Below are 55,466 nucleotides of genomic sequence, written 5' to 3' on the forward strand. Positions count from 1 at the left end.
GCCTTGGCGAGCAGGCTGCGCAGGTCGGGGAAGGTGAAGCGTGTGCCTTCGATCGTCGTCGCGTAGGCCATGCGGGCGCTCCCGGCGCGCTGTCGGATCTCAGGGAACCCGATCCTGCAGGATGTCGGGGCCGCCGGGAAGCGGGGACGGTGCGGGCGCTGGCCGCCCTCAGGCCGGCAGCACGACCACCTTCGTCTTGACCGGCGTGCGCGCGTAGAGGTGGATCATGTCCTGGCTCAGCAGCCCGACGCAGCCGCTGGTGATGCCCGTGCCGATCGATTCCGCGTCGCTGCTCGCGTAGATCGTGTAGAGCGTGTAGGCGCCGTTCTGGTAGAGGTGGAGCGTGCGGGCACCGAGCGGGTTGTCGAGGCCGCCGGGCATGCCGCGGGCGTATTTCGCGGCCTCGGGCTGGCGCCGGATCATCTCCTTGGGCGGGGTCCAGGTCGCCCATTCCGACTTGCGGCCGACATAGGCGTTCCCGTTCCACAGGAAACCCTGGCGGCCGACATTGGCGCCGTAGCGGGTGGCGGTGCCGTCACCCTCGATGCGGTAGACGTAGTAGTTCGCGGGATCGACCACGATCGTGCCGGGGGCCTCCGACGAGGCGTACTGGACCGTCCGCCGGTAGTATTTCGGGTTGACCTTGCTGATGTCGACCGCCGGGATCGGGAACTTCTCGTTCGGCATCGGCCCGTAGGTCTTCGCCGCCTCGGCCATGAGCAGGGTGTCGGTCGTCCCGCACCCGCCGAGCGAGAGCGCGCCGATCCCGAGGGCCGAGCCGGCCAGGAACGACCGGCGGCTGAGTATCCCCGCCTCGCACCCGAGGCGCCCACGCCCGTCCAGCCCGCCGGCCCTGCGATCGTCCGTCATCATCGCCCTGGACTTCCCCGTCCTGCAGCCCGGCGCGACCGCGCGGCGTGCCTCCGTCGCGCGAACGGCCAAGCTCGAGAGTGCCGCGCGCCAGCGCGCGTGGCAAGCTTGTCTTTACAGGGTCGAGAGCGGCCGAAATGCGTCGCAAGTGTGGTGAGTCCTCGCGATCTCCGGAGTTCGTCGCCGAACGACCGCGCTGAACGCGCCGGGTGTGCTTCGGACGTCGCAGGTAGGCCGGCGCGGGGCGAGGCCGTGCGGCGTCAGAACTGCACGCCGCGGGTCAGGCTGCCGTCGACCACGAGGTTGGTACCGGTGATGAAGCTCGCGGCGGGGCTCGCCAGGAAGACGGCGGCGCGGGCCACCTCCTCCGGCCGCGCCATCCGGCCGGTCGGGTTCAGCCGGAGCGCCTCGGCGAACAGCGCCGGGTTGCCGGTCTCGATCTGGTGCCAGACGCCGCCCGCGAAGTAGGTGTTGCCGGGCGAGACCGAGTTCGCGCGGATGTTCCGGGGCGCGAGTTGGAAGGCCAGCCCCTGCGCGTAGTGGATCAGCGCCGCCTTGAAGGCGCCGTAGGGACCGGCCGCGAAGTCGATCTCGCGCCCGGACACGCTGGAGATGACGACGATCGCGCCGGCCTCGGACCGCTCGAGGAACGGCATCGCCGCCTCGACCGCCGAGACGGTGCCCATCATGTCGACCGCGAAGCCGCTGCGCCACGCCGCCGCGTCGCTGCCGACCGCGAGAGCGCTGACGTTCGGCACCACGATGTCGAGGCCGCCGAGCTCCTCCGCGGCCTCGGCGACCCAGCCGCGCAGGGCGGCGGAATCGGCAACGTCGACGGCGCGCCCGGTCGCCGCCACGCCCCTGGCGCGCAGGGCCGCCACCTTGGCGGCGACCTCCGCGGCGTTGCGGGCGCAGAAGGCGACCGCGGCCCCCTCGTCGGCCAGCAGGTCGACGATCGCCGCGCCGATCCCCTTGGTGCCGCCCGTCACCAGCGCCCGAAGGCCTCTGAGCCCGAGATCCATCCCATCCTCCTCCGTCGCCGATCAGGCGTGGGCGATCGCCTTCGTGATCGAGGCGCCGAGCGTGTATTTCGGATCGACCATGTTGCCGAGCCGCACGCGCCCGCACTGCGTGAGCAGCATGTAGGCGTCGATCTCGTCGAAGCCGAAATCGGCCGCGAGCCAGCGGACCAGCTCGCGGTAGGCGATGCGCGCGGCGTCCTCCATCGGCCGGGCCGAGCCGATCGTCATGTAGAAGTCTTCGGTCTCGAGCCGCGGCCAGCGGAAGGTCCAGCCCTTGATCAGGTCGATCTGCACCGTCGTGTGGGTCGGGTGCTCCACCGCGACGCCGCAGAGCTCGCCGTCGCCCTGCGCGGCGTGGCAGTCGCCGAGATAGAGGAGCGCGCCCTTCGCGTTCACCGGCAGGTAGATCACCGCGCCGACGCCCACGTCCGGCAGGTCCATGTTGCCGCCGTAATAGTCCGGCTGCAGCGAGGAGATCGCCTCGATCTCCGGCGAAGTGCCGATCGTGCCGATGAAGGGCTGGTAGGGCAGCGTGATCCGGTCGTTCCAGCGCACGCCGTTCTCGGCCGTGACCTCGAGCTTGCGCACCCGCTCGGGCAGGGACGGGTTGAGGAGCGCGGTGTCGCCGGTGGCGACGAGGCCGCCGAATTCCGGCATGATCAGCGTCGTGCCGCAGGGCTGCGGGCCGCGCGGCCGGATCGAGCGGATCGCCACCGCGAGGCAGTCGCCCTTCTCGGCGCCGTTGACGTAGATCGGCCCGTTCTGCGGGTTGAGGTAGGGGAAGTTCAGGATCTGCGTCGGGCTGTCGGTCTCGTGGCGGATCTTGCCCTCGAAGGCGTCGTGGGTCTCGACGGTGACGACGGCGCCGGGATCGACGGTCAGCACCGGCTCGGCGAAGGGCCCGTAGACGTAGTGGTAGCGGCCCTGCTCGGCCTCGGTGATCGTGTGCTCCCGGCCGGGCTTGCCGCCGGCGACGCCCTTGCGGGCCATGATGGACTGATCGAGCCACTGCATGGTCGTCTCTCCCTGGGTTGTCGGACGCTGGTGTCAGACGGCGAGGTGGCGCCGCACGAGGTCGCGGTCGTCGAGGTCCCGGGCCGTCAGCTCCGCGACGATCCGGCCCTTGTCCATGACGTAGCTGCGCTGGGCCATGGCGCGGATCAGGTCGAGGTTCTGCTCCACGAACACGATCGTCACCCCGGTGCGCTTGTTGAGATCGACGAGGGTGCGGCCGATCTGCTGCACCACCGAGGGTTGGATGCCCTCGGAGGGCTCGTCGAGCAGGATCAGCGCGGGCCCGCCGACGAGGACGCGGCCGATGGCGAGCTGCTGCTGCTGCCCGCCCGAGAGCGTCCCGGCCCGCTGCCCGCGCCGCTCCCGCAGGATCGGGAACGGCCCGAAGGCGCGCTCGTAATCCGGCCGCTCGCCCTTCGGCAGCAGCGACGCGCCGACCGTCAGGTTGTCGGCGACGCTCATGCGCGGGAAGACGTCGCGGCCCTGCGGCACGTAGCCGATGCCGAGGCGGGCGCGCCGGTGGGCGGCGAGCCCCTCCACGGCCGCGCCCCGGAACGCGATGCCGCCCGCGGAGGCGGGCAACAGCCCGACGAGGCTGCGCATCAGCGTCGACTTGCCGACGCCGTTGCGGCCGATCACCGCCACGATCTCGCCGGGCCGGACCGCGAGGTCGACGCCCTGGAGCACGGGCTTGCCGCCGTAGCCGGCGCGCAGGCCGGTGGTCGCGAGGAGCGGCTCAGGCATCCGCGACGCTCCGCAGCGGCGGCGCGTCCGCCTCCCCGAGGTAGATCGCGGCGACACGCTCGTCCGCGATGATGGCGTCGGTGGTGCCCTGGGCGAAGATGCGCCCGACATGGAGCACGGTCACCCGCTGGGCGATCTGCCGGACGAAGGCCATGTCGTGCTCGATCGCCAGCACCGCGACGCCGTCGCGGTTGAGCGCCTGCACCATCGCGCCGGTGGCGAAGGTCTCGTCCGGCGACATCCCGGCGGTGGGCTCGTCGAGGAGGAGCAGGCGCGGCTTGAGGCTGATCGCCATGCCGATCTCCAGCCACTGCTTCTGTCCGTGGCTGAGGGCGCCGGCGCGGTCGGAGGCCGCCGCGGTGAGGTTGAGGAAGGCGAGCAGCCGGCGAATCTCGGCGCCGAGCGAGGCGCCCTCCAGATGGTGCTGCAGGGCGATCTCGAGATTGTGCGCCACCGACAGGCTCGGGAAGATCCCCGGGACCTGGAACTTGACGCTCATGCCCCGCCGGATCCGCGCGAAGGGCTTGAGCGCGGTGATGTCCTCGCCGCCGTAGAGGATCTGCCCACGCTCCGGCGCGTACTCGCCGAGCAGAAGGCGGAAGAAGGTGCTCTTGCCGGCGCCGTTCGGCCCGATCAGGCAGTGGATCTCCCCCGCCGCGAGGGCGAAATTCACGTCGTTGGTGACGTGCAGCCCGCCGAAATGCTTGCTGAGATCGCGGGTCTCGAGGAGCGGGGTCATCGGCCGGCCTCCCGGCGGCGCAGGCGGCCGAGCCCGCGCATGGCCGCCACCACGAGGCCGTCGGGCGCCGCCAGCACCACGACGACGAGGAGCAGGCCCATCACCACCAGGGCGTACTGGCTGCCATAGATCGTCAGCGCCTGGAAGCCGCCGAGGACCACGAGCGTGCCGATCAGCGTGGCCGTCAGGTCGCCGCGGCCGCCGACCGCGACCCAGATCACCGGCAGCGCGGCAGCGGTGAGCCCCATGCTGGAGGGCGTGATGTACTGGCCCCAGGCGGTGTAGAGGGTGCCGCTCAGCCCCGCGAGGGCCGAGCCGATCACGAAGGCGGCGAGCTGGTAGCGCCGCACGTCGTAGCCGAGCATCTCGGCCCGTTCCGGGTTCTCGCGGATCGCCACCAGCACGTTGCCGAACCGGGCGTTCACCAGGATGCGCAGCGCGAGGTAGACGACGATCAGGAGGCCCAGGAGGCCGTAGTAGAGGGCGACGTCGGGAAACAGCACGACGTCGCCGTCGGGCCACGGCACGGTCAGGGGTGGCATGCCGCTCATCCCGTTGTAGCCGTTGAGCCGCGCCGCCCCGATCTTCCATTCCGGACCGGCGGTCTGCGCCATGAAGCGCTCCAGGGCGAGCGTCACCGACAGGGTGATGATGCCGAGGAACACCCCGCCGATCCGGCCGAAGAACAGGAAGTAGCCGAGGAGCGCCGCCATGACGGCCGAGAGCGCCACCGCCAGCACCAGGGCCGCGAAGGTGAAGCCGTAGGCGGCGCCGACGTTGAGCGTGAGCACGCCGTAGGCGTAGCCGGAGAGGCCGAAGAAGGCGGTCTGGCCGAAGCTGAGCGCGCCGCCGTAACCCCAGATCAGGCACAGGCCGAGCGCCATGAACACCCAGCAGAAGAAGTAGGCGGTATTGCCGACCGTGTAGCCGTCCGCGAACCACGGGTAGGCCACGGCGGCGGCCACCGCGAGGGCGAAGACGGTCCAGAAGGCCGGGCCGCGCCCCAAGGTCTGCGGGCCCTCGAGGCGCCGGAGCAGGGTCATCGCCGGGGTCATCGCCATGGCCTCAGGCCCGCTCGCGCAGGATCAGGCCCGAGATGCCCCGCGGCAGCACCCGGATGACCAGGATCACCGCGACGAGGAGGCCGATCTGGCCGAAGAGCTGGCCCTGCCACGTCGTGAGCAGCGCCCGCACCGTGCCCAGCACGAGCGCCGCCGGCGCCGTGCCGAGGAAGATGTCGGCGCCGCCGACCACCACGGTGACGAAGGCCTCCATGATGAAGGTCGTCCCCATGGTCGGCACGATGGTCATGGTCGGCGCGTAGAGCCCGCCCGCGAGGCCCGCCAGCGCCGCGCCGAGGCCGAAGGTCAGGGCGTAGACGGTGCGTGTGTCGACGCCGAGGGCCTCGGCCATGTGCGGCACCTGGATGGTGGCGCGGGCGAGCGTCCCGAAGCGGGTGGCGTTGAAGGCGAGGTAGAGCCCGGCCAGCACCGCGACGGCGGCGACCATCAACACGACGCGGTAGGTCGAGTAGGAGTAGCCGCCGACCGTGAAGCTGCCGAGCGGCGTGCCGATCCCCGGCATGCTGGAGCCCAGCAGGATCAGCGTGCCCTGCGTCGCCGCGAGGCTGATGCCCCAGGTCGCCACGATCGTGTCGAGGGGCCGCCCGTAGAGGTGGCGGATGACCAGGCGCTCCATCACCATGCCGACGGCCCCGGCCGCGAGCGCGCCGGCCAGGATCCCCAGCGGAAGCGGAAGCCCCGCCCGCGTGGTCGCCGCCGTGACGTAGGCGCCGCACATGATCAGCTCGCCGTGCGCGAGGTTGATCACGCCCATCATGCCGAACACCACCGCGAGGCCGCAGGCGGAGAGGACCAGGAACGAGAACGCGTCGCCGATCTGGTAGAGGAACGCGAAGGCGTGAGTCAGCAGATCCATCCGGAGGCCCGATCGTGATGGCTGTGGGCCGGGGCCTCGGCCCCGGCGATGTCGCGTCGTCTCCGGCCCGGGGCCGCGGCGCGCGGATTTCCGTCCCGGCGGCTCAGGGCTTCGGCGGGTTGCTCGGCGTGTACTGCGCCATCGGATCCTTCTGCGTCAGGTCGCAGCCGGCCTTCCCGAGCCAGTAGGGCTGGATGTTGTCCCAGGTCTTCGGGAAGGAGATCGCGTGCTTCTCGTCGACCTTCGCGAGGTAGATCGTGTGGGAGGCGTGCTGGCTCTTCGGGTCGATGCAGACCTTGCCCTCCGGCGCGTCCACGCAGACGTCGCCCGCCGCGATGACCTTGCGCAGGTCGGCGCGCTTGGTCGAGCCGTTCGCCCGCTCCACCATCTGCTTGTAGAGGTAAACCGCGAGGTAGGAGTTCTCGGCCTCCTGGTTCACGTACGGCTCGTTCGGGAACTTCGCCTTCCACTTGGCCAGGAAGGCCTTGCTCGACGGGCTGTCGACCTCCTCGATGTAGTTCGTGGTCACGTACATGTTGGCGAGGCTCGGGGGCTGGAAGCGCTTGTGCTCGTAGCCCTGGCCGATATTGACCGAGGAGCCCATCGGCACCTTCAGGTTCGCGGCCGCCGCCTGCTCGTAGTAGGAGGCCTGCGCCGTCCCGACGAGCAGCGTCATCAGGATGTCGGGCTTGGCCTTCTGGATGTTCTGGATCGTCTGCGAGAATTGCGACACGCCGAGGGGGATGAACTCTTCCCCGACCATCTCGCCGCCGTTCTCCTTGACGATGTTGCGCACCCACTCGGCCGAGATCTGACCGAAATTGTAGTCGGCCGCGATCGTGTAGACCCGCTTGCCGAACTTCTCCATCATCCACGGGATCAGCGTCGAGAATTGCTGCTCCGGCACCGCGCCCGTGACGACCATGTGGCCGTCGCAGACGCCGCCCTCGTACTGGTTGTTGTAGAACGCGAAGCCGTCGAGCTGGTCGACGATCGGCCGGTAGGCCTCGCGGGACGCGCTGGAGAAGCCCGCGAAGACGGCGTTGACCTTGTCGCGCTGGAGCACGCGGCGCATGAATTCCTGGTAGCGCGTGTTGTCGGACTGCGTGTCGTAAATCACGAGCTCCAGCTTGCGCCCGGCGATGCCGCCCGCGGCGTTGATCTCGTCCGCGGCGAGCTGGATGCCGTGGACCTTGCCGATCGTGGCGACCGCGAAGTCGCCGGACTGGTCCTCGAGGACGCCGAGCTTGATCGGGTCGGCGGCGCGGGCCGCGGGGGCGGCCAGGGCTGCGCCGGCGAGCAGGGCGGCCGCGAGGGCGGGCAGTCGGGATCCGCGGGGCGTTCTCGGCATCAGGGCGTCCTCGTTTTCGGGGTGGCGACGGAAACTCAGGATCGGGCGAGCCGCGGCGGTGCGGCCGGCGCCGCGACCGCGGGACGGGCGCGCACCAGCGCCTCGCAGTAGGCCTCGAGGGGCTGCCGGGCGCGCATGGAGTCGCGGCGCAGGGTCTCGTAGGCCGCGTCGTCGTCGAGGCCGTGCTCCTGCATCAGCCGCAGGATCGCCTTGACGACGTGGCGCCGGCCGCGCCGCCGCTCCTCGTGGCGGGCCAGGCGCTCCTCCAGCAGGCGGCGCCGGTTGTGCTCGTTCACCGCCAGGAACAGGGCGGCGTAGACCGAGGCGCCGTGGATCGGCTTGCGCAGCAGGCCGGTGGCGCCGAGCTGGAGCAGGCCCTTGAGCCGGCTCGGCGCCTCGACGCCCACGAGGCCGACCACCGGGACCGGCGGCAGGTCCGGCACGGCGCTCGCCGCGAGGCCCGGCAGTGGCAGGTCGCCGTCCACGATGACGATGTGGTGCTCGGGATCGAGGATCTCGAAGTCGAGCCACGGCGCCTCGCCGGCCGGGACGACCGAGGCCACGGTGAGCCCGAGCTTCATCAGGGTGCCCGCCAGGACGTCCGTGGCGGTGCTCGGCGGCGCGATCAGCAGGGCCTGCGCGCCGCTGAAATTCTGGATCAGCCGGGGCGTCGTCATGGGACCACCCGCAGGCGCGGGCGCCGGCTCACCGGCACGACGCGCGGATCGCTGCGCACGAGGTAGGGGTCCGGCGCGACCGGCTCTTCGGCCTGCGCCACGATGGTGAAGCGGGCCGCCGCCGTCGAGAGCCCGATCCGGGGGGTCAGGCAGGCGTGGAGGGTCGTCTCGTCGAGGCGCACTGGTCCCTGGGGCGCCTCGAACTCGTCGGCGCAGGCCGCCCGGCGCACCGTCGCGGCGTCCTCGGTCCCGGCCCGCACCAGCGCCCGCGCCAGGAGATGCACCGCGATGTACGAGGATTCGGCATCCGCCGAGGGGGTCGGTCCGCCGGGGAAGCGCGCCGCGTAGGCCGCCATGAAGGCGCGGTTGCGGGGCGTGTCGATCGACGTGAAGTAGACGCTGGAGGACAGGTGGCCGTCGACCGCCTCCGGCCCGATCGCCTCCAGTTCCGGCTCGGCGAGGCTGCAGCTCGCCACCGGCATCGTGCGGGCTTGGTCGATGCCGCGCGCCGCGCAGGCGTTCCGGAAGTCGCGGAAGAACTGGTACGCCGAGATCCCGATCAGCGTGTTGAAGACGAAGTCCGGCCTCGCGGCCAGGATCGCCTCGATCACCTGATCGAAGGCGGTCTCACCCACCGGGAGGTAGCGCTCGCCCGCGACCCCGCCACCGGCGATCGCCAGCGTCTCGCGCAGGATCCGGTTGTTCTCCCAGGCCCAGATGTAGTTGGAACCGATGCAGTAGGCCGTGCGCCCGCCCCCGGCGAGCAGGTGTCGCACCAGCGGGACGATGTGCTGATTCGGCGCCGCTCCGGTATAGACCACATTCGCTGAGGTCTCGAAGCCCTCGTAATGCGACGGATACCAGAGCAGCGCGTCCCGCTTCTCGAAGATTGGGATGATCTCCTTGCGGCTCGACGAGGTGTAGCAGCCGACGACGTGGCGGATCCCCGCGCCGAGGAGCCGCTCGGCCCCGGCGACATAGCCCGCGAGGGCGCCCTGCGGATCGCTGATCACCGGCTCGAGGACGCAGTCGCCGCGCGCGTTCACCTCCTCGACCGCCAGGAGCGCGCCGTTCAGCATCGCCCGGCCGACGAGACCGTAGGGTCCGTCCGCGGAGAAGAGGATGCCGACGCGGTGATGGCTCAGGCCCATGCAATCCTTCAGAACGCAAAAAGCCCGCCAGTGCGTGAGCACTGCGGGCGGCATCGCCGAGAAAGATGGTGACGTATTGGCGCGAAACTGGGCAGCTTTGCCCCGCGCCTGAAAACTAGGCTCCTCGGTTATGGCCTCTGTGTCAAGTGCCGCTCAGTCTTTTCGGAGCCGGCGTCTTGGCGATTGCTTCCCGGGGTCGCCGGCCGGCATACGCGCGAGCGCGCCTCAGAGGCGCCTGAAGCCGCGGAGGCGGGGCGCTGGCCGACCGGCATCGGCTGACTCGGAGTCGCGCGGGGCACCACCGGCCGGCGCGATTATTCCAATCTCCGGAATGATGAACTGTGCAGAACGCGTATTCTGCTCGCCCGGACGCGGCGGCATTCTCCCCTCACGGCCCGGGGCGATCCCGGCCCCCGACGGAGACCGACGGTCATGAAGCTCTACCACCATCCCCTCTCGGGCCACGCCCACCGCGCGCGCCTGTTCCTGTCCCTGGTCGAGGCCCCGCACGAGCTGATTGAGGTCGACCTGAAGGCGGGCGAGCACAAGACGCCGGCCTTCCTCGCCATGAACCCGTTCGGTCAGGTGCCGGTGCTCGACGACGACGGCGTGATCGTCTCCGATTCCAACGCCATCCTGGTCTACGTGGCGAAGCGGCTCGGCCGCTCCGACTGGCTGCCCGAGGATCCGCGCGGCGCGGCGGCGGTCCAGCGCTGGCTCTCAGTCGCGGCGGGCGAGCTCGCCTACGGGCCGGCGGCGGCCCGGCTGATCACGGTCTTCGGCGCCACGTTCAACCCGGCGGAGGTGATCGCCCGGGCGCACACGCTGCTCGGGCGGCTCGAGGCGCATCTCGACGGCCGGGAGTGGCTCGCGGCCGAGCGGCCGACCGTCGCGGACGTGGCGGTCTACAGCTACCTCGCCCGCGCCCCGGAGGGGAACGTGGACCTGTCGGGCTATCCGCGGGTCGGGGCCTTCCTGCGCCGGGTCGAGGGCCTGCCGGGCTTCGTGCCCTTCGCCGAGACGCCCGCGGGCCTCACGGCCGCGGCGTGACCGGACGGCCCCGGGCGCGCCCGCGCCCGGGGGGCGGATGCGAGTTGAGGGCGCGAAGATGACCGACGATCAGACCCTTGCGACGCTGCCGACTTGGCATGCCGGCGAGACGACCATCCAGGAGACGGTCGGCGCCGCCGACCGGATGGCCGTGATCGGCCAGCGGGTGGTGCGGGACTTCATGCCCGATCAGCACCGCGCGTTCTTCGCGCAGATCCCCTTCGTCGTGCTGGGCAGCGTCGACCGGCAGGGCGACGCCTGGGCCACGCTCCTGGCGGGCGGCCCCGGCTTCATCACCTCGCCCTCGGCCACCACCCTCGACATCGCCGCCCGGCCGGACCCGGCCGACCCCGCGTCGGACGGAACGCGCGAGGGCGACGCTATAGGCCTCCTCGGGATCGCGCTGGACAGCCGCCGCCGCAACCGCGTCAACGGCCTCGTCAGGTCAGCGGCGGGCGGGGTCCTCCACTTCGCCGTCGATCAGAGCTTCGGCAATTGCCCGCAATACATCCAGCTCCGCGACATGACCTTGGCGGGCGAGCCGGGCGCCTCCACTCCGGTCCCCGCCGAGGAGAGCGCGGAACTCGACCCGGAAGCGCGCGGCCTGATCGGCGCGGCGGACACGTTCTTCGTGGCCTCCTACGCCGACCGCGAGGGCCGGCGCCAGGTCGACGTCTCGCATCGCGGCGGCAAGGCGGGGTTCGTCCGAGTCGCCGCGGACGGCACGCTCACCATCCCCGACTTCGCCGGCAACCTGTTCTTCGCCACCCTCGGGAACATCCTCCTGAACGGAAGGGCCGGTCTGGTCTTCACCGACTTCGCGACCGGCGATCTCCTGCAGCTGACCGGTGACGCCGCGGTCATCCTGGACTCGCCCGAGATCGCCGCCTTCCAGGGCGCCGAGCGGCTCTGGAGCTTCTGGCCGCGCCGGGTGATCCGCCGGCGCTGCGCCCTGCCGCTGCGCGGGTCGTTCCGGCCGGACGGCTGGTCTCCGAACGCGCTGATGACCGGCGACTGGGCGGAGGCCGCCGACCGCGCCCGGGCGGCCGGGCGCGCGGCGCAGTGGCGGCCGTTCCGGGTGGCCGAGATCGTCGACGAGAGCCGCACGATCCGGTCCTTCCACCTGGTCCCGGACGACGGGGCCGGTCGGCTCCCGCACCGCGCGGGCCAGCACCTCCCGATCCGCGTGACGCTGCCCGGAGCGACGGCGCCGGTGATCCGGACCTACACGCTCTCGGTCGCGCCCTCGGACCCGACCTACCGGATCAGCGTGAAGCGCGACGGCGCGGTCTCGCAGCACCTTCACGACCGGGTCCACGTCGGCGACATCCTCGAGGCGCGCGCCCCCGACGGCGGCTTCACTCTCGACGCGGGCGCGACGCGCCCGGCGGTGCTGCTCGCCGGCGGCGTCGGGATCACGCCGCTCGTCGCGATGCTCCGGCACGTGGTCTACGAGGGCCTGCGCACGCGCAAGATCCGGCCGACCACGCTCGTCTACGCCGCTCGCACGCGCGCCGAGCGCGCCTTCGACCGGGAGCTGTCCGAACTCGCCGCGGCGGCGCAAGGGGCGGTCCGGGTGGTGCGCGTGCTCAGCGACGTGTCCGATGCCCGGCTTGGCGCCGACTACGACGCCGCGGGCCGGATCGACATGGCCCTGCTCACGCGGTTCCTGGCCTTCGGCGACTACGATTTCTACCTGTGCGGGCCAGCTTCCTTCACGCAGGCGCTCTATGACGGGCTCCGCGGCCTCAACGTGGCGGACGACCGCATTCACGCGGAAGCCTTCGGCCCCTCGGGGCTCGTCCGCGACGCCGGACCGGCGGCGGCCGTGCCCAAACGCCCGCCGGCCTCCACCGCGACGGTTCCGGTCGCCTTCCTCGACACCGGCAAGGAGGCGCGCTGGACGCCCGAAGCGGGCAGCCTCCTCGACCTCGCCGAGGCCCGCGGCCTCGCACCGCCCTTCAGCTGCCGCGAAGGGAGTTGCGGAACCTGCCGCACCAAGCTGCTCGCCGGCGCGGTGACCTATCCCAAGGAACCGAGCGCCGCCGTGGCGGCGGACGAGGTGCTGATCTGCTCGGCAGTGCCCGCGGAGGGCACGGAACGGGTGCAGCTCGCGCTCTGACGCGCGATACGCCGTGTTCCACGCCGTTTTCCGTCTTCCGGGACCGGCGCGGCGCGATCATGCTGCGGCGCGCCTGTGCCGGGCCTCGAGCCCCTTTCATCCCGAGAACCTGAGGAGTCCCCCATGTCCCGTCCGCCGCTGCCGCCCTTCGACGAGCAGAGCGCGATCACGAAGGTCCGCCTCGCCGAGGATGGCTGGAACGGCCGCGACCCGGCCAAGGTCGCGCTGGCCTACACGACCGATACCCGCTGGCGGAACCGGGCCGAGTTCCTGAACGGGCGGCAGGAGGTGGAGGCGTTCCTGACCCGAAAGTGGAACCGGGAACTCGATTACCGCCTCATCAAGGACCTCTGGGCCTTCACCGGCAACCGCATCGCCGTGCGCTACGCCTACGAGTACCACGACGACAGCGGCCACTGGTTCCGGGCCTACGGCAACGAGAACTGGGAGTTCGCCGAGGACGGGCTGATGCGCTATCGGCACAGCAGCATCAACGAACTGCCCATCGCGGAAGCGGACCGCAAGTTTCACTGGCCCCTCGGGCGCCGGCCCGACGACCATCCCGGCCTGAGCCACTTCGGCTTCTGAGCGGTCGGGCCGCCGCGCGGTCGGGCCGGGCGTGGGCGTCGCGACCCGGCCGCACAACACGGGAGCGAGGCCATGGATCGGTGGCAGGCCATGCGCATCTTCGCGAAGGTCGCCGAGACGGCGAGCTTCGCGCGGACCGCCCGCCTCCTGCACATGAGCCCGCCGGCCGTGACGCGGGCGGTGGCCGCGCTCGAGGAGACCATCGGGACCCGCCTCCTGATCCGGACGACGCGTTCCGTGAAGCTGACGGAGGCGGGCAGCCGGTACTACGAGGATTGCCGGCGCATCCTGGCCGACATCGCCGAGGCGGAATCGGCGGCGGCCGGCTCCAACGCCGCGCCCTCGGGCACGCTCGCGGTGACGGCCTCGGTCCTGTTCGGGCGGATGCACGTGCTCCCGATCGTCACCGACTACCTCGACACCTACCCGACCATGGCGGCGCGCACCCTCTTCGTCGACCGGCCGGTGAGCATGGTCGAGGAGGGGATCGACGTCGCGATCCGCATCGGCCACCTGACCGATTCCGGCGTCACGGCCGCCCGGGTCGGTTCGGTGCGCCACGTCATCTGCGGCGCCCCGGACTACTTCGCGCGGCACGGCGTGCCGGCGACGCCGGCGGATCTGAAGCGGCACCGGATCGCCGTCTCCACCGGCGCCTTCGCGTCGCCGGAATGGCGGTTCGGCCGGAACGAGCGGGTGGTCGTCCACCCGACCCTGGAGGGGAACACGAACGAGGTCTCGATCGGCGCCGCCCGGTCGGGCTGGGGGCTGGCGCGGGTCCTGAACTACCAGATCGGCCCGGACCTGCGGGACGGCCGCCTGCAGATCGTGCTCGCCGACTACGAGGAGGCGCCGCTGCCCGTCCACGTCCTGTACCCGGAAGGCCGGCACGCGCCCGCGAAGGTGCGAACCTTCGTCGACCTGGCGGTGTCGCGGCTGCGCGCCAACCGGACGCTGAACTGAGAGCGGCCCGGATCGACACCGGTCGCATTGGCCGCAGCCGCGGCGGCGGAAAGGATGGCTCAGTCTTAGGTTAGTTTCTTAGGATCTCCCGCATCTTCTGCGGGTAATGAGGGCCCATCCGTGACGAGACCCGAGCGCGCGACCCTGCGCGGCCAAGCTCCGCCGACCGTTCGCCCGGATGTCGCTGCCGCGACGCCCGCGGACCGGCGGCACGCGGGCGTCGCGCCGTGCCCGGCGCCGATCTGAGAGAAGGCAGGCGCATGGATCAGTGGACTCGCCTCGACCCCATCTACGATTCCGAGGCGGCCGCGCGCGCGATCGCCGCGTCGGCGCCCGCGCGCGCCGACGTCCAGGATCGCGACGACGGCTTCCCGCGGGACGACATCGCCGATCTCGGCCGCCTCGGGCTGCTCGCCGCGCCCGTCCCGGTGGATCACGGCGGCGCGGGTCTCGGGACGGAGCCGGGCGCCGGTGCCCTGGCGGAGGTACTGCGGCTGGTCGGCTACGGGAGCCTCGCGCTCGGCCGGCTCTACGAGGGACACGTCAACGCCCTCCAGCTCATCGCCCGGTACGGCTCTCCCGCCCAGCGGGTCCGCCTGTTCGCCGACGCGCGCGCCGGCCATCTGTTCGGTGTCTGGAACACCGAGCCGGGGGAAGGCGGTCTGCGGATCGAGGCCCCGGAGGCCGACGGCCGTCTCCGCGGCGTGAAGACCTTCGCGTCGGGCGCTGGCTTCGTCACCCGCGCCCTCGTCACCGCGCGGCATCCGGGAGAGACCGGCACGGCGATGATGGTGGTGCCGCTCGACGCCGGCGCGCGGTCCGACCTCTCGGCGTGGCGGGCGCAGGGCATGCGCGCCTCTGCGACGGGCACGATCGACTTCACCGGCCTCGCCTTCGACGCCGATCACGTGGTGGGCGCGCCCGACGACTACTTCCGGCAGCCGGCCTTCTCGGGCGGCGCGTGGCGCTTCGCGGCGGTGCAGCTCGGCGGCATCGAGGCCGTGTTCGATGCCTGGCGCGGCCATCTCGGCCGCCTCGGCCGGGGGAGCGATCCGCACCAGCTGGCGCGCCTCGGCGAGGGTGCCATCGCGGTCGAGGGCGCGCGGCTCTGGGTCGAGCGCGGGGCGCAAGTCGCGTCGGACGCGGAGATGCCGCCCGAGCGCGTCGTCGCCTACATCAACTTGGTCCGCCTCGCGGTCGAGCGCGCGGGCCTCGACGTCCTGCAGCTGGCCCAGCGCTCGGTGGGCCTGCAGGGCTTCCTGCGCGGCCATCCGCTCGAGCGGCTGTCGCGCGATCTCGCCACCTACCTGCGCCAGCCCGGGCCGGACCAGGCGCTCACCAGCGCGGCCTCCGAGATCCTGCGCAGCGGCGGCCTCGCCGGTGACTTGTGGACCGAGAACGCCGCGTGACGGGATCCGGGAGCCACGGCCCGGCGCCGCGGACCGCCTGGCTGGACGGGCCGGAGCGGTACGGCCGCGTCAGCCGCGGATTTCACTGGCTGATGGCCGCCCTGTTCGCGTGGCAGTTCGCGGGCGCGCTGCTCTACGTCACGATCGGCGACGCGGCGCTCACCCGCCTCGTCGGCGGCAGCCACTTCACCCTGGGCTTCACCCTGTTCGTGCTCGTGCTCCTGCGCGGCGTCTGGGGTCTCGCGAACCTTCACCGGCGCCCCGCCCACCCGGGCGCGCCGGGGCGCGCCGTCGCGGCCGGTCACGCCCTGATCTATCTCCTGATGGTCCTGGTCCCGAGCCTCGCGCTGCTGCGCCAGTATGGGTCGGGCAAGCCCTTCGCGCCCTACGGCATCCCGGTGATGCCGGCGCGCGAGACGAAGATCGAGTGGATGATGCTGCCCGCCGATCTGTTCCACTACTGGCTGGGCTTCACGCTCCTCGTTGTCGTGCTCGGCCACGCCGCGATGGCGTTCCTGCACCGCAGGCTCTGGAACGAGAGCGTCCTGACGCGCATGACCTGACCGGCGGCGGGCGCGCCACGCGCGATGCTCAGGCCTCGGCCTCCGCGGCGGCGGGCGCGCGCTCGGGAAGCGGCGCGTCCAGCGTGAACACCACGCCGCGGGCGCGATACTCGATCTCCGCCGTGCCACCCATCTCGGCGGCCAGCGCCCGCTCGATGAGGCGCGTGCCGAACCCGCCGCGGGCCGGTACCGTCACCGCGGGTCCGCCGACCTCCTCCCACCGAAACCAGAGACGGGCCGGCGGCGCCCCGTTCACCACGTCCCAGTTCAGGATCACCCGCCCCCGGTCGTTCGACAGGGCACCGTACTTGACCGCGTTGGTCGCCAGCTCGTGCAGCGCCATCGTGAATGCGAGCGTCAGGCGCGGCGTCAGCCACACCTCCGGTCCGTTGATCAGGAAGCGCTGCCCAGCCCCGCCGCGGAAGGCCTGGAGGGTGCCCTCCACGATGACGCTGAGCGTGGCCCCGATCCAGCTCTCGCGGGTCAGGACGTCGTGGGCGGCCGAGAGCGAGTGCAGCCGCGCGTCGAGGGTCCTGTGCGCCTCCTCCAGGGAGGCGGCGTTGCGCAGGGTCTGGTGCGCGATCGACTGCATGGTCGCCATCGAGTTCTTCACCCGGTGGTTCAATTCGTCGGCCAGGAGGGCGCGGTGCTCCTCCGCGCGCTTGCGCTCGGTCACGTCGATCGAGACGCCGGCCATGCTGAGCGGCTGACCGACCGCGTCGTAGAAGGTCTGACCCCGGATCTGCAGCCAGCGCAGCTCCCCGCCGGGGGTGCGCGCGCGGTACTCGATGTCGTAGTCGCTGTGCTCGCGGATCGAGGCCTGCACCGCGGCCCGCATGCGGGACTGGTCCTCGGGCTCGATCGCGGCGATCAGGTCCTCGTAGCTGAACGGCTCGCCCGGGGCCCAGCCGAAATTCTCCTTGCAGGTGTCGGAGGCCACGAGCCGCATGTCGGCGAGATCGAGGGTCCACGAGCCGAAACGTCCGGCCTTCAGGATGAAGCGCAACCGCTCCTCGCTGCGGGTGAGGTCGCTGGTGCGGCGCTCCACCTCCTGCTCGAGCGCCTCCCGGTCGCGCTGCATCCGCGCGAGCTTCTCCCGCTCCAGCGTCACGTCGAACTGCGACGCGAAGAAGTAGGTGAGCTCACCGTCGCGATCGAAGACCGGCGAGATCAGGAGCCGATTCCAGAAGAGCTCGCCGCTTTTCTTATGGTTCAGGAGCTCGATCTCGATCGGCACGCGACGGCCGATCGCCGCCCGGATCTTCGCGATGTCGGCCTTGCTGGTCTCGGGCCCCTGCAGGAACCGGCAGTTCCGGCCGATGATCTCGTCGTGGCCGTACCCGGTCAGCTTGGAGAAGGCGGCGTTGACGAAGACAATGGGGTTGTCCGGCTGATGGGGGTCGGTGATCAGCATCGGCATCCGCGTCGCCCGCACGGCGGAGACGAAGGGGTCGGTACTCGCGTCGGTCCGGGCGAACTCCGCCTCGAAGCGCGTGCGTTCCAGCTGATCCGTCACTGTCCCGTCGCCTCTGCCACGACTCGCCGATTGCGGCCTTCGGCCCTTGTCGCTTGGCTGTACCACAGCAGGGATCGCTTGTGCGCAATCGGGACGCGGGCCGAGACGCCGCAGGGGGCCGCGACGCCTCGCCCGATCGGAACCGGGGGATGCCGGCCGCTACACCGCGGCCCGAGCGGGGCCGAACCCGGCCGGCGGGCGCGAGCCGAGATGCTCCCGCAGGGTCCGGCCCTCGTACTCGGTGCGGAACAGGCCGCGCCGCCGCAGCTCCGGGAGGACCAGCGCGATGAAGTCGTCGAGGCCGCCGGGCAGCGTCGGCGGCATGATGTTGAAGCCGTCGGCGCCGCCGGCCCGGAAGCGCGCCTCCATCTCGTCGACGATCTGCGCCGCCGTCCCGACGATCTGCGAGTGACCGCGGGCGCCCGCGATGCGCAGGTAGAGCTGGCGCAGGGTGAGGCCTTCCCGGCGCGCGAGGTCGAACATGAGCTGCTGGCGGGACTTGATGCCCTCGGTCTCGGGCAGTTCGGGGACCGGCCCCTCGGGATCGTAGCCCGACAGATCGTGGCCGCCGATCATGCGACCGAGCAGCGCCAGCCCGACCACCGGGTCGATCAGCTCCTGCAGCGCCTCGAACTTCGCCCGCGCCTCGGCCTCGCTGCGCCCCACGACCGGGAACAGGCCGGGCATGATCTTCAGGTCATCCGGCGCACGACCGAAGCCGGGCATGCGCCCCTTGAGATCGCCGTAGAACTCGACCGCCTCGTCCAGCGTCTGGTTCGCGGTGAAGACGATCTCGGCGGTCCGTGCCGCGAGGTCCTTGCCGGGACCGGAGGCGCCGGCCTGCACCAGCACGGGCTGGCCCTGCGGCGTCCGCGAGATGTTGAGCGGCCCGCGGACCTCGAAGTGCTTGCCCCGGTGATCCAGCGGGCGGAAGCCGTCCGGCTTCGAGAACTGGCCGCTGGCGCGGTCGATGATCACGGCGCCGTCGTCCCAGGTGTTCCAGAGGCCGAGGACGACGTCCGCGAATTCCTCGGCGCGCTCGTAGCGGTCGGCGTGGCGGCCGATCCTGTCGCCGCCGAAATTCGCCGCCTCCGCGTCGGTCGCGGAGGTCACGAGATTCCAGCCGGCCCGCCCGCCGCTGAGGTGGTCGAGGGAGGCGAACCGGCGCGCGACGTTGTACGGCTCGTTGAAGCTGGTGGAGGTGGTGGCGACGAGACCGATCCGGCTCGTCACCGCCGCGAGGGCCGACAGCAGGGTCAGGGGCTCGAAATGGGTCGAGCGCGCGGTCCGCTCGCTCGATCGCAGATCGAGGTCGCGGATCCCGCTCCCGTCCTCGAGGAAGATGAGGTCGAACTTCGCCGCCTCGGCCCGCTGCGCCCAGCCGACGTAGCGCTCCAGGACGAGGCCGCCGTCGGCCTCGCTGGAAGGATGGCGCCAGCCGGCGACGTGATGGCCGGTCGCGTAGAAGAACGCGCCGAGGCGCAGGGTACCCTGTCTCATCGAACCGACCGTCATCGTGCCTGATCCGCTCCGTGCATCGCGCGGCAGCCGGTGTCTAGCCGACCCGCCCGCGGGGGCGAACCCCGCGTCTCGCCGCGCGCCGTCACGGCGCGGCGAGAGCCCGGCCGGTGCGGCGGGCGGGGCGTCAGCGCGGGACCGCGGCGTCCGGCGCGTTCTCGGCCGGCAGGTCGCGCAGGTCGGACGAGGCGCAGCGCCCGTGCCGCGTCGCCAGGGAGCCCCGGGCCTCCTGCATCGGCATGAAGGCCGCGAACCCGACCGGCTCGGCGACGTCGTGATAGATCGCCTCCATGCCGCCGCGCATGTGGTAGGTCTCGTGCCAGATGCCGACGCCGCGCGTGTCGCGCAGGAAATCCCGCCACCAGATCCGGTGCGGCTCCGACTTGGACCACGCGACCATGCTGTCCATGTCCCGCCAGTACCAGCGCATGCCGACATGCAGCGGGCGCAGGCTGAAGATAATGTTGTTCTCGTAGTGCAGCAGGCCCTCCGGGCGCGCCGCGCCGACCCTGTCGATCCGCGGCCCGAAGCCGAGCAGGGTCTTCACGCCGGCCAAGGTCCGGACCTTCATGCCCAGATAGATCACGACGAGGTCCGGGTATCCCGAGAAGTCCGGGACCCCGTCGCGCCGGTTCGCGCCCATGACCTTGCCTCCTGAAGCGGGCCGACCCGCGCGGCCCTGCACGCCGAGAATACACGGTGATGCTATCGGATTTCAATATTCGTTCGATTATGCCTCGGATCGTGCAAATTTTATCAGTATCGGCACTCATCCCCCGCCGACGCTGCCGATGACGCGCGCCCGCGCGGACAGGACGCCTCCGCGCACGCGGCGACGGCGATCCCCGAGGCGCGCGTCGGCCGCCTCGGGGATCTTCGCTGCGCCGCCGGGTCGGTGGGGATGGCACGCGGCCCGGCGCGGCGATGTTCGAGGTCGGGAAAGCCGTGCGCCGAGCCGCCGCCTGAGCGCCGTCAGAGGCGGGTGAGCCGCAGGCGCCACGCGGACGGATCCACGTCCAGGGCCCGACCGGGCGGCGATGCTGCCGCCTGTGCGAGTGGCCAAGGCTCAGCCGCGGCGATGGCGGAAGTCGGTGCGCGGGTCGAGGCGCAGCCGCAGAGGAGCAGCGCGAGCGCGGCCGCGGCGACAGCTTTTATCGACGCGATCCACGTGCCGAGCGGGCGCGCGCCTGCGATCGAGCGAACGGTCTCGACGATCCGCCCGCGTCCGGTCGCGCCGCCGGCCTCGGGTCCTGGCCGGCGCCCTGGCGCGGCGCTCCGGCGGGGCCGGACGGCCGAAGCCAGCATGGGCCTGCCCCCGGACGCCGGCTTCAGGCACCCGACGGCCCGCGGCCCGTGGGTCTGCCCAGAAGGAGCGCCTTGGCGGCCGCGTCGATCCGCCCGAGCCACTTCTCGGCCGTCTCGGCGCGCAGGTCGGCGACGCGGACCTGCTCCTCGGCGGCGCGAACCCAGGCTTCCGCCTCCGCGCGGATCGTCCGGACCCGGGCCTCGGCCTCAGCGCGGATGTCCTGGACCTGGGCCTCCGCCTCGGCCTGGACGCGCTGCAGCCGGATGTCGGCGCGGGCCTCGACCTCGCGGACGCGCATCTCGGACAGCTGCAAGCGATGCTGGGTCTCGGTCAGCGCGCGCTGCGCGGCGGCCAGGGCGGCCTCGTGCGACAGGCTCTGCTCCTGAAGGCGCTGCTTCTGCGCCTCGGCGCGGCCGGCCATGCCGTTGATGATGTCGAGCGTGCTCATCCAGTCCGACACCCCCTCGGGCTCGGAGGCGGTCGGCGCCGGGCCGGCATCGTTGACCGCGGGTTCCGGCAGGATCGGCGGGTGCGCGGCCGCCTCCATGCGCGGCGCGGACAGCGCGGCCGGCCCCGCGACCGTGTCGAAGGATGGCTTGAGCTTCAGGATCTCGGCGGACGGGCCGTCGACGAAGCGGTCCAGGCTGTCGGCGACCTGCGTGAGGATATGGGACCACGTGGCTGTAGGGGCCGCGACCATGCTGTCTCTACCCTGACGGGATTCTTGCGATAGCTAATACAATCTCCGGTATAGTTAATGGGTGGTTAACTGCCGGTCTGGCGGTCCAGCCTCGGCCCATTCGCGCGGGCTCCTATCAGTCTCGGGAGGCCGTAGCGGGGGCGGCGCGACATTTGTCCGTGCGCCGACGCCACTCTCCAGCGCGCCTCGCCTGCTGCCATCAGTCCATCGAGCGTCGAGGACCCGGACTCCGCGCCGTCCTCGAGCGGTCCGGCATCATCGCGCGGTCTGCGTCGCGGGCGCAGCCTGGATGATCGGTGACGCGGCGGCCAGGATGGAAGCGGCGTCGCCGTCGAGGGGCGGATAGATCCGCGTGCCGTTGATGATCCGCTTCGTCGCCTTCGCGGCGGCGCCCGACGAGACCAGCGTGCCGCGGTCCCAACCGGAGGTGTAGACCGCACCCCAGGCGCCCAGGTCCAGCACGGTGACGTAATCGGGCGCGGCGAAGCGCAGCCGCCGCTCCGGCCGGCCGGCGAGATCGCAGACCACGTTGTACCCCGCGAACCGCCCCATCGGCCGGGCGTGCTGGCACGACATAACCGTGCGGTGACCGGCATCGTCGGCCGCCGCCGAGGCGATGTCGCCGGCCGCGTAGACGTCGGCGAGCCCCTGGACGGCCAGGAAGGCATCGACCGGCACGCGCCCGAGCGGGTCGCGGGGGAGGCCGAGCGTCTCGCCCAGCGGGCTCGCCCGCATGCCGGTGGCGCAGACACTCGTCCACGCCGGCAGGCGCGTTCCGTCCGCCAGCGTCACCCCGGCCCGATCGACGGCACCGACCCGCGCACCGCCGATGCAGGTCACGCCGGCCTCGCTCAGGGCTTGGCGGATCGCCGGCAGGGCCGCCGCACCCATGGCGCTTCCGACCTCGCGCGCGCTGTCGATCAGGATGGTCCGCACCGGACCCGTGCCCCCGGCCCGGTCCCTGGCGGCCGCGAGCCGGGCGGGCAGCTCGCAGGCGAGTTCCAGTCCCACCAGGCCGCTGCCGATGACGACGGCGGTCCAGCGGCCGGCCTCGTCCGGCCCGCCCGCGTCACCGAGGCGATCGAGATGCGCCGCGAGGGCCTGGGCCCCCGCGAAGGTGTCGACATCGAGGGCACCCTCGATTCCCGGGATCTCGGGGCGCCACAACAGGCTTCCGGCCGCGAGGATCAGGCGGTCGTACGCCAGCGTCCCGACGCCGCCGGCCGACGCGGCGGACTCGACCGTGACCGTGCGCGCCGCGGGATCGATGTCGATCGCGCGCGCCTCGCGGCGTTCCACGCCGATCGGCCCGAGAACGTCGTCGAGGGGCACGCGCAGGGCGCTGAGATCGGTCTCGTAGCAGCGGACCCGGATGACGTGGAACGGGTCCGGCGCGATCACCGTGACCGCGACGCATTCGCCCAGGCCGAGCTCGGTCCGGGCGCGCGCCGCGGCGGCGGCGGCCCACAGACCGGCGAAGCCGCCGCCGATCACGACGATTCTCGAGACCATGGCAGAGCTCCCCTCGTGCCGGAGTCGTCGAACTCTGCACGTCGCTCGGCGATGCGGCAACGGTTACAGTCCTGGCGCGGGCGAAGATCGCTTCCGACAGTCGAGCGCCGGCGGTTCGGCCGTCGTGGCAACCGCCACCCTGGCGCGCCATCGGGCGCCGGAAAGACCCGTCAACCCGCAGCCGCGGTCTCGCGAGAGTGCGGGCCGCGCGCTGCCGTCGCGCGGCTCCAGCGTGGCTGCGGCGCGGCCGGGGAGGACAGACGCCGTTCCTCGCGCGCGTCCTCGCGCGCGAGGACGCGTAATTTCTTCTCGTCTTGGGTCGACCGACCGAAAATTCTTGCTTCGACACCGCGAAGTAGAGAAAGCCCTTTTGTTGACTCCGCGATCGGCCGACAGGATCTTGCATTCACAGTCACGCCGAGGGCCGCGCAGGTACGATGAAGACGCAGGGGCGGACCGGGCGTGATCCCGGAGCCGGGGGATGTGTCGGCGCGGATCGCGCGATCGGGGCGGTCCTGGGTGTCGGACGCGCCGGATACGCCCGGCCGATCGTCTCGCCGACGGCGCCGCGCCCCTGAACCCAGCCGGCCGGACGAGACCGCTCGGATCCGCGCCGCGGAGCGGATCCCCTGCCCCGCGCCGGCCCCGCACCCCGCCCTCCGTTTCGCCACGACATCAGGCCCGACCATGCGCTCCACCCGCCGATCCCTCCTGGCCGCCGGACTCGCCCTGGCCTGCCTCTCCGCGGTCGCGACGCGCGAGGCCCGCGCCGACGATCCGAAGGAGATCCGCCTGGACTGGGCGACCTACAACCCGGTCGGCCTGCTCCTGAAAGAGAAGGGTTTCCTGGAGGAGGCGCTGGCGCCGCGGGGCATCAAGGTCCGGTGGGTCCAGTCGCTCGGCTCCAACAAGGCGCTCGAGTTCCTGAATGCCGGCGCCATCGATTTCGGGTCGGCGGCCGGCGCCGCGGCCCTGGTGGCGCGCATCAACGGCAACCCGATCAAGGCGATCTACGCCTACTCGCGCCCCGAATGGACGGCCCTCGTCACCCGCAAGGACAGCGGCATCGCCAAGCCCGCCGACCTGAAGGGCAAGCGCGTCGCGGTCACCCGCGGCACCGATCCGCACATCTTCCTGATCCGCGCGCTCCAGGGCGCCGGCCTCACCGAGCGCGACGCCAAGCTCGTGCTGCTGCAGCACGCGGACGGCCGGACCGCCCTCGACCGGGGCGACGTCGATGCCTGGGCCGGCCTCGACCCGATGATGGCGGCGGCCGAGATCGAGAACGGCGACGTGCTGGTCTACCGCGACGCCGCGGCGAATACCTGGGGCCTGCTCGACGTCCGGGAGGACTTCGCCACCGCCCACCCCGACCTCGTCCGGACGGTGATCGCCGCCTACGAGCGGGCGCGGGCCTACGCGCTGGCCAACCCCCAGGCGCTCTCGGCCGCCCTCGTCGCGGCCACCAAGCTGCCCGAGCCGGTGATCGCCCGGCAGCTGGAGCGCACCGACCTGTCGCAGCCGGCGATCGGCGCCGCCCAGGCGCAGTCGATCAAGGCGGCCGGCACCGCGCTCCAGCAGGCAGGCATCATCCCGGCGGGCACCGACGTGTCCGCGTCCGTCGACGGCCTGCTCGACACGCGCTTCAATCCCGTCGCCGGGCAGTGAGCGGCCGCGTGCCGCTGCTGCGGCGGGGCGGTCGCGCCGGCCTGGGCCTGCTGCTGCCGGTCATCCTGGCGATCGGCTGGGAGATCGCGGTCGCGAGCGGTGCGGCGTCGGGGCGGCTGCTCCCGCCGCCGAGCCGGATCGGCGCGACCCTCTGGGCGCTGGCCGCCTCGGGCGATCTCTGGATGCATGTCGAGGCGACGCTCGTGCGGGTCGGGCTCGGCTTCCTGTGCGGCGCGGCCGCCGGGATCCTGGCCGGGGCCCTCGTCGCCACGGTCCCGCCGCTGCGCTGGCTCCTCGACCCGAGCCTGCAGGCGCTGCGGGCCGTCCCGTCGCTCGCCTGGGTGCCGCTCTTCATCCTGTGGTTCGGCATCCTGGAGACGCCGAAGGTTCTGCTGATCGCCGTGGGCGTGTTCTTCCCGGTCTATGTCGGCGTCTCGGGCGCGATCGCCTCGGTCGACCGCAAGCTGGTCGAGGTCGGGCGGATCTTCCGGCTGTCGCGCCTCGCCCTCGCCCGCCGGATCCTGCTGCCGGCCGTGCTGCCGGCCACCCTCGTGGGCCTGCGCACGGGGCTCGGCCTCGGCTTCCTGTTCGTCGTGGCGGCGGAGCTGATGGGCGCATCGGAGGGTCTCGGCTACCTGCTGGTGGACGGCCAGCAATTCAGCAAGCCCGATCAGATCGTGGCCGCGATCATCGCCTTCGCCCTCGTCGGCAAGGCGGCCGACATGGCCCTGGTCGCGCTGACAGCGCCCCTGACCCGATGGCAGGATACCGTGCGGGACAGCCTGTGACCGCCGCACCGGGGCGGCCCCGCACCGCGGTACCGGGGCTTGGCCAGCACCGCGATCCTCCTGTCACGTCCGCCGCGAGACGCCCGTGCTGACCGTCGACGACCTCTCCAAGACCTACGCGGACGGCACGCAGGCCCTCGCGGGCATCAACCTGTCGGTGCAGCAGGGCGAGATCCTCGCGCTGATCGGCGGTTCGGGCTGCGGGAAGACGACTCTGCTCCGGCTGATCGCGGGGCTCGACCACGCGAGCGCGGGGGCCGTCGCGGTCGACGGCGAGACGATCCGCGCGCCCCATCCGAGCGTGGGCGTCGTCTTCCAGGAACCGCGCCTGCTGCCCTGGCTCGACGTGGCCGGCAACGTCGGCTTCGGCCTCGCCGACCTGCCGCGGTCCGAGCGCCGCGCCCGCGTCTCCCACGCCCTGGAGCGCGTCGGGCTCGCGGAGCACGGCGGCCGCTGGCCGCGCGAGCTCTCCGGCGGCCAGCAGCAGCGCGTCGCGATCGCCCGGGCCTTCGTGGCGCGGCCGCGGGTGCTGCTCCTCGACGAGCCGTTCTCCGCCCTCGACGCCTTCACCCGGAAGGATCTGCACGACCAGCTCCTCGGTCTCTGGGCCGAGTCGAGGCCGACGATCCTGATCGTCACGCACGATGTCGGGGAGGCCGTGACCCTGGCCGACCGGGTGGTGGTGATGCGCCCCCGGCCCGGGCGCCTCGACGAGACCGTCCCGGTCGGGCTTGCCCGGCCGCGCGAGCCGGTGGCGGCGACCTACGAGGAGGCCGTGCGCCGCGTGCTGGCCGCCCTCGACCACTCCCTGCGCCCGGCGACGAGCAGCCGGCCGGCCGCCCCCGAGACCCGCGCGAGCTGGTGGTAGGGCCGCCGGCGATCCGCGCCCTCAGGACCCGATCGCGGTCAGCTCCAGATCCGCGGAATCCGCGCGCCGGAACCGGGCATAGCGCAGCGCCATCACCGGCAGGACCAGCAGGTTCAGCACCGTCGAGGTGACGAGGCCGCCGAGGATCACGAGGGCCATCGGGCCCTCGATCTCGCGGCCGGGCTCACCGGCGCCGAGGGCCAGCGGCAGCAGGCCGAGGCCGGTGACCAGGGAGGTCATCAGGATCGGCACCATCCGGTCCGCCGCACCCTCTGCCGCCGTGGCGGCGTCCCAGGGGCGCCCGTCCCGTGTGACCATCTGCTCGTAATGGGCGATCATCATCACGCTGTTGCGCAGCGAGATGCCCGACAGGGTCACGAAGCCGACTATCGAGCCGAGCGACAGCACCCCGCCGGTGAGCGCCGCCGCCGCCACGCCGCCCACGAAGGCGAAGGGCAGGTTGACGAGGACCAGGAGCAGGTTCGCCGCGGAACCGGTGACGATCGCCAGGAGCACCACGATGCCGAAGCCGGCCATCCCGGCATGGACCAGAAGGTCGCGTCGGGCGGCCGCCTGCGCCTCGGCGGCGCCCGCGAAGGTCACGTAGACCCCTTCCGGCAGCCGCACCTCGCGGGCGATCTTGCGCTTGGCCGCCGCGACGAAGCCCGCCACGTCGCGGTCGGCGACGTTGGCGGTCACCGCCTGCACCCGCTGCGCGCCGAGATGCTGGACCTGGTAGCGCCCCGCGCTCTCGTAGACGTCGGCGACCTGCGACAGCCGGACGTAGCGCCCGCCGGGAGTCCGCAGGGGCAGGTCGCCCACCGCGCTCAGGCGGTCCCGCACGCGGGCGTCGAGGATCACCAGCACGTTGAACACGGCGTTGCCGCGATAGGTCTGACCGACCGTGTCGCCCTGGTAGGCGGTGCGCACGGCCTCCAGCACCTCCACGGGGTCGAGCCCCCAGTGCCGCAGGTCCACCGGGCGCAGCGCCACCGTGACCTGCGGCAGCCCGGCCGGCGAGGCCTGCTGCACGTCCCGGGCGCCCTTCACCTCCGAGAGTTCCTGCGACACCGAGCGGGCGGCCGCCTCGATCCGGTCGAGGTCGCTGCCGACCACGTTGACCACGACCGGGGCGGTGAAGCCCGAGACCGTCTCCTCGATGCGCTCGGTGAGGAAGGTCTTGAGCGAGAAGGCGGCCCCCGGGAAGCCGGCGGTCAGCTGCCGGATGGCGACCTCGACCCGGCGCTGGGCGGCGCCGTCGAGCCCGGGCTCGAGGTCAATGTGGATCTCGCTGTAATGCGGCCCGGCAGTGTCCTCGGCGGCCTCGGCCCGCCCGATCTGCGCCGCCACGGCGCGCACGCCCGGGATCTCCTTCAGGTCGCCGGTGATCAGCGTCCCGAGCCGCTCCGATTCCTGCAGCGAGGTGCCGGGGATGGCGACCATGTGCAGGATCATGTGCCCCTCCTTGAGGTCGGGGAGGAACACCGCGCCGAGGGTCGGCAGGATGGCGGCCCCCGCGAGGCAGACCAGGAGGGCGCCCGCCATGGCGATCCGCGGGAACCGCCCGATCCCGGCGAGCAGCCGCAGGTAGGCGGCGCGACTCCAGCGCACGACGGGCGGGTCGGGCGGCGCCGCGCCCGGGTCGCGCGCCGTCCGGCCGCCGAGGAGCAGGAGCGCCAGGGCCGGCGTGACCGTGAGCGCCACCAGGAGAGAGGCGACGACGGCCGCGATGTAGGCGAGCGCCAGCGGACCGAACAGGCGGCCGGCGACGCCGGTCAGCGCCAGGACCGGCAGGAACATCAGGATCACCGCGAGGGTCGCGTAGGCGACCGAGGTCCGCACCTCAAGCATCGCGGCCAGCACCGCGCGGGGCACGCCGCGCCGTCCGCCCCGCCACTCCCGCAGGCGGCGCGCGACGTTCTCGACACCGATCACCGCGTCGTCGACCACCTCGCCGATGGCCAGGGCCAGCCCGCCGAGGGTCATCGTGTTGAGGCTCTCGCCCCAGGCCTGGAGGGCGAGGGCGGCGGCGATCAGCGACAGCGGGATCGCCGTCGCGCTGATCAGCGCCGCCCGCCAGTCCGCCAGGAAGATCAGGAGCACGATCACCACCAGCACGCCGCCGAGCGCCAGCGCCTGGATCACGTTGCCGGTTGCGACGTCGACGAAGTTCGCCGGCCGGAACAGGTCGGTCCGCAGGCTCACGCCGTCGCGCTTCAGGACCGGGCGCAACTCGTCGAGGGCCGCCTCCAGGCGGGCGGTCACGGCGCGGGTGTCGACGCCCACCTGCGCGCCGACCATCAGCAGCACGCCGGGCCTGCCGTCCACGAGGGCCGCGCTGATCGCCGGCTCGGGCGCGGCCGTGACGGTCGCCACGTCCGAGAGGACCACGCTCGCCCCGCCGTCGTTGTGGAGCACGATCTGCCCGAGCGCCTCCGGGGTGAGCGACTGGCCCTCGGTCCGGAGCAGGACGCGCTGGTTCGGCGTGTCGACGAAGCCCGCGCCGCGCACGCCGGTCCCCTTCCGAGCGGCCGCCAGGACGTCGTTGAGGCCGATCTGGAACCGGATCAGGTCGTCGGGGCGGACCTGGACCTGCAGGGCGCGCACGCCGCCGCCGTAGATCGAGACCTGGGCGATGCCGGGCACGCCCTGGAGCCGCCGGCGCACGGTCCATTCCGCGAGCTGGCGCAGGTCCATGGGGTCGCGGGTCTCGGAGGTGAGCCCGACGAGGAGCACGGTCAGGGTCGACGAGGTCAGCGGGGTCATTGCGGGCGCGGCCACGCCGTCCGGCATGCGACCGGCCAGCGCGGCCAGCCGCTCGTTGACCCGCTGGCGGATCCTGTCGACGTCGCTGCCGGCCCGGAACGCGGCGGTGATCACCGACAGGCCCTGGATCGAGGTGGAGCGCAAAGTCTCCAGGCCCGGCAGGCCGCCGACCGCCACCTCCACGGGCTGCGTGACCAGTACCTCGACCTGCTCCGAATCGAGGCCGGGCGCCTCGGTCTGGATCGTGACGGTCGGGGGCGCGAATTCCGGGAAGACATCGTAGCGGGCGCCCGCGAGGGCGTAGAGGCCGAAGACGAGGACCGCGCAGGCCAGCGCGAGGACCACCCGGGGCAACCGGACGGCGAAGCCGACGAGGGCAGCCTGCGGACCGCCGCGGCCGGCGGCAGCGAGGGGCTCAGTCATCGTCGTCGCCGACGACGCGGATGCGGCTCTTCATCTCCTCCGAGAGCAGGGCCTGCGCGCCCCGGAGCACGATCTCGCTGCGGTCCGGCAGATCCTCGACCACGAAGGCGTCGGCCGACATCGGCGCGTCCGGCCGGACCGGGTGGCGCACGTAGGCGCCGTCGCCGGCCCCGCGATACACCCAGGTGCCGCCCTCGCCGTGGACGACGGCGTCCTCCGGCACGAGGACGCCCATCACCGCCCGCGGCGCCGGTAGGAAGGCCATCGTGCTGGTTCCGGGCAGGAGATTGCTGTCCCCGGAGACGAGATAGAAGAAGCTCTGCCCCTGGATCCGCGGATCGGTCCGCGTCGCCGGCGAGACCAGCCGCAGGGCGACGCGCTCGCTCTGCGGCGGCACCTCGGCGAAGGCGGCCTGCGGCGCCTCCGGCAGCGTCTCCCCCGGCGGCAAGGTCACCTGCATGAGGAAGTCGGTCCGCTCGATCAGACGCGTCACCAGCGGCGACCGCTCGATGATCGCTCGGCCGAGCACCGGTCCCCATTCCTGCCGCGCCGTCGCCGCGAGGGTGCGCACCTGCGACTCCGCCACCGTGACCGACGCCTGATCGGTCAGGAGCGTGCCCTCGGCGGTCTCGATCTGCGCCACCGCCACCACGCCGGCGCCGAGCGCCCGCGCGCGGCGGGCGGCGCTGGCCGAGACCTCGACCCGGGCGCGGGCCGTCTGGAGCGCCGCCACGGCGCCCGCGTAGCTGTTGGTCAGCTCGGTGATGCGGGCGAGATCGAGGACACTACCGTAGGCGGTCAGTTCCTCACGGTGAAGGGTGGCCGGCCTCGCCTCGACGACGAGGCCGATCCGCGCGCGCTCGGCTGGCGTCAGTCGGACGAGAGTCCGGCCGTCCTCGATGGCGGTGCGCGGTGCGGGAAGCGGTGCGGCGGCCGACGACGCGTCCCGCCGTTCGGGTATCAGCGCCGCCACGCGCGCCCGCATCTCCGCGACGACCGGCCCGGCATCGGCCCGCAGTCGCTCGCCCGTCTGGGTGACGGCGAGACCGGCCGCGGCCAGCAGGATCCCTCCGATGAGCAGCAGCGCCCGGCGACCACCCACGTCGCGATCCTCCCCCTCACCGTGATTGCCGAATCTACCCGTTTTCGATGCCAGATACACCCGAAAACGGCCACCTCAAACCGTCACGCTCGGCAACGGTTGGGGTTCGATCCTGCGTGGGGCGAGAATGCGAAAGCCCGCCTCGACAGTGCGAGGCGGGCTTCCCACGTGCTGGGCCGAGGGGATTCAGATCAGCAATCGTTGCCGGAGACCGGGGCGGTCTGCCGATCGGCGGCCGCCTTGTTCATGGCGCCGACCGTGCCGGGCGAAGCCGGCTGATTGCCGCCGGCCAAGTTCGCGGCGGCCGGATCAGTCGCGTTCGACTTGGCGCCGGCATTGGTCTGCGCCTGACGATCCGCCGTCTGCGTCGCGCCGGCGTTGTTCATGGCACCGACCGTGCCGGGCGAGGCGGGCTGATTGCCGCCCGCGAGGTTCTTGCTCGACTTGTCGACGTCGGAGCTCTGGGGATTCGAAGCCTGCTGATCGGGGGTCTTCGGCTTCGTGGTTCCGGTGTTGCACGGCGCCGCGAGGGCGGGACCGGCAACGAGGGCCAGAAGCGCAACCGCGCCGGACAGACGAGAGACCTTCATCAAACGCTCCTCCAGGATTTATCGAACTCCCAAGTGCCTAATCGTCCCATGAGTTCCGACGGATTTCCCTGGTTCTTCGACATGACACGCATCGATCCCGCAGTTTCGGAGCTTTGAACGGGGTCGGATCGTATGAAAACAGACAATATTCGCAGGGCGCTGCGGGACCGACGCCGCGATGGGGAGGTCCGGGTGCGGCATCTTATCCCGCCACGCCGGTCATGCCCGAGCAGGCCGCGACGCCGCCCGAGAGGCCCGTCCTTCGCGAGCCGCCGCTACCTCGTTTGGTCGAGTTCTGAGTCCGGAATGCCCGGGCTAGCGTCGAGTCGCGAGGGGGCGTGTCCGCTGCAGCCTCAAGCGGTGTCCGTCCGGGGAGCGGACGGGACACGGCCTCACCCCGGGCGTCCGAGATCGAGCGATGGCGTTTCCACGAGACTTGGCGAGCCTTGGACCGGGCCCAGCGAGCGGCCTCGCCTGGTCGCCGCTCGGGCCGTACGGGTCGGAGCAGCGCTGGGCCGGCGCCGGCGGATCGGGCGAGAGCGCCGACGCCATGCCGCGGCTCGGCTTGGCCGCCGCCGCGTGGATCGTCCTGTTCCTCTTCGCCCCGGTGGTCGGCGAGCAGATCAAGCTGCCGGGCATCGACAAGGCGATCTGGATCTGCAGCGACATGATCGCCTTCGCGTTCCTGGTCCTGCGCCGCGACCTCGCCGCCACGCTGTTCGGCAGCCGCCTGCTGCTGCTCAGCTGGCCGATCCTCGCGATCGCGTCCGCCCTCTGGTCCCTGACGCCCGGCCTCTCGGCCTATCACGGGCTGCAACTGCTCGCGACGATCGTGGCCGGCATCACCCTGCGGACGACGATGGGTCTGTCCCGCCTCGTCAGGATCGTCTTCCTCGGTCTCCTGCTGGGGCAGGTCCTGTCGGCCATTCTCACGGTGGCGGCGCCCGGCCTGACGCGCGGGACGGACGGCAACTGGGCCGGGATCTACTCGCACAAGAACGTCCTCGGCTCCCTCGCGAGCCTCCAGATCCTCTGCGCGGCGTGCCTGTTCCTGCAGGGCTGGAACCGTCTCCTGACCGCGTTCGGGTTCTGCCTGGCCCTGGTTCTCCTCGTGGCGACGCACTCGGCCACGGCTCTGGTCGCGGCCGCCGTCGGGCTGATGCCGCTCGCCGCGATCTTCGCGTGGCGCCAGGGGAAGCACGTGACGGGATTCTGCCTCGGCATCGCCATCGCCCTGGCGGGCGTCGCGATCCTCGTCGTCGCCGCGCGGGGTGCAGATATCTCGGCGAGTGTCCTGTCGGATCTCGGCAAGGACACCACGCTGACCGGCCGCACCATCCTCTGGCAGTTCGGGCTCGACCAGTTCTGGCGGGAGCCGCTCATCGGCATCGGCTACAAGGCCTACTGGGAGAGCCCGCTCACCACGGCCGCCTACCTGCACTTCGTCACCAAGCAGAAGCTCTGGTTCTTCCACAACAACTTCATCGACACGGCCGTCGCGTTCGGGATCGTCGGGCTGGTCCTGTTCACGGCCGCGCTGCTCGACACCACGCGCCGGGTGATCGCCCATTTCGCGCGCTCCTCCGGCTACGTCGAGGCTTGGCCGATCCTGTTCATGAGCCAGCTCTTCGTCCTGGTCTGTTTCGAGTGCCCGCTCTTCGTCAATCACGGCCTTCACCAGCTCCTCCTGGCCGCGATCCTTCCGGTGGTTCGGTCGCCGCCCCCCGACGGGAGCGACCCGATCGCCCGCGACTGACCCCACGAGCCTGAGCGGCGGCCAGTCTCCAACAGGAAGGCGGTCGGCCGGCGTCGGACGTCTGGACCGGGGCGGATCGTGACCGGCCGGCCCGACAGGCCCTATCAGAGGTGACTACGATGTACTGCTTCGGGATCTCCCTGCGCCGGTTCCGCGAACGGCACGCCTATCTGTCCCAGCACCTCGCCGCGGTCTGGGGGCCGCAATGCGAGATCACTGGCTTCGAGGGCCCGGTCCCGGATCCGAACGCCCCGTCTCAACCCGACCTGACGGCCGGCCAGATCGGGTGCGCCATGTCCCATATGAGCGCCTACGAGCGCATGATCGCGCTCGACCTGCCTCACGCGCTCATCGTCGAGGACGACGTCGTCCTGCCACCGCAGATCCATCAGATCGTGGCCGACATCGAGGCAACTCTGCGGCCCGGCGACGTCGTTCAGCTGTTCAACTGGACCGAGGCGGCCGGGCCGTTCAGCTCGGTCGACGCAGTGACCATCGGCGGGTACCGGCTGTGCCTGCCCATGGACATGGGCAGCCTCGGAACGACGGCGGCCTACGTCATCACCCGGTCGGCGGCCGAGGGAATCCTGCGCGCGAACCGACCGGTCGCGGTGACGTCGGACAATTGGAGCTACTTCTTCGAGCGCGGCGCGGTAAGGCGCGGTCGCGCGCTCGTGCCGAATGCCGTGTCCCGCAAGCCCTTCGAGTCGACCATCTTCACGTCCCGCTCCAGGGTCGCGGCCTTCCTGAAGGGGAGCGCCCTTCTTAAGCCGCTGTTCGACGCGCGGCGACGCGTCCTGGAGGAGCGGATCGCCGCCAAGATGCTTCTCGTGGACGAGACCTCGCCCCTGGCAGCGCAGGCGCCGCGCTGACCCGTCCGGCCGCGGCGCGATGGGACGGATCCGGGTGCGCGCCGGCGGGGATAGACGAAAGGCGTAGGGGCGATCGCCCTCTTTGCAGCCTCTCACGGCTCCGTGAAGCGCCAAGCTCCGCGGTGAGGCAGGAGCCCGCAGCGGCAGGACACGTCCGCGGCAGGCTCTCCTCGAGACGCCCGCATGACGGTGGGATCCGTTCGGCCGCAGGCCGCTCCGTCGTCGCGGGCCCTGGAGGAAGAGAGGTCGTCGCTTCGCGCAGCGGCGGTCGCACCAGCGCGGCGGAAGACAGACGATGAGCAGCTCGTTCCCGATCACCGGCCCCGACAAGTCCATCGAGTCGGCGTTGCGACGCCTCGTCCGCCCGGCGGCGGACCGGGCGCGCTTCTACCTGATCCTCCTCGCGCAGATCGGCGGCCTGCTGGTCCTCCTGAAGGTCTCGCACGGCGTCACGGCGATCAACGACTACTACGGCGTGGTGCTGCCCGTGGCGCTGGCCCTCGCGATGACGCGGGTGCGCTCCGCCGCCGCCGACCTCGCGTCGGTCCGGCTGCTGCAGATGATCGGCGTGATCGCGGGCGGCTACGCGCTGATCCACTACCCGCTCTTCCCCGTCATTCTGCCCGGGGCGAAGGCGACCGTCGCCGTCACGGCCATCGCGGTGCTGTGGGTCGCGGCCGTGGCCGGCGGCGTGCTCTGCCTGCGCTGGCCATCGCTCGCCCTGATCAGCGCCACCTACCTGGTCTGGAGCAAGCAGGCGGTCATCCGGGTGACCGGTCTCTGGCACGGCCACATCATCGACGTGCTGCCGCTCGCGGAGGTGAGCTTCTGCCTCGTCGCGGGCCTGCTGGTGGCCCACGTGACCGCGCGGATCCGCTACTGGCCCGGCCTGGGCACCGCGGCGCGGGCGGACGTCGCGGCGGCCAGCACGATGTTCGCGAAGGTGCTGATCGCGGCAGCGATCAGCATCCATCTTGGAAACTACTATTCCTCGTTCCTCGCCAAGGTCACGCTCGACGACGGCCCGTTCTCCTGGCTGCTCAACAACGATCCCGGCAAGATCTTCGTCGTCGGCCTCGACAACAACCACGTGTTCTACGCGGGCTGGCCCATGCTCGTGGCGGCGATGCGGACGATCCTGAGCCATTCGAGCGCGCTGACCAACACCCTCATCCTGCTGGGTCAGGGCATCGCTCTCGTGGGGATCCTCATGCCGCGCCGCGGGCTGCTGCTCCTGCTGCTCGGCTTCGACATGATGCACCTGTCGATCATCGTGCTGATGGGCGCCAATTTCGCCCCCTGGATCATGCTGAACCTCGCCATCGCGGCCGTCGTCGTCAGCCGGCACTACGAGCGCCCGCCGGTCTCGATCGGAATCCTGTCGGTGCTGTTCATCCTGACCGGCAACACCTTCATGACCCAGGCCTGGCTCGGCTGGTACGACACCTTGGCCAACAACAAGATGTATTTCGAGGCGATCGACCGGAATGGTCAGCGACACTACGTGCCGACCAACTTCTTCACCTTCTACTCCTACCCGTTCGCCCACATGGCCTACGGCGCGCCCGATGCGGCGCATGCCTTCGCCCTCGACAACCCGAACGGCGGCACGCAAGTCTTTCGAAAGGTCACGGCCTCGACGACCTGCGACGTCCCGGTCCTGACCGCCTCGGACAGCATGGGCCAGGAATACTCGAAGTCGGAGATCAACGGGCCGGCGATCGACGCCTACGTCCGGGGCTACCACCGCCTCGCGCGCACGATCCGCGATAGGACGGGTCTGTTCCCCTACGCGCTCTACCCGCACCACTTCTTCGTGCCGCTCCAGTACGCCGCTGGCTTCGACACGCTCGCCATGGCCGACATCGTCGCCTACGTGTACCGGCGCGAATCCGTCTGCTTCAGCGTACAGGACGGCGTCACCGTCCGCCGCGTGGTGTCCGAAGCCGAGCACAGGATCGACCTGACCCCATGACCAGCCCCTCGACCGAGGCCGCCTTGACGGTGGTCTACGACGGCGAATGCCCGTTCTGCTCCAACTACGTACACCTGATGGCGCTGCGCCGGTCGGTGGGCGTCGTCGCCCTGGTGGATGCCCGGAGCGGCGGTCCGCTGGTCGACGAGATCGCCCGGCGCGGGTACGACCTGAACGAGGGCATGGTCGTCCGCCACGGGCCAGACCTGTATTACGGCCCGGACGCCCTCGTCCTGCTGTCACGCCTCAGCGATGATCGGGGCGTGGCCAGCCGGCTCCTCGCGCGGCTGCTGCGCAGCCCCGGCCGCGCGCGGTTGCTCTACCCGGCAATGAAGCTCGGGCGGCGCGTCACGCTCCTGATGCTCGGCCGGAGCCTTCTCGCCCAGCCCGGCGGCGCGCCGACCCGCTGAGCGGGCCGGATTCCGGCCTTCGCCGGAACGGGGGCCTACGCCCGAACGGGGGCGCGCGTCAGCAGCGTCCGCGCGCTGTGCCAAGCGAAGGCCAGGACGCCGCTCAGGTTGGCGCTCACGATGGCGCGCCAGGTCAGGCCGAGACGCGCGTCGAAGCACGGCCCCCCGACCAGCTCGCGGGCGGCGTTGCGGGCTGACCAGTAGAGGTGCTTGATCAGCCACGGGCTCCGGCCGATGTGCTTGGCGTAGAGCGCGCCGTTGCCGAACTGATAGTTCCAGTGCAGCCGGTCGATCGTGCGCGGATCCCGGCGCCCGTGGAAATGCTTGACGCTCATGTCGGGCACGTACTCGACCGCCACGCCGGCCGCCCAGCCGCGGTAGATGAAATCCGTGTCCTCGGCCGCGCGGAACGTCGCCCCGGGGCCGAACGCCGCGTCGAAGCCGCCGATCCGCTCGATGACGGCGCGGCTGCAGGTCATGTTGCAACCATGGACGAAGCCTCCGGGATGGACCGGGTGCGTCAGGCGGCTGGCTCGGACCTCGGTCTTCGTGGTGAAGTCGATATCCTGCGAAGACCCCAGCTCGACACGGCCACCGCGGATGACGCTTTCCGTATCGCCGGCATAATGGGCGGTCAGATCCCGCAGATAATGATCCGACACGACGCAGTCGTCGTCGATGAACGCGATGATATCGCCCGACGAGCGCGCGATCGCGGCGTTCCGTGATCCCGCGACACCCGGGCGCGACTGTGCGAGGAGCAGGACATCGAATCGATCGGTCGAGACCGCGGCGGCCCAACGCGTCAACGCCGTATCCGTGCCGTCGCGCGACCCGTTATCGACGACGATGATCTCGGCCTGGGCTTCGGGCGCGGCCTCGATCGCGCGGACGACCGAGGCGAGCGTTTCCAGCAGGGACGCCACACGGTTCCGGGTACATACGATGAAGCTGATCTTCATTTGGCATTAATCCATCGATACTGCCAGAAATACGGCCTTCTAAAGCAAGCCGAAGACAAGATATAGTAATGTTATCGCAATTCCTCGATCCGTGCGCGGTAGGCAGGCCTACGCCTTTTGGATGGGGAACCAAATGTCTGGCAGATGTCGCGCCGCAAAAATCGACGGGGGCGAGGCATCTGATCCGCCGCCCCGAACATCGGGAAGGCTATAGAAGCAGATCAGATCCGCGCCCACATCGGGCCATGATCGGTCGCATTCGATTTCTCACGGGGGCATAAAGGAGAACACACGGCAGATACTTTTTCCCGTAACCCTGGAAAGCTGAAGCATCGGCGCGCCCAACGGCCCTCGAGATCGCAACAGAGCACGCCGACCCGTCAGTTTCGCAGCATTCGCGGCCGTCATCGGCCATCATGTGACATCGGATCGGTCGAGATCCGCACCGATCGCGAGTTTCATGGCCATGGAATCGTACGACAACGCACCAGAGCTTTAAACTTAAGCCCAGCGAGCGTTCGATAGTTTATGAATATATCGGATGCTGTTTTTTATTGGCGTAGCGATCCGATAATAGCCACCGGGACGACGGAGAAGCGCTTCTGCCCCGGCAGAATGTCGAGGGTTTCCGGCGCCGCTGCGGTGCTTGGACTTCGTGGCGGGCCGATCTGCCCTCGGCCATCGGGCGTGGGCCCGGTCCTCCGATTGGCCAGCTGACGCGGCTGCCGCGGCACCGCTAAGCCGTTCCGATCGATCGCGCGCTGTCCGCAGCCGGCGCCGCTCCCCTGTTGCGTCCGAAGGATCCCATGGCAGACCTCCGAGAGGAGCCGGAAGCGACGGCGCCGCCCGCGTTCTCGAAGCGCCGGAGCCTGGCCTGGATGGGATTCTGCCAGGGCGGGCTGTTCCTGGCACAGTTCGGCACCTCGCTGGCCCTGGCGCGCCTGCTCACGCCCCACGAGACCGGCATCTTCAGCCTCGCCGCCGCCATCGCGGGCCTGCTGTCCACGCTGCGCTCCTGCGGCCTGTCGAGCTACATCGTCCGGGCGGAGCGGGTGGACGCGGCCCTGCTGGCGAGCGTCTTCACCGTGAACCTGATCCTGTCGGGCGCGGCGGCGATCCTGATCCTGGCCTTCAGCGTGTTCGGCAGCGTCCTCCTCGGTGAGCCGGAGGTCCAGCGCGCCCTGGCTATCCTGGCCGTCGTGCCGCTGGTCGGCGCGCTGGAGTTCCGCCCGGCGGCCATGATCGAGCGGCACGGCAACTTCCGCGGCGTGGCCCTGGTCAACATGCTCCGCGGTCTCGTCGCCAGCGGCGCGATGCTGGCGCTGGCGCTCCTCGGCTTCAGCTACATGAGCCAGGCCTACGGGCAGGCGGCGGGGGCCGTCGCGGCGGCGCTGGCGGCGAACGGCCTCGGGCTGCGCTACGTGTCGCTGCGCATGGGCCTCGCCGGCTGGCGCGAGATCCTGACCTACGGCGGCCGGCTCTTCGCCATCGCGGGGGTCGCGGGGATCGCCGGCCGGATGGGCGACCTCGTCCTCGGGCGGATGCTCGGGCTCAGCGCCCTCGGCCTGTATTCCCGCGCGGCGAGCCTCAACACCCTGATGTGGGACCACCTGCACGTGGTGATCACCCGCATCACCTTCGTGGACCTCGCGAACCAGCAACGGAACGGTCAGTCCCTGCGCGCCTGCTACCTCCACACGCTGCGGATGATCACCGTGCTGCTCTGGCCGGCCTTCGCGGGCGCGGCCGTCCTGGCCGGGCCGATCGTCCGCGTCCTGCTCGGGCCGGGTTGGGAGGGCGCGGCGCTGCCCTTCTGCCTGCTGTCCCTGGCGGCGATCGTCCTGACCTCGCTCAGCATGACCTGGGAGGTGTTCCTGATCCGGGATCAGACCGCCCTGCAGGCGCGGTTCGAGTTCCTGCGCCACGGCGCCGGCCTCGTGATGTTCAGCATCGGCTGCCTGTTCGGCCTCGGCGGCGCGGGCGCGGCCCGGATCGGAGAGGCGTTCCTGGCCGTCGGCCTCTATCGGCCGCATCTCGAGCGGATGACCGACACGTTCCGGCGCGACTACGCCCCCATCTACCTTCACGCCGCCACCCTGACGGCGATCGCCGTCGCGCCCGCCATCGTGGCGATGTCGGCCTGGGGCTGGTCGGCCGAGACACCGCTCCCGAGTCTCGCGGCCGCGATCGCCGCGGGCATCGCCGGCTGGGCCTGCGGCCTCTGGTACCTCGACCATCCCCTCGTCGCGGAAGCGCGCCTGCTGCTCGCGCACATGCGCCCGGCCCGCCCCGCCACGACCGTGTCGGATCTCTAGAGCCGTTCCCTGTCATCCCGAGACGGGGGCGATCGCCGGGCGCGTGTGCGCGAGGCGCGGGTCCCCTCTCCCGTACTGAGCGGGCAGCCGCACGCTTGCGCTTCCGCGCGCCGGAGCGCGATATGACCGGGCACGGCGGCGAGGCGGGACGATCGCGGGATGGCGGATTTCCGCAGCTTGGAGGTGTTCTACTGGGTCGCGAAACTCTCGAGCTTTCGCCGCGCCAGCGAGAAGGTGAACACTACGCAGCCGGCGGTCTCCCAGCGCATCGCGGCCCTGGAGCACGAGTACGGGACCCTGTTCGAGCGCCGCAGCCGCGACGTGGCGCTGACCGAGCGGGGACGCCTGCTCCTCGGTTTCGCGGAGCGGTTCCTGGCGCTCCAGACCGAGATGAGCGCGGCCCTGCACGAGACCGGCCGGACGCGGGGTACCCTGCGGCTCGGCGTGTCCGAGACCATCGTCCACCTGTGGCTGTCGCGCTTCATCGAGCGCATGCGCGCCACCCATCCCGGCATCGGCGTCGACATCACGGTGGACATCTCGCCGAACATGCAGGCCGCCCTCGTGGCCGACGAGATCGACCTCGCCCTCCTCGTCGGCCCGATCACCCTGCCGAGCTTCGCCAACCGGCCCCTGTTCAGCACCCCCGTCGCCTGGATCGCCGCGCCGGGCCTGCTGCCGGGCGACGAGCCCCTGAGCCTCGGCGCGCTGCTGCATCACCCGCTCATCACCTACCCGCGCAACACCAGCCCCTACGTCGAGCTGCGCGACCTCGTCCTGCAGGAGAACCTCCTGCCGAGCCAGATCCACACCAGCGCCTCCCTGGCCACCATCGTGAAGATGGGCGTCGAGGGCCTGGGGATCTGCGTGATCCCGCCGGCCGTGGTCGAGGCCGAGCTCCGTACCGGCACCCTGCGCGTCCTGCGGGCCGAGCCGCAGCTCTCGGACCTGACCTTCACGGCGATGCACACGAAGCGGCCGGCCCACCACTTCGTGGCGGACGCGGCCCGTCTGGCCCAGGACGTCGCCGAGACCTGGGCCACCGGCCGATAAGTCCGGTTTATCGCGCCCCATTCGCAATCACGATTGGCGTGACCCGCGGCGCAATGGGATCGTTGCCGCAGGAAATGAATCGCTGAAGCGATCGGGATCTTGCGGAATACGGGCGGCCGACGCGGCCGTTCCGGCGCGCGACGACCAGCCAGGGAGATCAGAGCGGTGAGCCAGCACGCGGGCGCCGACGGCGCGCCACCTGTCTTCGTCGACGCGGCGGACGCGCGGCGCGCGATCCGCGCGGGTCGGTTCCGGGGCCACACCTCGGGCCTCGTCCCCGCCCACGCGCAGGGCAACCTGATGATCCTGCCGCGGGCCATGGCGGAGGATTTCCACCGCTTCTGCCAGCAGAACCCGAAGCCCTGCCCGATCCTCGGCGTCTCGCGGCCCGGCGACCGCGCCTTGCCGACGCTCGGGACCGATCTCGACCTCGCCACCGACGTCCCCGGCTACCGCGTGTACGAGGGCGGCGAACTCGTGGCGGAGCTGCCCGACCTGGGTAGCGTGTGGCGGGACGACCTCGTCACCTTCGTCCTCGGCTGCTCCTTCTCGTTCGAGGCCGGCCTGATCGAGGCGGGCATCCCGCTCCGGCACGTCGCCCTCGGCCGCAACGTCGCGATGTACCGGACCTCGATCGCCACGCGACCGTCGGGCGCGTTCCACGGCCCCCTGGTGGTCTCCATGCGGCCGATGAAGGCGGCGGACGCCATCAAGGCCGTGCAGGTGACGGCCCGGATGCCGGCGGTCCACGGGGCGCCGATCCATCTCGGCGACCCGGGCCTGATCGGCATCCGCGACCTCGCGCGGCCGGATTTCGGCGACCCCGTCCCGATCGAGCCCGACGAGATCCCGGTCTTCTGGGCCTGCGGAGTCACCCCGCAGGCGGTGGCGATGGCGGCGCGGCTGCCGCTCTGCATCACCCACGCGCCCGGTCACATGCTGATCACCGACCTCCTCAACCGCGACCTGCCGTTCCTGTGACCCTCCCGGCCGCGTGACGGCCCGTCCGAAAAGGAGTTGCGCCATGTGGGTGAAAGACACGAGTCCGGCGGAGCGCCGGGTCCTGGGCGCGGCCTTCGCGGGCTACGGCGTCGATGCGTTCGACTACATGGTCTACACCTTCCTGATCCCGACCCTGGTCGTGGTCTGGGGCCTGACCAAGGTCGAGGCCGGTAACATCGCGACCGCCGCGCTGGTGACCTCGGCGATCGGCGGCTGGGCGGCCGGGATCCTGGCCGACCGCTACGGCCGGGTCGTCGTCCTGCAGGGTACCGTCGCGTGGTTCACCCTGTTCACGGTGCTCAGCGGCTTCACCCACTCCTACGAGCAGCTGCTCGTGACCCGCGCGCTGCAGGGCTTCGGCTTCGGCGGCGAGTGGTCGGTGGGCTCGGTGCTGATCGCCGAGACGATCCAGGCCCGCTACCGGGGCAAGGCGGTGGGGCTCGTCCAGTCGAGCTGGGCGGTCGGCTGGGCCTGCGCGGCGATCGCCTTCTGGGCCGTGTTCGCCCTGGCGGAGCCCGCCGTGGCGTGGCGGATCCTGTTCTGGCTCGGCGCCCTCCCCTCGGTGCTGATCTTCTGGATCCGCCGCAACATCGAGGATCCCGAGGTGTACCGGCAGACCCGCGCCGCCATGCGGGACGTCGGCGACACCGGCAGCTTCCTCGACATCTTCTCCCGGCCGCTGATCGGCCGGACCGTGCTGGCGAGCCTCCTCGCGACCGGTATGCAGGGCGGCTACTACGCGGTGACCACGTGGCTCCCGACCTACCTGAAGACCGAGCGCAACCTCTCGGTCCTGAACACCAGCGGCTACCTGCTGATGCTTATCTTCGGGTCGTTCGTCGGGTACCTGACCAGCGCCTGGCTCTCCGACCGCATCGGGCGCCGCCTGGGCTTCGTCCTGTTCGGCTTCTGCGCCGGGATCCTCGTCCTGGCCTACACGCTGATCCCGATCACCGACCCGGTGATGCTGGTCCTCGGCTTCCCGCTGGGCTTCTTCCTCTCCGGCGTCTTCTCCGGGATGGGCGCCTTCCTGAGCGAGCTGTTCCCGAGCCGGATCCGCGGCTCCGCGCAGGGGTTCTGCTACAATTTCGGCCGCGCCACGGGCGCGATCTGCCCCGCCGTGGTGGGCCATCTCAGCGGCTCGCTGACACTCGGCGTCGCCATCGGCGTCGTGGCGGCGGGCGCCTATTGCCTCGTGATCGTCGCGGCGCTTCTCTTGCCGGAGACGGCGGGCCGCGCGCTCGATTCTTGCACCGCGGATCCGGCCGAGCCGGAACCCGTTACGGCCCTGTGAGACCCGATCGGCACGCGGAGCGGCGGCGATGACCAGCGTGGACCTCAATTCCGACCTCGGCGAGGGCTACGGCGCCTACGCCTGCGGCGACGACGCGGCGATCCTCGGGATCGTCACCTCGGCCAACGTCGCCTGCGGCCTCCACGCCGGCGACCCCGAGATCATGGCCCGGACCTTCGCGCTGGCGAAGGCGCGCGGCGTCGCCGTCGGCGCCCATCCGGGCTTCCCGGACCTCTGGGGCTTCGGGCGGCGGCGGATGCCCTACAGCCCCGCCGAGATCGAGCGGCTCGTCGCCTACCAGATCGGCGCCGCGCAGGCGCTCGCGGCCTATGCCGGCCACCGCATCACCTACGTGAAGGCGCACGGCGCCCTGGCCAACGTCGCCGCCGAGGAGCGGCCGGTGGCCGACGCGATCGCCCGCGCGGTCCGCGCGGTGGACCGGGAGCTCGCGCTGCTCGCCATCGCGCTGACCGCCCAGGTGCCGGCGGGCGAGGCCTGCGGCCTCGACGTCCACCAGGAGATCTTCGCCGATCGCGGCTACACGCCGACCGGCCTGCTGATCCCCCGCAGCCAGCCCGGCGCGATGATCACCGATGCCGGCGAGGCGGCCGACCGCGTCCTGCGCATGGTCGAGGCGGGCGCGATCCTCACGGCCGACGGCCGGACGCTGCCGACGCCGATCCGCTCGATCTGCGTCCACGGCGATTCCGACCACGCCGTCGCCACGGCGCGGGCGGTGCGGACCCGGCTGGAGAGCGCGGGCGTGACGCTGGCGCCGTTCCGGCCGTGAGCGCGGTGCTGGACGAGCCCCGGCTCCTCGACGCCGGCGAGGCGGCCCTCGTGGTCGAGTTCGGCAGCACCGTCGACCCAGCGATCAGCGACCGGGTTCTGGCCCTCGACGACGCCCTCGGGGCGGACCCGCCGGAGGGGCTGCGGGAGCGCGTGCCGACCTACCGCTCCCTGATGCTGCACTACGACCCGCTGGTGCTCGATCGCGGGACGCTGGCCGAGCGGGTCCGCACGCTGGTGGCGGGCGCGACCGCGCGCGCGGGCCGGCCGACGCTCTGGACCCTGCCCTGCTGCTACGACGCGCCCCACGGGGAGGACGTCGCGCAGGTCGCCGAGCGGAGCGGCCTGAGCCCGGAGACCGTGGTGTCGACCCACGCGGCCACGACCTTCCGGGTCTACATGTACGGCTTCGCGCCGGGCTTCGCGTATCTCGGCGGCCTTCCGAAGCCCCTGGCGGTGCCCCGGCGGGCGAGCCCGCGACCGCCGCACCCGCGCAACGCGATCATGATCGGCGGCGGCCTCGCCGCGGTGGCGACCGTGCCGATGCCGACCGGCTGGTACGTGATCGGCGCGACGCCGTCCCGCCTCTACGCGCCGGAGCGCGACCCGAGCTTCTTCGTCGGCGCCGGCGACCTGATCCGCTTCGAGCCCGTCGACGCCACGACCTTCGACGCCCTCACGGCCCGCGAGGCGGCGGGCGAGCCGGTGGCCCGCCGCGGGGAGGCGCGCTGATGCCCGCCCTCGTCATCGACTCCGCCGGACCGGGCGTCACCCTGCAGGACGGGGGCCGGCACGGCTACCTGCGCTACGGCATCACCGCCGCGGGCCCGATGGATCCGCTGATGCACGCCGCCGCCAACCGCGCGGCGTCGAACGCCCTCGACGCCACCGCCGTCGAGATCTCCACCGGCGGCGTCACCGTCTCGGCACAGGACGGCGCCGTCGAGATCGCCCTGCTGGCGCCGGGCTTCCGCGTGGCGCTGGACGGCGTGCCGCTTCCCGACACGGTCGCGCTCACCCTCGAGCCCGGCCAGACCCTCGTCGTCCGCGCCGGTGACGCGGGCGCCTGGGGCTACCTCGCGGTCGCCGGGCGGCTCGACGTGGCGCCGGTCCTCGGCTCGGCGGCGACCCACACCCGCTCGGGGCTCGGCGGCCTCGACGGGCGCGGCCTCGCCGCGGGCGACCGTCTCCCCGTCGCCGAGGGCCGGACATCGGACGGAGCGCCGCAGCGGCTCGTCGCGCCCTGGCTCATCCGCGACGGCCGGGAGATCCGGGTCGTGCTGGGGCCGCAGGACGACTACTTCGCGCCCGACCAGATCGCGGCGTTCCTGGCCGGTCCCTGGACGGTCTCGCCGCGCGGCGACCGGATGGCCTGCTTCGTCGACGGCGCGCCGCTGAGGCACGCGAAGGGGCACGACATCGTCTCCGACGGCGTCGCCATGGGGGCGATCCAGGTGCCCGGCAACGGCCTGCCGATCATCCTGATGGCCGACCGGCAATCCACCGGCGGCTACCCGAAGATCGCCACGGTCATCGGGCCGGATCTCGGGCGGCTGGCACAGGTCCGGGGCGGGGCGAGCCTGTCGTTCCGGCGCGTCTCGGTAGCGGAGGCGGTCGCGGCGCGCCGCGCCGAGCGCGATCTCCTGCGCGAGGCGGTCCCCCGCGAGCCGGTCATCCGCACGGATTTCGCGTCGGACTTCCTGCTCGGCCTCAACCTCGTCGGCGGCGTCACGGACGGCCGCGCCTGAGCGCTTGGCGGCCGCGCGCGAGCGTCTAGAGTGCGGCCCCGGCCGGTCTGCCCCGGCCCGATCCGAAGACACAGGAAAGCCCGCACGCATGGCGCACGCCGTTACCGCCCCGGGGACCCCGCCGGCCCGCAGCAACGAGCCCCTGAACGCCGACAGCGTGCGCCGCGCCCGGATCGACCTCGCCGCCTGCCTGCGCTGGGCCGCCCGCAACGGCCTGGAAGAGGGCATCTGCAACCATTTCTCGGCGGTGCTGCCGGAGCGGCCCGACCTGTTCCTGGTCAATCCCTACGGCCTCGCCTTCGCGGAGGTCACCGCGTCGAGCCTGCTCCTCTGCGACTTCCACGGCAACGTCCTCGAGGGCGACGGCCAGCCGGAGGCGACCGCCTTCCACATCCACGCCGAGTTGCACCGGCTGAAGCCCCGCGCCCGGGCCGCGTTCCACACCCACATGCCCTACGCGACGGCGCTCGCCATGCTGGAGGGCGAGCCGCTGGTGTGGGCGGGCCAGACGGCCCTGCGCTTCTACGGACGGATCGCGGTGGACGAGGATTACAACGGTCTCGCGCTCGATTCGTCCGAGGGCCGGCGGATCGCCGAGAGCGCCGGCGAGGCGGACGTGGTGTTCCTGAAGAACCACGGCGTGATGGTGCTGGGCGAGACCATCGCGGAGGCCTGGGACGACCTCTACTACCTGGAGCGCGCCGCCCAGGCGCAGGTCCTGGCGATGAGCACGGGTCGCGCGCTGAAGGCCGTGCCCGAGGCGATCGTGAAGCACGTGGCGGCCCAGGAAGCGGCGGGCCGCGCCGAGAGCGCCCGCCTGCACCTGGAGAGCGTCAAGCGGGTGCTCGCCCGGGACGAGCCCGCCTTCCTGGCTTGAGCACGCGTCAGGGCGCGGCCCGGATCCGGTCGAGCAGCGCGGCGTCGGCGTAGCCGTCCGGCGGCAGGCCGACCGAGCCCTGGAACGCGCGCAGCGCCGCCCGCGTCCGCGGGCCGATCTTGCCGTCGACCCCGCCGGTGGCGAAGCCGCGCTCCGTCAGCCGGGTCTGCAGGTCGCGCCGCTCGTCGGCGGTGAGCGGCCGGTCGCCCCGCGGCCAGTCATGCACCAGGCCCGGGTCGCCGCGCAGGCGATCCGACAGGAGCGCGACGGTCAGCGCGTAGGCCAGGGCCGTGTTGTAGCGGAGGATCACCGCGAAGTTCGGCTGCAGCAGGAAGGCGGGGCCGCGGATCCCGGCCGGCAGGATCAGGGTCGCCTCGGCCGCGTCCGGCAGGGCGCGTTCGCGGGCGGGCCTCACGCCGAGCGCCCGCCACGCCGCGACGGTGCGGACCGTCGTCTCGTCGGCGAGCGCCGCGTCGAAGGTCCCGGGCAGCACCGCCTCGGTGCCCCAGCCCGCGCCGGGCTTCCAGCCGTGGCTGCGCAGGTAGTGCGCCGTCGACGCGAGGGCGTCCGGCACCGAGGTCCAGATGTCGCGCCGGCCGTCGCCGTCGAAATCGACCGCCTCGCGCTGGTAGACGCTGGGCATGAACTGCGTGTGTCCCATGGCGCCGGCCCAGGACCCGGTCAGCCCCGCCGGCATCCGGTCGAGGGGCGCCTGGTTCCAGGCCAGGATCTGGAGCGCCGCCGCCAGCTCGTCGCGCCAGTTGGTCGCGCGGGTCGGGTCGCTGCAGCCGAGCGTCGCGAGCGAGCGGAGGACCGGCTTCACCACCGCCGCGTTGTCGAGCACGGCACCGTAGCTCGATTCCACGCCCCAGAACGCCACCAGGATGTGGCGGTCGACCCCGTACTGGGCCTCGATGGCCGCGAGCGTGTCGGCGTGCTCGGCGAGCTTGCGCAGACCGGCCTCGACGCGGGCCGGCGTGACGCTGGCCTCGATGTAGTCCCAGATCGGCCGGACGAACTCGCCCTGGCTCTGGGTCGCGGCGACGACGTCCGGGTCGGGCGTGAGGTGGGCGAGCTGCGCCTCGGCGAGGCCCTGCGGGACGGCGCGGGCCGTGACCCAGGCGATCAGGTCGGCCCGGCAGGCCTCGAAGGGCTGCGGCGCGGCTGGCGGCGCGGTCGAATGCGAGGCCGGCTGCGAGGCCGGCTGCGCGTCCGGCGGCGACGGGTCCGGCCCCGCGGCGCGCGCCGGTACGGCCGCGCCGATGACGAGTGCGGCGCCGGTCGCCAGGGCCGCGCGCGCGGCGCCGCTCCGGGTCGCGGGCCGATTCGGCGCGGCGCGATCGTCCATGGGCATCTCCGGTGATCCAGACGGGGGCGGCGTAGCATAGCGGGCCGGCAGCGACACCTTCGAGACCCGGCCCGTGGCGGCGAGGGGCTCGCCGCGGCCCCGGCGGCGCCCCAAGTCGCCTCGCACCTGCCCGCCTGCCCGGAGACCACCCGTGATGCATCCCGCTTCCCTGACGGCGATCGGCGCGGCCCTCCTGGCCGCCGGACCGGCCAGCGCCCTGGAGGTCACCCGGAGCCGCGACATCCCGGCCCCGCCCGCGGCGGTCTGGGCGCTGGTCGGCGATTTCTGCGCGATCCAGAACTGGCACCCGCAGGTCCAGCGCTGCATCCTGTCGGGCGAGGACGACGACGACGGCATCCGCGCCCAGATCCGCGGCCTCGTGGTGAAGGGCGGCCGGGGCACGATCGCGGAGGTCGAGACCGCGCGCGACGAGACCGGCATGAGCTACAGCTACAGCTTCATCCAGGGCCCGTTGCCGGTGCGCGCCTACAACGCGACGCTGGCGGTCCGTCCCAACGGCGAAGGCTCCACGGTGATCTGGAGCGCGACCTTCGACGCCGAGGGCGTGAGCGACGCCGACGCCGTCGCCGACATCACCGGCGTGTTCGACGCGGGCCTTGCCGGGATCGCCCGGGAGGCGGCCAGATAGCCGCCCGCCGAATCGGCCCGCCGCGCGAAAAATCGCCCGCCGGGCGCCGTGGGCCCTCGCCGCGGGGCCGTCGCGGACCGATGTGAGCGCCGTCGGCGCGACCGAGCGCCCGGCTCGATTCCCAGAGGCAGCCTCAGGAGGCCGAGACCCGCATGCGCCGTCACCGCCACGCCAAGATCGTCGCCACCGTCGGTCCCGCCAGCTCCGCCCCGGACCAGCTCCGCGCCCTGTTCCTCGCCGGCGTCGACACGTTCCGGCTCAATTTCAGCCACGGCCTCCAAGAGGATCACGCCAAGGTCCACGCGGCCATCCGCGCCCTCGAGAAGGAGGTCGGCCGGCCGATCGGCATCCTGCAGGATCTCCAGGGGCCCAAGATCCGGATCGGCACGCTCCAGGGTGGCCGGCTCGATCTCCAGGCCGGCGAGACCGTCCGCTTCGTCCTCGAGGGCGCCGACGGCGACAGGCAGGCGATCCCGCTGCACCACCCGGAGATCTTCGACGCCGTCGTGCCGGGTCAGGAACTCCTCATCGACGACGGCCGGGTGCGGGTGCGGGTCACAGGGCCCGAGCGGACCTCGATCACCGCCGAGGTCGTCACCGGGGGCACGATCTCGAACCGCAAGGGCGTGAACCTGCCGGGCACGCTGCTGGACCTGTCGCCGCTGACCGAGAAGGACCGGGCGGACCTCGCCTTCGGGCTCGACCTCGGCGTCGACTGGGTCGCCCTGTCGTTCGTCCAGAAGCCGTCCGACGTCATCGAGGCGCGGGGGATCATCGGCGACCGTGCCGGCATCATGTCGAAGATCGAGAAGCCGCAGGCGCTGGAGCGGATCGACGACATCATCCGGCTCTCCGACGCCGTGATGGTCGCCCGCGGCGACCTCGGCGTCGAGATCCCGCACGAGGACGTGCCCGGACGGCAGAAGGAGCTGATCCGGGCCTGCCGGCTCGCCGTGAAGCCCGTCGTGGTGGCGACCCAGATGCTCGACTCGATGGTCAACGCCCCGGCGCCCACCCGGGCGGAGGCGTCGGACGTCGCCACCGCCATCTACGACGGCGCCGACGCCGTGATGCTCTCGGCGGAATCCGCGACCGGCCGCTACCCGGTCGAGGCGGTGGCGATGATGGACCGGATCATCCGGAGCGTGGAGGGGCACAAGCTCTATCACTCGATCGTCGCGGCCTCGGAGCCGGGCGAGGAGGAGACGCCGCCCCACGCGGTGGCGACCGCCACGGCCGACCTCGCCGAGGCCGTGCACGCCGCGGCGATCGTCGCCTACACGGCGAGCGGGACGACGGCCGCCCGGGTCGCGCGCAAGCGCCCCGCGGCCTCGATCCTGGCCCTGACCCCCAACGTCGCGACGTCGCGGCGGCTCAGCCTGCTCTGGGGGGCGCACAGCGTCCTGACGGAGGACGTCGACAGCTACGAGGAGATGACCTCGAAGGCCTGCCACCACGCCCAGGACGAGGGTTTCGCCCGGCCGAACGACATCATCGTGGTCACCGCCGGCATCCCGTTCCACACGGCCGGCAACACCAACAACATCCGCCTGATGCAGGTCTGAAGTGCCCGATCGGGCGCCGGGCTGGAACGCGGCCCGCGCCTGACCCGTTGATGGGGAAGCTGCGCCATTTGGGCGCGAGACCGGAGGGCCGACCCATGAACCTGATCGGACGCATCGTCACCAAGATCCTCGGCAACGAGAACCGCCCCGTCGACCGAGACGACCGGAACGCCAGCACGGCGACGCCGCTCGGCCGCCTCGTGACGAAGATCCTGGGCAAGTAGGCGCACCGTCCGCCCGCGCCATTCGCCGCGCGCCCGAGCCGGGCGCGCGGTAGGGCTAGGAGGCGCTCAGTTCGCCACGGCGCTGGCGGCCTCCCTGAGCACCGGCGCGGCGGGGATCGAGTGCTGCCAGAAGGTGCCGGTCCGGCCCTTCTCGTAACCGGCCTCGTACAGGGCCCGCATGTAGGCGGTGTCGAAGCCCTTCGCGGCGGACGCCTTGGGCCCGTTCTCGTCGATGTAGGTGAGGTTGAAGCCGATGCCGTTGTTGCGTGCCAGCGCGTAGGTCGCCGTCAGCGTCGCGCGGGAGCGGGCACGGCTCGCCGTCGTGAAGGAGCGCTCGACGATCGAGAGCGTGTTGTCCTTCGTGACCTCGAATTCCGGCTCCAGACGGCCGTTGATCACCACGTAGATCTCGGCCTTGCCGCCGGTGCGGATCCGTCCGTCGCGCAGCAGCAGGGTCTGCGGCAGGGTGAAGACCGGGGTCACCACCGACCCGTCGACATGCATCTCCTGGAAGCGCGCGTCGCCGGCCGAGACGTCGATGAACTGGGGCGGGAACACCGCCGGGATGCTGGCCGAGGCCGCCAGGACGTCGCGGAACAGCTGGCGGGCGTTGGGGACCCCGCTCGCCGCGATGGCACCCATGTTCCAGATCACCGCGCGCTGGGAGTCGAGGTTCGTCGTCACGACGAGCAGGCGCCGGCCCTTCGCGTGCTCCTCGGCCACGGCCTTGAGGAGATCGTCCGTGACGTAGCGGTCGATGAGGTTGCGCAGGCGCCCGTCGCCGAACAGGCCGGAGCCGAACAGCACGTTCGCCAGGTTCGGCGAGGCCACCAGCTCGCTGGCGACGCCGCTCGTGTAGAACTCGGTCAGGTAGGGGTCGTAGGACGAGCCCAGGAACGCGAAGGGGGCGATCAGCGCGCCCGTCGAGACGCCGGAGACCAGGGTGAATTCCGGCCGCTTGCCGGACGCCGTCCAGCCGTTCAGCACGCCGGCCCCGTAGGCGCCGTCGCCGCCGCCGCCGGACAGGGCCAGGTAGGTGAAGCCCTTCTGGCGCCGCTCCGGATGGGCGGCGAGCTCCGCGATCGTGTCCACCGACGCGTCGGCGAAGACCCGCGCGCCCGGGATGCCGGGAACGGTGGCGAAGGCCGCCTGCTCGGCGCTGTAGGGCGTCCGCGGAACGCTGCCGCAGGCCGCGACCTGACCCGCCAGCCCGAACGCCACCGCCATGCGCAGGCTGACCTGACGAACGCCCATCGTCACTTCCTCGAACCGCGAAACGCGCCCACTCTGCCACACGGAACGAGCTTGGCCGTATCGCCAGTTCCGCCTGAGCCGGCTTCGAAGCAACGATAAGGCCGCGCTGTTGCGGTGAGGTCACGATCCCACGCGATCGGGGCGCGAGCGTGGCCGTCGGGGCAAGGGGCCGGACCTTGCGGAGCCGGCCCGGACCGGGCCGGACGGAACCATTGCCGGTGGACAGGCGATGCGGCGGCCCGCGCCCGGCGGCCTGCCGCCCTTGCAACGTTCGCGAACGCCGCGCTAGGGTTCCCCCGTGGCCCGGCGAGACAGGGTGTCGCACGTGGTGCGGCAGCCGGCGTGCGGGGGTGCAGTCTGCGCGGCGACACGGTCGGCCGGAAGATCGGCTCCTGTCGTCTGGAACACGCGGGCTCGCCTTCGGAGGCGCGGCCGAGCCGCAGGGGGCGGAGGGGATGATGGAAGCGGGTCTCGGCTGGACGGACGATCGCGTGGCGCTGCTGCGCCGCCTGTGGGAAGACGGCCAGAGCGCCAGCAAGATCGCGGCGCAACTCGGCGGCGTCACCCGCAACGCGGTCATCGGCAAGGTCCACCGCCTCGGTCTGGCCGGCCGCGCGCGCGGCGGCGAGGAGGCCGCCACCGCCGTTCCGCCGTCGAAGACGGTCGAGATCGAGACCGCCATCGCGGTGGTCGAGACGCAGGCGCCCGAGCCTGTCGCGATCCTGGCCCATCGTCCGGCCCCGGAATTCCCGGCCGCCGCGCCGGCCGCGACGCTGGAGCCCGTGGCGCTGGCCGTGTCGCAGCGCGTCACCATCATGGATCTCCGGGAATCCATGTGCCGCTGGCCCCTCGGCGACCCGACGACGCCGGAATTCCGCTTCTGCGGCGCCCGGTCGATCACCGGCCTGCCGTACTGCACGCACCACGCCGAGATCGCCTACCAGCCCGCCGCCGAGCGGAAGCGCGATCGCCGCGTCGCCTCGTTCCGCTGAGCCGCCGCGCCGTCAGCGCAGCGTCACGCCGGCCTCGCGGAGGACGCGGGCGGTGCCGGGATTGAACGCGTCCGCCGGGACGAGACCGACGAGGTTCCTCGGCTGCGCTTCGGTGAGCTCCGTCCGCGCCAGCGCCCGGACGACGCGGTAGGCCGAGTCCTCCTCGAGGCCGGGCCGGGCGAGCACGAAGCTCCAGGATCCCACCGTCGCGATCGGATCCGCCTGCCCGGCGAAGCTGCCGGCGGGGACCGTGAGACGCCGCGTCGCCGCGCCGGGCTGCGCGAGGCGCGCGATGCCCGCCTCCGACGGCCCGAAGAAGCGCGCGCCGCCCGGGTCCGCGGCCAGGGCGCGGAAGCCCGGCCAGTCGAGGCCGCCGCCCCAGAGCGCGTCGGCGCGGCCCTCCCGCACCAGGGCCGGGCCGTCGCCGGCCCGGTCGAGCAGGATCGGGATGATGTCGCGCTCGGGATCGAGGCCCGAGGCGCTGAGGGCGCTCCGGCCCATGACGGTCAGCCCCGACTTGTGCGTGCCGAGCACGACTCTGCGCCCGCGCAGATCCGCCACGGATCGGATCGCGCTTCCAGCCGGGACCACAAACAGGCCGGGCGTGGGGTACATCGGTGCCAGCACGGTCAGGCCACCGCCCTCCGCGAGGGCCGGATAGGCGTACTCGCCCTGCACGAGTCCGAGATCGACGCCGCCGGCGCGGAGGAGCCCGACATTCTCCGAGGAGCCGCCGGTGGCGCGCCGCTCGACGGTCAGGGCCGGGTCCGCGGCCGAGACCGCGCCCGCGAAGCGCTCCGCGAAGGCCGGGAACCCGCCCCCCGGCGTCGCGGTGGCGAGCACCAAGCGGAGCGCCTCGGCGGCGCGCGCCGGCCGCGCGAGCAGCAGCCCGACCCCCGCCAGCAGGGCGGCCCGACGCGTCGGGCGACCGGCGGGGCCCGGCCCTCCGGCCGCGGAGGAAGGTCCGGCGCCGTCGCCCGCGGCCGGCCGGGGCGGAGAATGAAATTCTATCAGCAACGGATCACTCAATAAAGGCCTTCCACCCCGACCCGACAGTCCGCCGGATTCCGGAAAGAACTTTCGGTAACGGCACTTAGCCCGATTGCTCCGGCCGCGGCAACGCGATATCGGAGCCTCCCGTCCGGGCCGGTCAAGCCTCACGCGGGCGAGCGATCCCTTGGCGGGGCCGCCCCCGGACCCGACATCTGTCCGACCCGTCACCACGACCAGGAGTTCCGCGATGGCCGATACCCTCAACGCACCGGCGAAGGTCGGCCACGGCCGCGTCTACGGCTCGATCACCGAGACGATCGGCAACACCCCTCTCGTGCGCTTGAACCGGCTGCCCAAGGAGCACGGCGTCGACGCCGAGATCCTGCTGAAGCTCGAGTTCTTTAACCCGATCGCCAGCGTGAAGGACCGCATCGGCGTCAACATGATCGACGCCCTGGAGGCCTCCGGGAAGCTGCAGCCCGGCGGCACGCTCGTCGAGCCGACCTCGGGCAACACCGGCATCGCCCTGGCCTTCACGGCGGCGGCCCGCGGCTACCGGCTCATCCTGGTGATGCCCGAGACGATGTCGCTGGAGCGGCGCAAGATGCTCGCCTTCCTGGGCGCGGAACTGGCGCTCACGCCGGGCGCCCAGGGCATGAAGGGCGCGATCGCCAAGGCCGAGGAGCTCCTGAAGGAGATTCCGGGCTCGGTCATGCCGCAGCAGTTCTCGAACCCGGCCAACCCGGAGATCCACCGGAAGACCACCGCCGAGGAGATCTGGACCGACACGGGCGGCCAGCTCGACGCGTTCGTGGCCGGCGTCGGCACCGGCGGCACGGTGACGGGTGTCGGCGAGGTGCTGAAGCCGCGCCTGCCGAACCTGAAGGTCTTCGCCGTGGAGCCCGAGGATTCTCCGGTGATCTCCGGCGGCCAGCCCGGCCCGCACAAGATCCAGGGCATCGGTGCCGGGTTCATCCCCGACAACCTGCACACCAACATCCTCGACGGCGTCCTGAAGGTCACCAACCAGGCGGCGTTCGAGACCTCCCGGGCGCTCGCCCGGCTGGAGGGCATTCCGGGCGGCATCTCCACGGGCGGCAACGTCGCGGCGGCGCTGGAGCTGGCCAAGCGCCCCGAGTTCCAGGGCAAGCGGATCGTGACCGTCGCCTGCTCGTTCGCCGAGCGCTACATCTCGTCCGCCCTGTTCGACGGGATCGGCTGAGCCCGGCACCGGAGCGGCCTTCGGGCCGCTCCCCTCCGGCCCGCTGCGAGGCCTACCGCCCCGCGCGCGACCTCGATCGTGCCGGGACCGGCCGATCGAACAAATTTTTCTACTCAATCCACCACAGCACTGTATCCGTGAAGATAAAATAGAGATCAAACCAGCCTACAGACCGCGGGCATATATTATTATCAAGAAGTTCTTCTGAAAACAGCAGCGCGAGCGCTTCACCTGGACGCGTGAACAACCATCCGCTAACGCCGACCCGGCGAACGGACAGGGATCTCTCATGCGCGGCCTTCTGATCCTCGTATTCGGTCTGTGGGCTCAGGCGGCGATCGCCCAGGGCTTCGCGCTCCACGACCTGACCGGGCTGGCCGAAGCCGCCAGGGCGGCGCTCGCGACCGAGGCCACGGCGCGGGCCGAAGCGGAGCATCTCGGCCTGCACTGCTCCGCCTGCACGGGGGCCCCGTCGATCGAGATCCGGATCGGGCGCCTCACCGACGGAACCGAGGCCCGGGTCCGCTCGGGCCGCACGACCCTGGCGGCGCTCGAGGCGATCTGCGTGCGGCGCAATCCGGATTGCCGCCTCTCGACCCTGCCCGCCGGCCCGGCGATCGGCTGGATGAGCGTCTACGCGCTGGGCGGCAGTGCCGGAGCGACCGCGGTCATTCTACGGGACGGCGACCTGCTGACGATCGAGGCGCGGGCGGCGGATCGCGAGGCCGCGGAGGATTCGGCGCGGCGCGTCATGCAGGCCCTCCTGCCCCGGATCGTCGGACCGGAGACCTGACCCGCCCGCCGCCGGTCGGCCGGGTCCGCGCAACCCTCCTCCCCCGCCTCCGTTGTCCCCCGGAGACGCAGAGAGGCGAGCCATGACAGAGCAGACCGGACGACCGTCGCGAGAGGGTTCCGATACCGCGCCGACCACCGACACCCAGACGCCGCGCGAGAAGCTCGGCCAGATGGAGGACGAGGCACGGTCCGGCACCGATCTCGGCGAGGCGATCGACCGCGCCACCGCCGCCGTCGGCCAGGACGACGGGAAGCGCTGATGGTCAGGCCGACGAGCGAATCCGGGACGGTCACCCGCAAGCCCGACGACAAGGTCGGGTCGCGCGGGAGCCCGCCCGCCGGCGGCGGCCATCAGACCTCCGATCAGGCGGCGATCACCGACATGGGGTCCGGCGGAACGCCGCGGCCCGAAC

Annotated in this window: 51 protein-coding genes (1 of these 51 running past the window's edge); 29 read left to right on the forward strand and 22 right to left on the reverse strand. The window is 71.9% G+C overall.

The annotated features are described in order from the left end of the window. Positions 1-168: 168 nt before the first annotated feature. The 10 genes from ACLBXO_RS23845 to ACLBXO_RS23890 all read right to left on the reverse strand — a co-directional run bounded on the left by ACLBXO_RS23845 (position 169) and on the right by ACLBXO_RS23890 (position 9,506). The gene (locus tag ACLBXO_RS23845) at positions 169-873 is read right to left on the reverse strand and encodes a L,D-transpeptidase (protein WP_447686925.1); all 705 of its coding nucleotides are present in this window, start codon (positions 871-873) and stop codon (positions 169-171) included. 257 nt (positions 874-1,130) lie between these two features. Further along, positions 1,131-1,892: an SDR family NAD(P)-dependent oxidoreductase gene (locus tag ACLBXO_RS23850; RefSeq protein WP_447686926.1), complete on the reverse strand. Its 762-nt coding sequence runs from the start codon at positions 1,890-1,892 to the stop codon at positions 1,131-1,133. A gap of 21 nt (positions 1,893-1,913) precedes the next feature. Continuing rightward, the gene (locus ACLBXO_RS23855) at positions 1,914-2,906 is read right to left on the reverse strand and encodes an acetamidase/formamidase family protein (RefSeq protein WP_447686927.1); all 993 of its coding nucleotides are present in this window, start codon (positions 2,904-2,906) and stop codon (positions 1,914-1,916) included. Positions 2,907-2,939: 33 nt separating this feature from the next. After that, a complete protein-coding gene (locus tag ACLBXO_RS23860; protein ID WP_447686928.1) occupies positions 2,940-3,650 on the reverse strand; it encodes an ABC transporter ATP-binding protein in 711 nt (236 codons plus the stop codon). Next, on the reverse strand, positions 3,643-4,389 hold the full coding sequence (locus ACLBXO_RS23865) for an ABC transporter ATP-binding protein (protein WP_447686929.1): 747 nt from the start codon (positions 4,387-4,389) through the stop codon (positions 3,643-3,645). Before ACLBXO_RS23865 ends, ACLBXO_RS23860 begins: the two co-directional genes overlap by 8 nt. Then, positions 4,386-5,450, reverse strand: coding sequence for a branched-chain amino acid ABC transporter permease (locus tag ACLBXO_RS23870; RefSeq protein WP_447686930.1), 1,065 nt, complete (start codon positions 5,448-5,450; stop codon positions 4,386-4,388). The genes ACLBXO_RS23865 and ACLBXO_RS23870 overlap by 4 nt, the downstream gene beginning before the upstream one ends. A gap of 4 nt (positions 5,451-5,454) precedes the next feature. Beyond that, positions 5,455-6,327, reverse strand: coding sequence for an ABC transporter permease subunit (locus ACLBXO_RS23875; RefSeq protein WP_447686931.1), 873 nt, complete (start codon positions 6,325-6,327; stop codon positions 5,455-5,457). Between the two features lie 103 nt (positions 6,328-6,430). Then, a complete protein-coding gene (locus tag ACLBXO_RS23880; RefSeq protein WP_447686932.1) occupies positions 6,431-7,678 on the reverse strand; it encodes an urea ABC transporter substrate-binding protein in 1,248 nt (415 codons plus the stop codon). A 35-nt stretch (positions 7,679-7,713) separates the two neighbouring features. After that, the gene (locus ACLBXO_RS23885) at positions 7,714-8,355 is read right to left on the reverse strand and encodes an ANTAR domain-containing response regulator (protein ID WP_331317172.1); all 642 of its coding nucleotides are present in this window, start codon (positions 8,353-8,355) and stop codon (positions 7,714-7,716) included. After that, the gene (locus ACLBXO_RS23890) at positions 8,352-9,506 is read right to left on the reverse strand and encodes a transporter substrate-binding domain-containing protein (protein ID WP_447686933.1); all 1,155 of its coding nucleotides are present in this window, start codon (positions 9,504-9,506) and stop codon (positions 8,352-8,354) included. Before ACLBXO_RS23890 ends, ACLBXO_RS23885 begins: the two co-directional genes overlap by 4 nt. Positions 9,507-9,938: 432 nt before the next feature. Here ACLBXO_RS23890 and ACLBXO_RS23895 point away from each other — a divergent pair, with 432 nt between their 5' ends. The 6 genes from ACLBXO_RS23895 to ACLBXO_RS23920 all read left to right on the forward strand — a co-directional run bounded on the left by ACLBXO_RS23895 (position 9,939) and on the right by ACLBXO_RS23920 (position 16,201). Then, positions 9,939-10,556 (forward strand): glutathione S-transferase family protein, encoded by a 618-nt coding sequence (locus ACLBXO_RS23895; RefSeq protein WP_331317170.1) that lies wholly within the window; start codon positions 9,939-9,941, stop codon positions 10,554-10,556. A 58-nt stretch (positions 10,557-10,614) separates the two neighbouring features. Beyond that, complete coding sequence (locus ACLBXO_RS23900; protein ID WP_447686934.1) at positions 10,615-12,678, forward strand: 2Fe-2S iron-sulfur cluster-binding protein; 2,064 nt, start codon at positions 10,615-10,617, stop codon at positions 12,676-12,678. A 123-nt stretch (positions 12,679-12,801) separates the two neighbouring features. Then, on the forward strand, positions 12,802-13,266 hold the full coding sequence (locus tag ACLBXO_RS23905) for a nuclear transport factor 2 family protein (protein WP_447686935.1): 465 nt from the start codon (positions 12,802-12,804) through the stop codon (positions 13,264-13,266). Between the two features lie 72 nt (positions 13,267-13,338). Continuing rightward, positions 13,339-14,229, forward strand: a complete 891-nt coding sequence (locus tag ACLBXO_RS23910; protein ID WP_447686936.1) for a LysR family transcriptional regulator — start codon at positions 13,339-13,341, stop codon at positions 14,227-14,229. Between the two features lie 260 nt (positions 14,230-14,489). Then, positions 14,490-15,638: an acyl-CoA dehydrogenase family protein gene (locus ACLBXO_RS23915; RefSeq protein WP_447686937.1), complete on the forward strand. Its 1,149-nt coding sequence runs from the start codon at positions 14,490-14,492 to the stop codon at positions 15,636-15,638. Next, positions 15,635-16,201, forward strand: a complete 567-nt coding sequence (locus ACLBXO_RS23920) for a cytochrome b (RefSeq protein WP_447686938.1) — start codon at positions 15,635-15,637, stop codon at positions 16,199-16,201. Before ACLBXO_RS23915 ends, ACLBXO_RS23920 begins: the two co-directional genes overlap by 4 nt. A 28-nt stretch (positions 16,202-16,229) precedes the next feature. On the opposite strand, the gene ACLBXO_RS23925 is transcribed toward ACLBXO_RS23920, so the two are convergent. The 5 genes from ACLBXO_RS23925 to ACLBXO_RS23945 all read right to left on the reverse strand — a co-directional run bounded on the left by ACLBXO_RS23925 (position 16,230) and on the right by ACLBXO_RS23945 (position 22,753). Next, entirely contained in the window at positions 16,230-17,717 is a 1,488-nt protein-coding gene (locus ACLBXO_RS23925; protein ID WP_447686939.1) for an HWE histidine kinase domain-containing protein, read from the reverse strand. 159 nt (positions 17,718-17,876) lie between these two features. Further along, positions 17,877-19,217 carry an LLM class flavin-dependent oxidoreductase gene (locus ACLBXO_RS23930; RefSeq protein ID WP_447686940.1) on the reverse strand — a complete coding sequence of 447 codons (1,341 nt, stop codon included), beginning with the start codon at positions 19,215-19,217 and terminating at the stop codon, positions 17,877-17,879. Positions 19,218-19,362: 145 nt separating this feature from the next. Further along, positions 19,363-19,878 carry a DUF4188 domain-containing protein gene (locus tag ACLBXO_RS23935; protein WP_447686941.1) on the reverse strand — a complete coding sequence of 172 codons (516 nt, stop codon included), beginning with the start codon at positions 19,876-19,878 and terminating at the stop codon, positions 19,363-19,365. Between the two features lie 685 nt (positions 19,879-20,563). After that, positions 20,564-21,241 carry a cell division protein DivIVA gene (locus tag ACLBXO_RS23940; protein ID WP_331317157.1) on the reverse strand — a complete coding sequence of 226 codons (678 nt, stop codon included), beginning with the start codon at positions 21,239-21,241 and terminating at the stop codon, positions 20,564-20,566. A 255-nt stretch (positions 21,242-21,496) separates the two neighbouring features. Further along, a complete protein-coding gene (locus ACLBXO_RS23945; protein ID WP_447686942.1) occupies positions 21,497-22,753 on the reverse strand; it encodes an NAD(P)/FAD-dependent oxidoreductase in 1,257 nt (418 codons plus the stop codon). Positions 22,754-23,440: 687 nt separating this feature from the next. Here ACLBXO_RS23945 and ACLBXO_RS23950 point away from each other — a divergent pair. From ACLBXO_RS23950 to ACLBXO_RS23960, 3 genes are all read left to right on the forward strand, one after another. Next, positions 23,441-24,421: an aliphatic sulfonate ABC transporter substrate-binding protein gene (locus ACLBXO_RS23950; protein WP_447686943.1), complete on the forward strand. Its 981-nt coding sequence runs from the start codon at positions 23,441-23,443 to the stop codon at positions 24,419-24,421. Positions 24,422-24,429: 8 nt separating this feature from the next. Next, the gene (locus ACLBXO_RS23955) at positions 24,430-25,209 is read left to right on the forward strand and encodes an ABC transporter permease (RefSeq protein WP_331317152.1); all 780 of its coding nucleotides are present in this window, start codon (positions 24,430-24,432) and stop codon (positions 25,207-25,209) included. A gap of 85 nt (positions 25,210-25,294) precedes the next feature. After that, on the forward strand, positions 25,295-26,077 hold the full coding sequence (locus ACLBXO_RS23960) for an ABC transporter ATP-binding protein (RefSeq protein WP_447686944.1): 783 nt from the start codon (positions 25,295-25,297) through the stop codon (positions 26,075-26,077). Between the two features lie 21 nt (positions 26,078-26,098). Here ACLBXO_RS23960 and ACLBXO_RS23965 read toward each other — a convergent pair whose 3' ends face one another. From ACLBXO_RS23965 to ACLBXO_RS23975, 3 genes are all read right to left on the reverse strand, one after another. Beyond that, positions 26,099-29,266, reverse strand: coding sequence for an efflux RND transporter permease subunit (locus ACLBXO_RS23965; protein ID WP_447686945.1), 3,168 nt, complete (start codon positions 29,264-29,266; stop codon positions 26,099-26,101). Beyond that, positions 29,259-30,368, reverse strand: coding sequence for an efflux RND transporter periplasmic adaptor subunit (locus tag ACLBXO_RS23970; RefSeq protein WP_447686946.1), 1,110 nt, complete (start codon positions 30,366-30,368; stop codon positions 29,259-29,261). Before ACLBXO_RS23970 ends, ACLBXO_RS23965 begins: the two co-directional genes overlap by 8 nt. Positions 30,369-30,559: 191 nt before the next feature. Further along, positions 30,560-30,958 carry an exopolysaccharide production protein YjbE gene (locus ACLBXO_RS23975; protein ID WP_331317146.1) on the reverse strand — a complete coding sequence of 133 codons (399 nt, stop codon included), beginning with the start codon at positions 30,956-30,958 and terminating at the stop codon, positions 30,560-30,562. Between the two features lie 418 nt (positions 30,959-31,376). On the opposite strand from ACLBXO_RS23975, the gene ACLBXO_RS23980 reads away from it, so the two are divergent. From ACLBXO_RS23980 to ACLBXO_RS23995, 4 genes are all read left to right on the forward strand, one after another. Continuing rightward, positions 31,377-32,714, forward strand: coding sequence for an O-antigen ligase family protein (locus tag ACLBXO_RS23980; RefSeq protein ID WP_331317144.1), 1,338 nt, complete (start codon positions 31,377-31,379; stop codon positions 32,712-32,714). A gap of 119 nt (positions 32,715-32,833) precedes the next feature. Then, positions 32,834-33,586, forward strand: coding sequence for a glycosyltransferase family 25 protein (locus tag ACLBXO_RS23985; RefSeq protein WP_331317142.1), 753 nt, complete (start codon positions 32,834-32,836; stop codon positions 33,584-33,586). A 295-nt stretch (positions 33,587-33,881) separates the two neighbouring features. Next, positions 33,882-35,561 carry a hypothetical protein gene (locus ACLBXO_RS23990; protein WP_447686947.1) on the forward strand — a complete coding sequence of 560 codons (1,680 nt, stop codon included), beginning with the start codon at positions 33,882-33,884 and terminating at the stop codon, positions 35,559-35,561. Beyond that, positions 35,558-35,971, forward strand: a complete 414-nt coding sequence (locus tag ACLBXO_RS23995; RefSeq protein WP_447686948.1) for a DCC1-like thiol-disulfide oxidoreductase family protein — start codon at positions 35,558-35,560, stop codon at positions 35,969-35,971. The genes ACLBXO_RS23990 and ACLBXO_RS23995 overlap by 4 nt, the downstream gene beginning before the upstream one ends. 35 nt (positions 35,972-36,006) lie before the next feature. Here the strand turns inward: ACLBXO_RS23995 and ACLBXO_RS24000 are convergent, their stop codons facing one another. Then, entirely contained in the window at positions 36,007-36,933 is a 927-nt protein-coding gene (locus tag ACLBXO_RS24000; RefSeq protein ID WP_447686949.1) for a glycosyltransferase family 2 protein, read from the reverse strand. Between the two features lie 806 nt (positions 36,934-37,739). Here ACLBXO_RS24000 and ACLBXO_RS24005 point away from each other — a divergent pair. The 8 genes from ACLBXO_RS24005 (at position 37,740) to ACLBXO_RS24040 (ending at position 46,011) form a co-directional block, all read left to right on the forward strand. Then, on the forward strand, positions 37,740-39,248 hold the full coding sequence (locus ACLBXO_RS24005; protein ID WP_447686950.1) for an oligosaccharide flippase family protein: 1,509 nt from the start codon (positions 37,740-37,742) through the stop codon (positions 39,246-39,248). A gap of 159 nt (positions 39,249-39,407) precedes the next feature. After that, the gene (locus ACLBXO_RS24010; RefSeq protein WP_331317135.1) at positions 39,408-40,301 is read left to right on the forward strand and encodes a LysR family transcriptional regulator; all 894 of its coding nucleotides are present in this window, start codon (positions 39,408-39,410) and stop codon (positions 40,299-40,301) included. 165 nt (positions 40,302-40,466) lie between these two features. Further along, on the forward strand, positions 40,467-41,282 hold the full coding sequence (locus tag ACLBXO_RS24015) for a putative hydro-lyase (protein WP_331317133.1): 816 nt from the start codon (positions 40,467-40,469) through the stop codon (positions 41,280-41,282). 43 nt (positions 41,283-41,325) lie between these two features. Further along, on the forward strand, positions 41,326-42,597 hold the full coding sequence (locus ACLBXO_RS24020) for an MFS transporter (protein ID WP_331317132.1): 1,272 nt from the start codon (positions 41,326-41,328) through the stop codon (positions 42,595-42,597). Between the two features lie 28 nt (positions 42,598-42,625). Next, positions 42,626-43,387, forward strand: a complete 762-nt coding sequence (locus ACLBXO_RS24025) for a 5-oxoprolinase subunit PxpA (RefSeq protein WP_331317131.1) — start codon at positions 42,626-42,628, stop codon at positions 43,385-43,387. Continuing rightward, positions 43,384-44,118: a 5-oxoprolinase subunit B family protein gene (locus tag ACLBXO_RS24030; RefSeq protein ID WP_331317129.1), complete on the forward strand. Its 735-nt coding sequence runs from the start codon at positions 43,384-43,386 to the stop codon at positions 44,116-44,118. The genes ACLBXO_RS24025 and ACLBXO_RS24030 overlap by 4 nt, the downstream gene beginning before the upstream one ends. Further along, positions 44,118-45,134: a 5-oxoprolinase subunit C family protein gene (locus ACLBXO_RS24035; RefSeq protein WP_447686951.1), complete on the forward strand. Its 1,017-nt coding sequence runs from the start codon at positions 44,118-44,120 to the stop codon at positions 45,132-45,134. The genes ACLBXO_RS24030 and ACLBXO_RS24035 overlap by 1 nt, the downstream gene beginning before the upstream one ends. Positions 45,135-45,222: 88 nt before the next feature. Further along, positions 45,223-46,011 (forward strand): aldolase, encoded by a 789-nt coding sequence (locus ACLBXO_RS24040; RefSeq protein WP_331317125.1) that lies wholly within the window; start codon positions 45,223-45,225, stop codon positions 46,009-46,011. A gap of 7 nt (positions 46,012-46,018) precedes the next feature. Here the strand turns inward: ACLBXO_RS24040 and ACLBXO_RS24045 are convergent, their stop codons facing one another. Then, entirely contained in the window at positions 46,019-47,359 is a 1,341-nt protein-coding gene (locus tag ACLBXO_RS24045) for a lytic murein transglycosylase (protein ID WP_447686952.1), read from the reverse strand. Between the two features lie 154 nt (positions 47,360-47,513). Here ACLBXO_RS24045 and ACLBXO_RS24050 point away from each other — a divergent pair, with 154 nt between their 5' ends. The 3 genes from ACLBXO_RS24050 (at position 47,514) to ACLBXO_RS24060 (ending at position 49,797) form a co-directional block, all read left to right on the forward strand. Beyond that, positions 47,514-48,008: an SRPBCC family protein gene (locus tag ACLBXO_RS24050; protein ID WP_447686953.1), complete on the forward strand. Its 495-nt coding sequence runs from the start codon at positions 47,514-47,516 to the stop codon at positions 48,006-48,008. A gap of 152 nt (positions 48,009-48,160) precedes the next feature. Beyond that, entirely contained in the window at positions 48,161-49,573 is a 1,413-nt protein-coding gene (gene pyk, locus ACLBXO_RS24055; protein ID WP_331317117.1) for a pyruvate kinase, read from the forward strand. Positions 49,574-49,668: 95 nt separating this feature from the next. After that, the gene (locus tag ACLBXO_RS24060) at positions 49,669-49,797 is read left to right on the forward strand and encodes a hypothetical protein (protein ID WP_012320301.1); all 129 of its coding nucleotides are present in this window, start codon (positions 49,669-49,671) and stop codon (positions 49,795-49,797) included. 66 nt (positions 49,798-49,863) lie between these two features. Here the strand turns inward: ACLBXO_RS24060 and ACLBXO_RS24065 are convergent, their stop codons facing one another. Next, positions 49,864-51,051, reverse strand: coding sequence for a patatin-like phospholipase family protein (locus ACLBXO_RS24065; protein WP_447686954.1), 1,188 nt, complete (start codon positions 51,049-51,051; stop codon positions 49,864-49,866). A gap of 455 nt (positions 51,052-51,506) precedes the next feature. On the opposite strand from ACLBXO_RS24065, the gene ACLBXO_RS24070 reads away from it, so the two are divergent. Beyond that, a complete protein-coding gene (locus tag ACLBXO_RS24070; protein ID WP_447686955.1) occupies positions 51,507-52,043 on the forward strand; it encodes a GcrA family cell cycle regulator in 537 nt (178 codons plus the stop codon). Between the two features lie 12 nt (positions 52,044-52,055). On the opposite strand, the gene ACLBXO_RS24075 is transcribed toward ACLBXO_RS24070, so the two are convergent. Continuing rightward, positions 52,056-52,946, reverse strand: a complete 891-nt coding sequence (locus ACLBXO_RS24075) for a TAXI family TRAP transporter solute-binding subunit (RefSeq protein ID WP_447686962.1) — start codon at positions 52,944-52,946, stop codon at positions 52,056-52,058. Between the two features lie 337 nt (positions 52,947-53,283). Between ACLBXO_RS24075 and cysK the strand changes: the two genes are divergently transcribed. From cysK to ACLBXO_RS24095, 4 genes are all read left to right on the forward strand, one after another. Then, positions 53,284-54,258 (forward strand): cysteine synthase A, encoded by a 975-nt coding sequence (gene cysK, locus ACLBXO_RS24080; RefSeq protein ID WP_331292668.1) that lies wholly within the window; start codon positions 53,284-53,286, stop codon positions 54,256-54,258. 289 nt (positions 54,259-54,547) lie between these two features. Next, a complete protein-coding gene (locus tag ACLBXO_RS24085; RefSeq protein ID WP_447686956.1) occupies positions 54,548-55,051 on the forward strand; it encodes a hypothetical protein in 504 nt (167 codons plus the stop codon). A gap of 82 nt (positions 55,052-55,133) precedes the next feature. Next, on the forward strand, positions 55,134-55,313 hold the full coding sequence (locus tag ACLBXO_RS24090) for a hypothetical protein (RefSeq protein ID WP_331317111.1): 180 nt from the start codon (positions 55,134-55,136) through the stop codon (positions 55,311-55,313). Next, positions 55,313-55,466, forward strand: partial view of a hypothetical protein gene (locus tag ACLBXO_RS24095; protein WP_331292665.1) — the 5' portion only. It continues 161 nt past the right edge of the window; only the first 154 of its 315 coding nucleotides appear in the window; its start codon is at positions 55,313-55,315; the stop codon falls past the right edge of the window. The genes ACLBXO_RS24090 and ACLBXO_RS24095 overlap by 1 nt, the downstream gene beginning before the upstream one ends.

The sequence above is a fragment of the Methylobacterium sp. C33D genome (genome assembly GCF_053345825.1).

What these genes read in the sequence shown, in the direction of transcription:
- ACLBXO_RS23845 (WP_447686925.1), bottom strand. Translation starts at nt 873, where the DNA reads ATGATGACGGACGATCGCAGGGCCGGCGGGCTGGACGGGCGTGGGCGC.
- ACLBXO_RS23850 (WP_447686926.1), bottom strand. Translation starts at nt 1,892, where the DNA reads ATGGATCTCGGGCTCAGAGGCCTTCGGGCGCTGGTGACGGGCGGCACC.
- ACLBXO_RS23855 (WP_447686927.1), bottom strand. Translation starts at nt 2,906, where the DNA reads ATGCAGTGGCTCGATCAGTCCATCATGGCCCGCAAGGGCGTCGCCGGC.
- ACLBXO_RS23860 (WP_447686928.1), bottom strand. Translation starts at nt 3,650, where the DNA reads ATGCCTGAGCCGCTCCTCGCGACCACCGGCCTGCGCGCCGGCTACGGC.
- ACLBXO_RS23865 (WP_447686929.1), bottom strand. Translation starts at nt 4,389, where the DNA reads ATGACCCCGCTCCTCGAGACCCGCGATCTCAGCAAGCATTTCGGCGGG.
- ACLBXO_RS23870 (WP_447686930.1), bottom strand. Translation starts at nt 5,450, where the DNA reads ATGGCGATGACCCCGGCGATGACCCTGCTCCGGCGCCTCGAGGGCCCG.
- ACLBXO_RS23875 (WP_447686931.1), bottom strand. Translation starts at nt 6,327, where the DNA reads ATGGATCTGCTGACTCACGCCTTCGCGTTCCTCTACCAGATCGGCGAC.
- ACLBXO_RS23880 (WP_447686932.1), bottom strand. Translation starts at nt 7,678, where the DNA reads ATGCCGAGAACGCCCCGCGGATCCCGACTGCCCGCCCTCGCGGCCGCC.
- ACLBXO_RS23885 (WP_331317172.1), bottom strand. Translation starts at nt 8,355, where the DNA reads ATGACGACGCCCCGGCTGATCCAGAATTTCAGCGGCGCGCAGGCCCTG.
- ACLBXO_RS23890 (WP_447686933.1), bottom strand. Translation starts at nt 9,506, where the DNA reads ATGGGCCTGAGCCATCACCGCGTCGGCATCCTCTTCTCCGCGGACGGA.
- ACLBXO_RS23895 (WP_331317170.1), top strand. Translation starts at nt 9,939, where the DNA reads ATGAAGCTCTACCACCATCCCCTCTCGGGCCACGCCCACCGCGCGCGC.
- ACLBXO_RS23900 (WP_447686934.1), top strand. Translation starts at nt 10,615, where the DNA reads ATGACCGACGATCAGACCCTTGCGACGCTGCCGACTTGGCATGCCGGC.
- ACLBXO_RS23905 (WP_447686935.1), top strand. Translation starts at nt 12,802, where the DNA reads ATGTCCCGTCCGCCGCTGCCGCCCTTCGACGAGCAGAGCGCGATCACG.
- ACLBXO_RS23910 (WP_447686936.1), top strand. Translation starts at nt 13,339, where the DNA reads ATGGATCGGTGGCAGGCCATGCGCATCTTCGCGAAGGTCGCCGAGACG.
- ACLBXO_RS23915 (WP_447686937.1), top strand. Translation starts at nt 14,490, where the DNA reads ATGGATCAGTGGACTCGCCTCGACCCCATCTACGATTCCGAGGCGGCC.
- ACLBXO_RS23930 (WP_447686940.1), bottom strand. Translation starts at nt 19,217, where the DNA reads ATGAGACAGGGTACCCTGCGCCTCGGCGCGTTCTTCTACGCGACCGGC.
- ACLBXO_RS23935 (WP_447686941.1), bottom strand. Translation starts at nt 19,878, where the DNA reads ATGGGCGCGAACCGGCGCGACGGGGTCCCGGACTTCTCGGGATACCCG.
- ACLBXO_RS23940 (WP_331317157.1), bottom strand. Translation starts at nt 21,241, where the DNA reads ATGGTCGCGGCCCCTACAGCCACGTGGTCCCATATCCTCACGCAGGTC.
- ACLBXO_RS23945 (WP_447686942.1), bottom strand. Translation starts at nt 22,753, where the DNA reads ATGGTCTCGAGAATCGTCGTGATCGGCGGCGGCTTCGCCGGTCTGTGG.
- ACLBXO_RS23950 (WP_447686943.1), top strand. Translation starts at nt 23,441, where the DNA reads ATGCGCTCCACCCGCCGATCCCTCCTGGCCGCCGGACTCGCCCTGGCC.
- ACLBXO_RS23965 (WP_447686945.1), bottom strand. Translation starts at nt 29,266, where the DNA reads ATGACTGAGCCCCTCGCTGCCGCCGGCCGCGGCGGTCCGCAGGCTGCC.
- ACLBXO_RS23975 (WP_331317146.1), bottom strand. Translation starts at nt 30,958, where the DNA reads ATGAAGGTCTCTCGTCTGTCCGGCGCGGTTGCGCTTCTGGCCCTCGTT.
- ACLBXO_RS23980 (WP_331317144.1), top strand. Translation starts at nt 31,377, where the DNA reads ATGGCGTTTCCACGAGACTTGGCGAGCCTTGGACCGGGCCCAGCGAGC.
- ACLBXO_RS23985 (WP_331317142.1), top strand. Translation starts at nt 32,834, where the DNA reads ATGTACTGCTTCGGGATCTCCCTGCGCCGGTTCCGCGAACGGCACGCC.
- ACLBXO_RS23990 (WP_447686947.1), top strand. Translation starts at nt 33,882, where the DNA reads ATGAGCAGCTCGTTCCCGATCACCGGCCCCGACAAGTCCATCGAGTCG.
- ACLBXO_RS23995 (WP_447686948.1), top strand. Translation starts at nt 35,558, where the DNA reads ATGACCAGCCCCTCGACCGAGGCCGCCTTGACGGTGGTCTACGACGGC.
- ACLBXO_RS24000 (WP_447686949.1), bottom strand. Translation starts at nt 36,933, where the DNA reads ATGAAGATCAGCTTCATCGTATGTACCCGGAACCGTGTGGCGTCCCTG.
- ACLBXO_RS24005 (WP_447686950.1), top strand. Translation starts at nt 37,740, where the DNA reads ATGGCAGACCTCCGAGAGGAGCCGGAAGCGACGGCGCCGCCCGCGTTC.
- ACLBXO_RS24010 (WP_331317135.1), top strand. Translation starts at nt 39,408, where the DNA reads ATGGCGGATTTCCGCAGCTTGGAGGTGTTCTACTGGGTCGCGAAACTC.
- ACLBXO_RS24020 (WP_331317132.1), top strand. Translation starts at nt 41,326, where the DNA reads ATGTGGGTGAAAGACACGAGTCCGGCGGAGCGCCGGGTCCTGGGCGCG.
- ACLBXO_RS24025 (WP_331317131.1), top strand. Translation starts at nt 42,626, where the DNA reads ATGACCAGCGTGGACCTCAATTCCGACCTCGGCGAGGGCTACGGCGCC.
- ACLBXO_RS24035 (WP_447686951.1), top strand. Translation starts at nt 44,118, where the DNA reads ATGCCCGCCCTCGTCATCGACTCCGCCGGACCGGGCGTCACCCTGCAG.
- ACLBXO_RS24040 (WP_331317125.1), top strand. Translation starts at nt 45,223, where the DNA reads ATGGCGCACGCCGTTACCGCCCCGGGGACCCCGCCGGCCCGCAGCAAC.
- ACLBXO_RS24045 (WP_447686952.1), bottom strand. Translation starts at nt 47,359, where the DNA reads ATGGACGATCGCGCCGCGCCGAATCGGCCCGCGACCCGGAGCGGCGCC.
- ACLBXO_RS24050 (WP_447686953.1), top strand. Translation starts at nt 47,514, where the DNA reads ATGCATCCCGCTTCCCTGACGGCGATCGGCGCGGCCCTCCTGGCCGCC.
- pyk (WP_331317117.1), top strand. Translation starts at nt 48,161, where the DNA reads ATGCGCCGTCACCGCCACGCCAAGATCGTCGCCACCGTCGGTCCCGCC.
- ACLBXO_RS24060 (WP_012320301.1), top strand. Translation starts at nt 49,669, where the DNA reads ATGAACCTGATCGGACGCATCGTCACCAAGATCCTCGGCAACGAGAAC.
- ACLBXO_RS24065 (WP_447686954.1), bottom strand. Translation starts at nt 51,051, where the DNA reads ATGGGCGTTCGTCAGGTCAGCCTGCGCATGGCGGTGGCGTTCGGGCTG.
- ACLBXO_RS24070 (WP_447686955.1), top strand. Translation starts at nt 51,507, where the DNA reads ATGATGGAAGCGGGTCTCGGCTGGACGGACGATCGCGTGGCGCTGCTG.
- cysK (WP_331292668.1), top strand. Translation starts at nt 53,284, where the DNA reads ATGGCCGATACCCTCAACGCACCGGCGAAGGTCGGCCACGGCCGCGTC.
- ACLBXO_RS24085 (WP_447686956.1), top strand. Translation starts at nt 54,548, where the DNA reads ATGCGCGGCCTTCTGATCCTCGTATTCGGTCTGTGGGCTCAGGCGGCG.
- ACLBXO_RS24090 (WP_331317111.1), top strand. Translation starts at nt 55,134, where the DNA reads ATGACAGAGCAGACCGGACGACCGTCGCGAGAGGGTTCCGATACCGCG.